Annotated in this window: 41 protein-coding genes (1 of these 41 running past the window's edge); 18 read left to right on the top strand and 23 right to left on the bottom strand. The window is 44.0% G+C overall.

Annotated features, from left to right (window positions below; translation table 11 throughout):
• Positions 1-2,175, top strand: partial view of a DNA gyrase/topoisomerase IV subunit A gene (locus ACDQ55_RS13480; RefSeq protein WP_420981923.1) — the 3' portion only. 357 nt of this gene lie to the left of the window's left edge; the window shows 2,175 of its 2,532 coding nt (coding positions 358-2,532); its start codon lies off the left edge, out of view; the stop codon is at positions 2,173-2,175.
• Positions 2,176-2,243: 68 nt separating this feature from the next.
• On the opposite strand, the gene ACDQ55_RS13475 is transcribed toward ACDQ55_RS13480, so the two are convergent.
• The 10 genes from ACDQ55_RS13475 to ACDQ55_RS13430 all read right to left on the bottom strand — a co-directional run bounded on the left by ACDQ55_RS13475 (position 2,244) and on the right by ACDQ55_RS13430 (position 11,048).
• Entirely contained in the window at positions 2,244-2,669 is a 426-nt protein-coding gene (locus tag ACDQ55_RS13475) for a hypothetical protein (RefSeq protein ID WP_420981922.1), read from the bottom strand.
• A 421-nt stretch (positions 2,670-3,090) separates the two neighbouring features.
• On the bottom strand, positions 3,091-4,044 hold the full coding sequence (locus ACDQ55_RS13470; protein ID WP_420981921.1) for a hypothetical protein: 954 nt from the start codon (positions 4,042-4,044) through the stop codon (positions 3,091-3,093).
• 26 nt (positions 4,045-4,070) lie between these two features.
• Entirely contained in the window at positions 4,071-4,592 is a 522-nt protein-coding gene (locus ACDQ55_RS13465) for a D-glycero-alpha-D-manno-heptose-1,7-bisphosphate 7-phosphatase (protein ID WP_420981920.1), read from the bottom strand.
• A gap of 7 nt (positions 4,593-4,599) precedes the next feature.
• Positions 4,600-5,301 carry a nucleotidyltransferase family protein gene (locus tag ACDQ55_RS13460; RefSeq protein ID WP_420981919.1) on the bottom strand — a complete coding sequence of 234 codons (702 nt, stop codon included), beginning with the start codon at positions 5,299-5,301 and terminating at the stop codon, positions 4,600-4,602.
• Positions 5,298-5,876 carry a D-sedoheptulose-7-phosphate isomerase gene (locus ACDQ55_RS13455; RefSeq protein WP_420981918.1) on the bottom strand — a complete coding sequence of 193 codons (579 nt, stop codon included), beginning with the start codon at positions 5,874-5,876 and terminating at the stop codon, positions 5,298-5,300. The genes ACDQ55_RS13460 and ACDQ55_RS13455 overlap by 4 nt, the downstream gene beginning before the upstream one ends.
• 26 nt (positions 5,877-5,902) lie before the next feature.
• Positions 5,903-6,928 (bottom strand): dehydrogenase, encoded by a 1,026-nt coding sequence (locus ACDQ55_RS13450; RefSeq protein WP_420981917.1) that lies wholly within the window; start codon positions 6,926-6,928, stop codon positions 5,903-5,905.
• 134 nt (positions 6,929-7,062) lie between these two features.
• Positions 7,063-8,193, bottom strand: a complete 1,131-nt coding sequence (locus ACDQ55_RS13445; protein WP_420981916.1) for a glycosyltransferase — start codon at positions 8,191-8,193, stop codon at positions 7,063-7,065.
• Positions 8,194-8,224: 31 nt separating this feature from the next.
• Positions 8,225-9,223 carry a glycosyltransferase family 2 protein gene (locus tag ACDQ55_RS13440; RefSeq protein WP_420981915.1) on the bottom strand — a complete coding sequence of 333 codons (999 nt, stop codon included), beginning with the start codon at positions 9,221-9,223 and terminating at the stop codon, positions 8,225-8,227.
• Positions 9,224-9,245: 22 nt separating this feature from the next.
• Complete coding sequence (locus ACDQ55_RS13435) at positions 9,246-9,776, bottom strand: DUF4199 domain-containing protein (RefSeq protein ID WP_420981914.1); 531 nt, start codon at positions 9,774-9,776, stop codon at positions 9,246-9,248.
• A 6-nt stretch (positions 9,777-9,782) separates the two neighbouring features.
• Positions 9,783-11,048, bottom strand: coding sequence for a dihydroorotase (locus ACDQ55_RS13430; RefSeq protein WP_420981913.1), 1,266 nt, complete (start codon positions 11,046-11,048; stop codon positions 9,783-9,785).
• Between the two features lie 158 nt (positions 11,049-11,206).
• Between ACDQ55_RS13430 and ACDQ55_RS13425 the strand changes: the two genes are divergently transcribed.
• The 3 genes from ACDQ55_RS13425 to ACDQ55_RS13415 all read left to right on the top strand — a co-directional run bounded on the left by ACDQ55_RS13425 (position 11,207) and on the right by ACDQ55_RS13415 (position 15,891).
• Positions 11,207-12,160, top strand: a complete 954-nt coding sequence (locus tag ACDQ55_RS13425) for a hypothetical protein (RefSeq protein WP_420981912.1) — start codon at positions 11,207-11,209, stop codon at positions 12,158-12,160.
• A 115-nt stretch (positions 12,161-12,275) separates the two neighbouring features.
• Positions 12,276-14,447, top strand: a complete 2,172-nt coding sequence (locus ACDQ55_RS13420; protein WP_420981911.1) for a DPP IV N-terminal domain-containing protein — start codon at positions 12,276-12,278, stop codon at positions 14,445-14,447.
• 583 nt (positions 14,448-15,030) lie between these two features.
• Entirely contained in the window at positions 15,031-15,891 is an 861-nt protein-coding gene (locus ACDQ55_RS13415; protein ID WP_420981910.1) for an OmpA/MotB family protein, read from the top strand.
• A 73-nt stretch (positions 15,892-15,964) separates the two neighbouring features.
• On the opposite strand, the gene ACDQ55_RS13410 is transcribed toward ACDQ55_RS13415, so the two are convergent.
• Positions 15,965-18,670 carry a TonB-dependent receptor gene (locus ACDQ55_RS13410; RefSeq protein WP_420981909.1) on the bottom strand — a complete coding sequence of 902 codons (2,706 nt, stop codon included), beginning with the start codon at positions 18,668-18,670 and terminating at the stop codon, positions 15,965-15,967.
• A 274-nt stretch (positions 18,671-18,944) separates the two neighbouring features.
• On the opposite strand from ACDQ55_RS13410, the gene ACDQ55_RS13405 reads away from it, so the two are divergent.
• On the top strand, positions 18,945-19,421 hold the full coding sequence (locus ACDQ55_RS13405; protein ID WP_420981908.1) for a DinB family protein: 477 nt from the start codon (positions 18,945-18,947) through the stop codon (positions 19,419-19,421).
• On the opposite strand, the gene ACDQ55_RS13400 is transcribed toward ACDQ55_RS13405, so the two are convergent.
• The 5 genes from ACDQ55_RS13400 to ACDQ55_RS13380 all read right to left on the bottom strand — a co-directional run bounded on the left by ACDQ55_RS13400 (position 19,418) and on the right by ACDQ55_RS13380 (position 25,574).
• Positions 19,418-20,407, bottom strand: a complete 990-nt coding sequence (locus ACDQ55_RS13400; protein WP_420981907.1) for an L-histidine N(alpha)-methyltransferase — start codon at positions 20,405-20,407, stop codon at positions 19,418-19,420. The genes ACDQ55_RS13405 and ACDQ55_RS13400 overlap by 4 nt on opposite strands.
• 71 nt (positions 20,408-20,478) lie before the next feature.
• Positions 20,479-21,627 (bottom strand): ergothioneine biosynthesis protein EgtB, encoded by a 1,149-nt coding sequence (gene egtB, locus ACDQ55_RS13395; protein WP_420981906.1) that lies wholly within the window; start codon positions 21,625-21,627, stop codon positions 20,479-20,481.
• Between the two features lie 11 nt (positions 21,628-21,638).
• A complete protein-coding gene (locus ACDQ55_RS13390; protein WP_420981905.1) occupies positions 21,639-23,207 on the bottom strand; it encodes an ABC transporter permease/substrate-binding protein in 1,569 nt (522 codons plus the stop codon).
• An 11-nt stretch (positions 23,208-23,218) separates the two neighbouring features.
• Positions 23,219-24,154 (bottom strand): ATP-binding cassette domain-containing protein, encoded by a 936-nt coding sequence (locus ACDQ55_RS13385; protein ID WP_420981904.1) that lies wholly within the window; start codon positions 24,152-24,154, stop codon positions 23,219-23,221.
• A 40-nt stretch (positions 24,155-24,194) separates the two neighbouring features.
• Positions 24,195-25,574, bottom strand: a complete 1,380-nt coding sequence (locus ACDQ55_RS13380) for a mercuric reductase (RefSeq protein WP_420981903.1) — start codon at positions 25,572-25,574, stop codon at positions 24,195-24,197.
• 148 nt (positions 25,575-25,722) lie between these two features.
• Here ACDQ55_RS13380 and dusB point away from each other — a divergent pair, with 148 nt between their 5' ends.
• Positions 25,723-26,760, top strand: a complete 1,038-nt coding sequence (gene dusB / locus ACDQ55_RS13375) for a tRNA dihydrouridine synthase DusB (RefSeq protein ID WP_420981902.1) — start codon at positions 25,723-25,725, stop codon at positions 26,758-26,760.
• Positions 26,761-26,873: 113 nt separating this feature from the next.
• Positions 26,874-27,452: a nuclear transport factor 2 family protein gene (locus ACDQ55_RS13370; protein ID WP_420981901.1), complete on the top strand. Its 579-nt coding sequence runs from the start codon at positions 26,874-26,876 to the stop codon at positions 27,450-27,452.
• A gap of 77 nt (positions 27,453-27,529) precedes the next feature.
• On the opposite strand, the gene ACDQ55_RS13365 is transcribed toward ACDQ55_RS13370, so the two are convergent.
• The 4 genes from ACDQ55_RS13365 to ACDQ55_RS13350 form a co-directional block, all read right to left on the bottom strand.
• Positions 27,530-27,952, bottom strand: a complete 423-nt coding sequence (locus tag ACDQ55_RS13365; RefSeq protein ID WP_420981900.1) for a nuclear transport factor 2 family protein — start codon at positions 27,950-27,952, stop codon at positions 27,530-27,532.
• Between the two features lie 299 nt (positions 27,953-28,251).
• The gene (fusA, locus tag ACDQ55_RS13360) at positions 28,252-30,327 is read right to left on the bottom strand and encodes an elongation factor G (protein ID WP_420981899.1); all 2,076 of its coding nucleotides are present in this window, start codon (positions 30,325-30,327) and stop codon (positions 28,252-28,254) included.
• Between the two features lie 495 nt (positions 30,328-30,822).
• Positions 30,823-32,055: a cation:proton antiporter gene (locus ACDQ55_RS13355; RefSeq protein ID WP_420981898.1), complete on the bottom strand. Its 1,233-nt coding sequence runs from the start codon at positions 32,053-32,055 to the stop codon at positions 30,823-30,825.
• Positions 32,056-32,172: 117 nt separating this feature from the next.
• Positions 32,173-32,544: a TfoX/Sxy family protein gene (locus tag ACDQ55_RS13350; RefSeq protein WP_420981897.1), complete on the bottom strand. Its 372-nt coding sequence runs from the start codon at positions 32,542-32,544 to the stop codon at positions 32,173-32,175.
• Positions 32,545-32,633: 89 nt separating this feature from the next.
• On the opposite strand from ACDQ55_RS13350, the gene ACDQ55_RS13345 reads away from it, so the two are divergent.
• The gene (locus tag ACDQ55_RS13345; RefSeq protein ID WP_420981896.1) at positions 32,634-32,768 is read left to right on the top strand and encodes a hypothetical protein; all 135 of its coding nucleotides are present in this window, start codon (positions 32,634-32,636) and stop codon (positions 32,766-32,768) included.
• Here the strand turns inward: ACDQ55_RS13345 and ACDQ55_RS13340 are convergent, their stop codons facing one another.
• Complete coding sequence (locus tag ACDQ55_RS13340) at positions 32,769-34,004, bottom strand: multidrug effflux MFS transporter (RefSeq protein ID WP_420981895.1); 1,236 nt, start codon at positions 34,002-34,004, stop codon at positions 32,769-32,771.
• A gap of 241 nt (positions 34,005-34,245) precedes the next feature.
• Here ACDQ55_RS13340 and ACDQ55_RS13335 point away from each other — a divergent pair, with 241 nt between their 5' ends.
• Positions 34,246-35,997, top strand: coding sequence for a cellulase family glycosylhydrolase (locus ACDQ55_RS13335; RefSeq protein ID WP_420981894.1), 1,752 nt, complete (start codon positions 34,246-34,248; stop codon positions 35,995-35,997).
• Between the two features lie 66 nt (positions 35,998-36,063).
• Here ACDQ55_RS13335 and ACDQ55_RS13330 read toward each other — a convergent pair whose 3' ends face one another.
• Positions 36,064-36,738, bottom strand: a complete 675-nt coding sequence (locus tag ACDQ55_RS13330) for an MgtC/SapB family protein (protein WP_420981893.1) — start codon at positions 36,736-36,738, stop codon at positions 36,064-36,066.
• Positions 36,739-36,949: 211 nt separating this feature from the next.
• Here ACDQ55_RS13330 and ACDQ55_RS13325 point away from each other — a divergent pair, with 211 nt between their 5' ends.
• Both ACDQ55_RS13325 and ACDQ55_RS13320 read left to right on the top strand, forming a co-directional pair.
• Complete coding sequence (locus ACDQ55_RS13325; protein WP_420981892.1) at positions 36,950-38,371, top strand: DNA/RNA non-specific endonuclease; 1,422 nt, start codon at positions 36,950-36,952, stop codon at positions 38,369-38,371.
• A gap of 396 nt (positions 38,372-38,767) precedes the next feature.
• The gene (locus tag ACDQ55_RS13320; protein WP_420981891.1) at positions 38,768-39,586 is read left to right on the top strand and encodes a glycosyltransferase family 2 protein; all 819 of its coding nucleotides are present in this window, start codon (positions 38,768-38,770) and stop codon (positions 39,584-39,586) included.
• A 71-nt stretch (positions 39,587-39,657) separates the two neighbouring features.
• Here ACDQ55_RS13320 and ACDQ55_RS13315 read toward each other — a convergent pair whose 3' ends face one another.
• Positions 39,658-41,478, bottom strand: coding sequence for an ABC transporter ATP-binding protein (locus ACDQ55_RS13315; protein WP_420981890.1), 1,821 nt, complete (start codon positions 41,476-41,478; stop codon positions 39,658-39,660).
• 349 nt (positions 41,479-41,827) lie between these two features.
• Here ACDQ55_RS13315 and ACDQ55_RS13310 point away from each other — a divergent pair, with 349 nt between their 5' ends.
• The 7 genes from ACDQ55_RS13310 to ACDQ55_RS13280 all read left to right on the top strand — a co-directional run.
• Positions 41,828-42,316, top strand: a complete 489-nt coding sequence (locus ACDQ55_RS13310) for a hypothetical protein (RefSeq protein WP_420981889.1) — start codon at positions 41,828-41,830, stop codon at positions 42,314-42,316.
• A gap of 256 nt (positions 42,317-42,572) precedes the next feature.
• The gene (locus ACDQ55_RS13305; protein ID WP_420981888.1) at positions 42,573-44,801 is read left to right on the top strand and encodes a hypothetical protein; all 2,229 of its coding nucleotides are present in this window, start codon (positions 42,573-42,575) and stop codon (positions 44,799-44,801) included.
• A 5-nt stretch (positions 44,802-44,806) separates the two neighbouring features.
• On the top strand, positions 44,807-45,910 hold the full coding sequence (locus tag ACDQ55_RS13300) for a hypothetical protein (protein WP_420981887.1): 1,104 nt from the start codon (positions 44,807-44,809) through the stop codon (positions 45,908-45,910).
• A gap of 39 nt (positions 45,911-45,949) precedes the next feature.
• Positions 45,950-52,414: a DUF5977 domain-containing protein gene (locus ACDQ55_RS13295; RefSeq protein WP_420981886.1), complete on the top strand. Its 6,465-nt coding sequence runs from the start codon at positions 45,950-45,952 to the stop codon at positions 52,412-52,414.
• 12 nt (positions 52,415-52,426) lie between these two features.
• Complete coding sequence (locus ACDQ55_RS13290) at positions 52,427-53,653, top strand: hypothetical protein (RefSeq protein WP_420981885.1); 1,227 nt, start codon at positions 52,427-52,429, stop codon at positions 53,651-53,653.
• Between the two features lie 10 nt (positions 53,654-53,663).
• On the top strand, positions 53,664-54,407 hold the full coding sequence (locus ACDQ55_RS13285) for a hypothetical protein (protein ID WP_420981884.1): 744 nt from the start codon (positions 53,664-53,666) through the stop codon (positions 54,405-54,407).
• A 2-nt stretch (positions 54,408-54,409) separates the two neighbouring features.
• The coding region (locus ACDQ55_RS13280; protein ID WP_420981883.1) for a hypothetical protein at positions 54,410-57,671 on the top strand (3,262 nt) is incomplete at its 3' end.

The following is a 57,671-nucleotide window of genomic DNA, read 5'->3' as shown; positions in this document are numbered from 1 at the left end:
GAGGCACGCCTCTCGAAGTTTGCACTGGACGTAGCTTTTAATGCTAAAACCACCACCTGGCAGCTCAGCTACGATGGCCGTAAAAATGAGCCATTGGCCTTACCGATGAAGTTTCCGTTGCTGTTGGCACAGGGAGCAGAAGGTATTGCTGTGGGGCTGTCTACTAAAATATTACCACATAATTTCTGTGAGCTGATCGAAGCTTCTGTGAAATATCTGCGGGGCAAAAAATTTGAATTATATCCAGACTTTGCCACTGGCGGCATGATTGATGTTGCCAACTACAACGATGGTAAACGTGGGGGGAAAGTACGTGTGCGGGCACATATTGAAGAGAAAGATAAAAAGACGCTCCTGGTTAAAGATGTGCCTTATGGGATTACCACCACGCAGCTGATGGAGTCTATTGTAAAGGCTAATGATAGCGGTAAGATCAAGATCAAGAAAGTAGTAGATAATACCGCCGCAGAAGTAGAGATAGAAGTACAATTGGCGCCCGGTATTTCCCCGGATATTACCATTGATGCCTTATATGCTTTCACCGATTGTGAAATATCTATTTCTCCCAATGCCTGTGTGATCATAGAAGATAAGCCGCATTTTATTACGGCCTCCGATCTGTTGAAATCTTCTGCAGAATATACCAAAGACTTGCTAAAACAAGAGCTGGAGATCAAGCTGGCCGAGCTGCAGGATAAATGGCATTATACCTCCCTGGAAAAGATTTTCTTTGAAAAAGGTATATATAAAGAGCTGGAGCAAAAGCATAAGGACTGGGAAACAGTGCTGACTGCAATTGATAAAGGATTTTCGCCGTACAAGAAACAATTGAAGCGTGAAATTAGTCGCGAAGACATTGTAAAACTGACAGAAAAGCCTGTTCGCCGTATTTATCGCCTGGATATCAATGAGCTGAATGAGCAGATCAAAGGTATTGAAGGAGAGATCAAAGAAGTGAAGAACAATCTCGCTAACCTGGTAGATTATACAGTGGCGTATTATGATGGTCTCCTGAAGAAATATGGTAAAGGGCGCGAGCGTAAAACCGTTATTAAAACCTTCGATACTATACAGGTAGCCCAGGTGGCTATTGCCAATACCAAAATATACGTTAACCGGGCAGATGGATTTATAGGTACATCCCTGAAGAAAGATGAATTTGTGGCAGATTGTTCTGATCTCGACAATATCATTGTGTTCCGCCGGGATGGTAAAATGTTGGTGACTAAGGTGGCCGATAAAACCTTTGTAGGAAAGGATATTATTCACGTAGATATTTTCCGTAAGAACGATGAGCGTACTACCTACAATATGATTTATGTAGAAGGTAAAACCGGCGTTAGCTATGCCAAACGTTTCAATGTTACCGGAGTTACCCGCGACAAGGAATATGATCTGGCACATAAAGGAGAAAAGAATTCCAAAGTCCATTATTTTTCTGCCAACCCTAACGGGGAAGCAGAAGTGGTGACCATTAAACTGAGTCCGAACTGTAGTGCACGTAATAAGGAATTTGATCTTTATTTTGAAACCATCGCGATTAAAGGGCGCAATTCCATGGGGAATATGGTAACCAAATACCCTATCCGTGGCGTAAAGTTCAAAGAAAAAGGCGTATCTACTTTAGCAGGTCAGAAGATCTGGTACGATCCGGAAACCGGCAGGCTTAATACAGAAGAAAGGGGAGTGTATATTGGCGCTTTTGAAGGAGAAGACAAGGTGTTTGTTGCTTTTAAGAATGGTACTTATGAGTTGACCAACTATGATCTTACCAACCGCTATGAATCCAGCGATGTGGTATATATAGAGAAGTTCAATCCGGAAAAAATTGTGACGGCGATTTACTTTGATGCAGATAAGAAGCAATTTAACGTAAAGCGTTTCCGTATAGAAACACAAACGCTGAATAATAAATTCCTTTTCATCAAAGAAGGGGCAGCAAACTATCTGGAGATGGTAACTACTCATACGCAGCCTATTATATTGCTGAAAACAGGAAAGAAACGCAGTCCGGAAGAGGAGGAAATAGATCTTTCTGAATTTGTGGAAGTAACCGGTTGGAAGACTGTAGGAACGCGGATTGCAGGGGAAGACCTGATTAGTGCGGAATTATTATCGGAAGATGAAGATCCCGATCCGAATGATACCACTGGTACACAAGGAGAGTTGTTTTAAACAATAAGTAATACTAAAAAAACGCCCGGTAACCTCTGGTTACCGGGCGTTTTTTTAGTATTACTTTATCAGACCTTCCCTCCCAGGTTCTTAATAACCGTTTCCAGGAAGTTAATGGTAGCCAGGTAGGCTTCCGGTGTTGTGCCAGCTAATATTTTCTGCTTGTTTTCTTCCTGAATAACCGAGATCTGTTTGTATTCCTGTGCGCCAAGGTCGGTAAAGGAATAGTTACCCTGATCTTCGTTGATCCATTTGCGGTATTCCAACATCTCCATTATTTCATCGAGCTCCGTTCTGGTCAGGAATCTGGACACCTGGTGGTAAAATAGGTCTTTACAGATTTTTCCATGGGTATCGATATTCTTCAGCACTTGCCAATGAAACCGGTTAATGCCATAGGTTTCAAACGTATTATTGATATTTTGGGTGATTAAAGTGTCGGCCTCTTTAAGGTACCAGCCAAAAGGCAGCTTATCAGCTATTTCCGATTGCATTGTTATCGTTTTTAATCTTTTATAGGGGTAGTGATTTCTATCATGAAGGTATCATACTGGATATAAAAGCCAAAATTTTTTCTCATAGTAGTTGGCGCTTGTTCCGGCAGGCTGCCTCCTTGTTGTAGTTAAGGTAGGTTTCAAAGAGGTTACGGAGTATCCGCTACATCTTTCACGCTGAGATTTAAGTGATTGAGTTGCATGTTAAAATAAAATAATAAATGAATGTTCGCTCTTTTATTGCACAAAGATAAGAGAATGAACGTTCTTTTAATGAAAAATTTTTTCTTAAAAAAGAAGCATGCTTGCTGTGCCTTTAACAGGGGATCTCCGCAGGTGTTTTCAGGCCTGCGGAATCCGGGGATAGGAAAATTTCTCTGGAAATATCATCCCCGCGTTTTTCAAGAATGCTTGGCCGGGATCATTTTTTAGGGTTGCTCTCTAGGTAATCTTCTGCAGATTTTGGGTGGGTCATGCTTTTTTTCTTCTGATCCAAGGGGAGGGGGGCAGGAGCACCCTGACCTAATGGGATGGCATCATGAAAGATCTTGTTCACATGCACCCATTTGCCTGCCTGCCATTTGAAACCTTCGTAATCCATGTCAGAAACATAGGTGGATTTTTTCATTGGCTCATTGGTTTCAGAGATCAGGTGATCAAACACAATCATGCCCAGTTCTTTATTGAAATTGAGGGTAGCAGTACCTTCTTTTTTGTATTCAATTATAAAGCGGTTACGTACCGGCGTTGGTATGCTGTCTTCTGCAAAGCTGAATAGGGTGCCACCTAATACCGGCTGACCGTTTTTAAAGGTCAGCATTTCTATTATTTTCTTCTGGCTGCGTGGGTTATTGGCATCCCAGCCAAAGAGCGTATAATATTCCTGATTAAAATAGTGCCGGTGTATCACATTATAATAAAGGCAGCCATACCAGGACTTATTATCCGTAATGGTATCTGTATTGGTCATGTAATCAGAGGCGTCTATCAGGGGAAAGAGTTTTAATTGTCCATCGGAGGTATTCATTTGTATGGCGCCGTAATGACGGTAAAAACCGTTCTCATATTCCAGGGCCCAGCTAAAGATGCGGAAAGCGCTATCCTGCGGGTATTGTATGGAAACGGTTTTGAGGGAATCGAACGGAAAGCGGAAGGAGTATTTTACTTTCAGCGCCCTTACCAGGGTTGGAATAAACTTATCTACTGCCTTGCTACGGCTATCATCCCCTCTTCCGGTAAATATTTCCTGGCTGAGCTGTTGCAGGCTGTCTTGGGAATGTTTTAGCCGGTTAAGGTCTGCAGCATCAGGTTGCTGTGCATAAGTCAGTAGCGTTGTGGTAATCAGGAGCAGTGACAGGATTATTTTTTTTGCCATATCTATTATACGGTTCTGGGAAAAAATTATTGTATAGCCAGTGCAAACTGCAGCAGGTTTTGGTATCGATGATCTATAAGTGGATGTGGAAACGCTGTTTCTGGTTGGGTAGACGGAATGAATACCGTTTGCATGCCCAGGTTTTTGCCGAATTGCATGTCGCCCAGGGTATTGCCTACCATCGTAGCGTGGTGGAAAAGTATATCCGGGAAATCCCGTTGCGCTTGTAAACCCATGCCAATAGCTGGCTTACGGCAAGGACTATCATTGTTGGTATCAGGGCAGAAATAAATTTGATCTATCCGGCCACCATGTGCAGTAATGGTACGTAGCATTTGTGCATGAATTTCATGGAGCCCGGCAGTGGTGAGCAGGCCCCGCCCAATGCAACGTTGGTTTGTTACTACGATAATACGGTTGAAGTGCCTGGCTAATATAGGCATGGCCGTTAGCACTCCTTCGCTGAAGTGGAACATATCTGGGCGAAGTACGTATCCATCGCGAACCTCATCATTTATCACCCCATCCCTGTCGAGAAATAGATCCATAAGCATATTAGCTTTTTGCGCCCAGGTATAGTTGAGCGGCTGTATAATCTTCGGGAATCCCGATATCAATAAAATAGGTATCACTGATAAACCCGTAGAAGTTACCAGTAGTTACACCCGGCTCCAGCACAGCTTTCTCGAAGGAAAATATTTCCGGGAGTGCCAGGCTGCGAAGAAAGTTGGCGGTGGTGAAATAAATACCTCCATTGATCAGGCCTTCCCCGCAAAACTGTTTTTCATGAAAAGCGTTGATCCGCTGTGCTGCATCCAATTGTATACTGCCATAGCGGTCGAACTGTTTCATCGGTTTAAGGGCCAGTGATAATGCTGCCTGGTGCGTAATATGAAATTGTTGTAATGCAGGCAGGTCTACCTCGAAATAGGTATCTCCATTTACAATAAACAAGTCGTTGCCTTCCAGGGTATGCAGTGCATGTAGTATGCCGCCGCCAGTGCCTAATGGTTCGGCTTCTACGCTGAAGGATACACGTAATGGCAACGCGGTATTATTGCACCAATCGATCACTTGCTCAGCAAGGTAGCCGAGCGAGAGTACAGCGTGGGTAATGCCTTGTTGGTGCAGGTATTGCAACAGGTAATATAAAAAAGGGCGATCGCCTACGGGGGCCATGCATTTAGGCTTATCTGCTACCACACTGCGGAGGCGGGTGCCTAGTCCACCGGCAAGTACAATACATTCACGGTTCATGCTCCGAACAGGTTATTTTCTACTATTTCACAGATGATATGTCCTATCAGGATATGGGCCTCCTGTATGCGTGGCGTATCGTTGGATGGCACATTGATCAGGTAATCGCTGCCAGCTTTCATTTTACCCCCAGTGTTGCCGGTCATGCTTACTACGATCATGCCTTGTTCTTTAGCTACTTTGATGGCTTCCAGGATATTGGCAGAATTACCGGAAGTGGAAATGCCTACCAGCACATCTCCCGGCCGGCCTATTCCCTTAAGGATGCGGGCATACACCTGGTCATATCCGTAGTCGTTTCCTACAGCAGTGAGATAGGAAGTATTGCAGTGCAAAGCTTCTGCGTACAACGGGTTACGGTCTTTATAAAAACGGCCGGAGAACTCTGCGGCCAGGTGTTGGGCATCGGCAGCGCTTCCCCCGTTACCGCAAAACAAAATCTTATGGTCTGCTTGTAAGCTTTGGGTAATCGTTGCTGCTACCGCCTTTATGGTGTCCAGTAAAGGTTCATCCCGGCAGATCGCTTCCTTTACGGCAATGCTTTCACGGATCTTGTTGACAATATATTGTTTCATCAGCAGATTTTTTGATTTATAATCACCTAAATGCTCCAAGTTTGGATACCATTGTTGGTAAAGGTATAGCGTTTTACATCTCCCCCAAAGCCACCAAGTGCATCTACCACAGCAAAACGGGTATTTTTAGGGCAATAAAAGATCATAAATCCGCCGCCGCCGGCTCCTGAAATCTTTCCTCCGCTGGCCCCGGCCTTACGTGCAGCTTCGTAGATTTCATCCAGCTGTGGGTTGGTGATGCCTTTTGCCATCTTCTTTTTATATTCAAAGCCGTAGTCCAATATTTCCCCGATTTTGTCTATGGTGCCACGGAGCAGTGCTTCTTTCATCATCACGGCTTGTTCTTTCAGGTGATGCATCGCTTCGATCGAATCGTCCTTTTTCTCTGTTACGTTTTTTTGTTGTTCAGAAATGATGGTAGAAGATAACCGGCTGGTAGATGTGTAGAACAGTACCAGGTTATTTTCCAATTCGTGAAGGTATACTTCTTTAATACGGAGGGGGTTTACAATCACTTTATCCCCTTTGTAGAATTCCATGAAGTTAACGCCGCCAAAGGTAGCAGCATATTGATCTTGTTTACCTCCTGCCTGCTGAAGGTCTTCCCGCTCTATAGAATAGGCAAGATGTGCCAGGTCGTATTCTCCCAGGGGAAGTTTCAGCCATTCGGCAAAAGCGCCCAGTACGGCTACTACCAGGGTAGAAGAGGTGCCCAGGCCAGATCCGGCAGGCGCGTCTACAAAGGTGGTGAGCTTAAAGCCAGTTGCAGGTAAGAGGCCGTAATCTTTTTGGATGCGGTTTACCACGCCCTTTAGGATATCCATTTTGCCATCCAGTTGCATGGGATAAATGGCATCGTAGGTAGCGTTTTCTCTCCTGTCGGCGCAATCAAAGATGATCTGCCCGTTCTGCAGCGGCTCTATGGAAGCACGGGCATACAGGGAGATAGTGGCATTGAGAATGGCGCCGCCGAAAAGGTCCGAGTAAGGACTTACATCTGTGCCTCCACCGGCAAGGCCTATACGTAAAGGTGCTTTGCTTCTGTAAATCATATTAGCTGTCTGCTTTTAGCTTTTAGCCTTTATGGCTAAAGGCTAAAAGCCTGATTGTTGTTTTGGTTACGGTATTCCTGCATTCACCTGAAATGCTGGCTGCTATGTTGTTTTCAACCACTAAACGCGGAGGGCTATTTACTTAGCTCCTTGATCTCTCCGACTAGTCTGGACCAGGAATATTGTTGTTTTTCCTGGCGTAGGGCTGCCACCATATCAGCTTCCCGGTTTTCTACAAAATATTTTTCGATAGCCCCGGCAATAGCTGCAGGATCAGGTGTTGCCTGGAATCCCACTACGCCATCTGGCACCATTTCTACGAGTCCGCCCACATTGGTAACCACCATAGGTTTTTCAAAATGATAGGCGATCTGCGAAATGCCACTTTGGGTAGCGCTTTTATATGGTTGTACTACGAGATCTGCTGCGCAGAAATAGTTTTTCACGGCATCATTGGGAATAAAATCGGTGTGCATGAGCACCCGTTCTCCCAGTTGCAGTTGAGCTAACAATTCCTGATAGGGAGCTGGATCTTCGTAATATTCTCCCGCAACGATGGCGTGTACATCCAGTTTTTTCAGGCGTTCGTCTGCCATGGCTTGCAATAATAAGTCCAAACCTTTATACTGGCGGATAAAACCGAAGAAAAGAATATAGCGCTTACCGGGAGCGAGTTTTAGCAGGGTGCGGGCCATCTCTTTCGGGATTAGCGCACCATAGTTATCGTAAATGGGATGTGGGATGAGCGATGCTTTTTTATGTGGTTCAAATACCCGCAGATCATTGAGCACCGATTGGCTCATGGCAATGAAAGCATCTACCGGTTTCAGAAAATATTTGGTAAATACGACATCTCCTGGCCGTTTTTCATGGGGTACTACGTTATCCAGTATCGCAATTACTTTGGTATGTTTACGTTTTCCGAGCCGTAGTAAGGAACCTAGTGCAGGCCCCATAATGGGTAACCAGTATTTAGTAATAATGATATCCGGATTCATTTTCCGGATCTTGCGCCCTGTGATCAGCCAGTTCAGCGGATTTACAGCATTAATTAGCCGGCGGATGCGTAGGTGTTGAGGTGGCGGGTCGCTCGAAAACTGGCTTTTACCGGGAAAGAAGAATTTGGGATACTGCAGGGTAAATGTCCATATTTCCACGTCGTCTGTTTGTTGCAGTTCTTCTGCTAGTCGCTCGTTATAAGCAGCCAGCCCACCCCGGAAAGGGTAGGCTGTACCTAAAATAAGTATTTTCTTTTTGTTAGACATAGATGCAAATTAGGAATACTGAATTACGGGATTAAAGCAGTCGGTCTTTTAATACCGGCGCTTGTATGATATTATCCGTAACAGGTTGGGCATGGTTCATCCGTTCTTCCACCAGGTAGTGATTTCTTTCGGAGGCATTGCGGGTCACCAGTTCACCGATAAATCCGGTGAGGAATAGTTGGGAACCGATGATCATGCAGAGCAATCCGAGGTAAAAGAGCGGCCTGTCTGTCATATTTACTTTATAGAAAAAGATTTTAGCGATGGCCAGGTAAGCAGCAATCACAAAACCTATAAAGAAAGAGAGTACGCCCAGGGCGCCGAACAGATGCATAGGACGTTTACCGAATTTGCTGATAAACATGATAGTGGCCAGGTCCAGGAAGCCGTTGATAAAGCGTTCCAGCCCGAACTTGGTCACTCCGTATTTACGGGCGCGGTGTTCTACTACCTTTTCGCCGATATTGCGGAAGCCGTTCCATTTAGCAATAACGGGGATATAGCGGTGCATTTCTCCGTATACTTCTATGGATTTTACCACTTTTTTGCGATAAGATTTGAGGCCGCAGTTCATATCATGCAGCTTCACGCCGCTCATGCGGGTGGTAGTATAGTTATATAGTTTGGAAGGCAGGTTTTTAGTAATGGCATTATCGTACCGTTTCTTTTTCCAGCCGCTTACCAGGTCGTAGCCATCTTCCACGATCATACGGTACAGTTCAGGTATTTCATCCGGACTATCCTGCAGATCTGCATCCATGGTGATCACCACATCGCCTTGTGCGGCGGCAAAGCCCTCGTTGAGGGCGGCAGACTTACCATAGTTGCGTTGAAATTTAATGCCTTTGATATGGGGGTTTTTAGCGGCCAGTTGCTGGATCACGTGCCAGGAGTCGTCGGTGCTGCCATCGTCTACCATCCACACTTCGTACGTAAAATGGTGTTCGTCCATCACTCGCTCAACCCATGAGATCAGCTCTGGCAAAGATTCTTCTTCGTTTTTTAAAGGAACGATTACGGATATGTTCATTTTAATAGAATAGTATTATTTATTAGATCCCCTGGGACGGTTTTTTACGGATAATTACAGCAACGATAGCAGCTATCACAAAGTAAAAAATAATTCCTTTAAGGAAATCCATGAAAGACTTGGCAAAGCTTACATTAAAGTCGGTTTTGCTGAGTTCATCCAGTTGCTTGTCGATTTCCTCCTGAGGCGCTTTAAATTTGTGCATCCATTTAGCTGTAGAGTCCAGGAGATTCTGCTTTAAGGCATCTACCAGCTGGGGATCTATAAATTTATAGAGGATGTATTGATAAACTGTAATGATTGCGGTGCCTATAATGAAGGCGGTAAATACCGGTTTCAAGGCATCTTTAAAACTGATATATCCACCCAGTTCCTTCTTCTTTTCTTTTCCTGCTAAAAAAGCCACTACAATAAAAACGGTTAGTTGCAGCAGGCTATTCCACCAGGAAAACAAGACAGACGGTCCTGCTACATAAGTGAGTACATTGAGCAGTACCAGCAAGATACCCCCTATTATTCCCCATTTAATGCCTGGGTTAGTGCTTTGTTGCATATAGGTTTACTTATTAATATGAAAAACAGGGCCATTCACAGTGGCAAATACTTTTCCTTTCAGTTGCTCTCCAATATACGCTGAATTTTTGGACCTGGAAGCGATATGGCCAACGGTAAATTGCCAACTGGCTTCCGGATCAAATACAGTAAGGTTGGCAATGGCGCCTTCTTGCAAGGCCGGTTGTGCTTGTCCGAATATTTTACGCGGCGCCTCTGTAAGCATATGGATCAATTGTTCCAGTGGCAATTGCGGCAGATATTGGCGGATAACGCCGAAGGCGCTTTCCAATCCAACCATACCATTTTTTGCATATTCAAATTCAACCTGTTTGGCATCCCAGTCCTGTGGAAGGTGGTGGGTAGCAAAACAATCAACCACTCCGTGTAATACGGCCTCCTGTAGGGCTTTCACATCGTCTGCCGTGCGCAGGGGCGGATTTACTTTCAGAAGGGTATCGTAGTTGTAAAGGGCAGCATCCGTTAAAGATAAGTGGTAGGGCGTTACGGAACAAGTTACTTTAATGCCTTCGGCTTTAGCGGCAGCAATCATTGCTACCGACTTACGGGTACTGATACCTGTAAAATGTATACGGGAATCGGTGTACCTGGCCAGTTCGAGATCGCGTTGAACGATCAGTTCTTCTGCCAGTGCCGGTTTGCCGGGCATGCCCAGCTGGGTGGAGTAAATGCCTTCGTTCATAAGGCCGTGCGCCGAAATACTCTGATCGTCTGGTAATTGTATGAGGGTGCCATCGAAAGCTTTGATATACTGTAAGGCTTTCAACATCAATCCTGGCGATTGCAGGGGCTTAATGCCGTCTGAAAAGGCTACGGCGCCTGTCTGTTTCATTTCATACATTTCGGCAAGGCCAACACCTTCCAGATTTTTGGTGACGGCGCCAATTGGCAGAACTGTAGCAGCCGAATGGCGTGATTTGCTCAGGACATATTCGATTTGCGGCTTGGTATGCAGGGCCGGCAAGGTATTGGGAATTACCATGACGGTAGTATATCCTCCTGTAGCAGCAGCCTTTATCCCGCTGTACAGATCTTCCTTATGCTCCTGTCCAGGGTCGCAGAAATGCGCGAAAACATCCATCCATCCTGCAGAAACATGCAGGTTGTTACCGGAAATAACTGTGGCACGGGTATCGTCCAGCTGATCGGCTATCTGCTGAATGATCCCGTTTTGGATGAGAATGTCTTTTTGCAGCCCGTGCAGGGGAGAGGAAGGCGCTAAAATCTTTACGTTCTTGAGTAATATGTGCATGCTTTACGTTCTATTCAATATCAAAACCTATCCAGAAATACGCGGCAAATGTAACATAAAACTGTTAATTGTTGAAGCCAGGTACCGTTACTTTTAGGGGCTTGTTCAGGTTGGTATGATAATTGAAAATGCTGGTTAGGTAATCAAAATAACTGTCGATGTTCAACTATCTTACTAACCTCATAGACCGGATTTGCGACCGTTCAGATCAATTGCATAATGGCCAGACCATTAGCTGGCAAGCCCTTCGGGAAGCTGAACAACTGGCCAACCATGCCTATATCCCTTTGCTGTATCAATACATAGAACAGGAACCTGATAAGGAAAGAAGACGTGCTGCCGGCTTTATTATTACCCAACTTTCCCGTAATACCAATGATCCGGAAGTGATCCGCTTTTTATTAGACCGGCTCAGAACAGAACAGGACCAGGATATAGTGACTGCCATTCAACAAGATCTGGAGCGAGGATTGGGCATACCGGGTTATATCAACCTCGAGCCATTGTTCAATAATACCTTGTCTGCTAATAATAATATCCGTAGGTCTGCCCTGTTGACCCTGCGAGGTACCCATAACCCAGTCGTGGAAGATCACGCGCTGCAGCTGCTGAAACGTACTGTCAATGAATTTGACGTTTATTATATCGCCTTATTACTGAATAAGGTTGGCACCCGGAAAAGCATTCCTGCTTTGCGTAGGTTACTGGAATATCCCCGGCAGGATGTAAAAAGCCTGGCTTTTGCCACCATAGCAGATATCGAAAAGGAGAAGGAAGCCATGTTCTATACCAGATGTTTGTTGCGTGGACAATTTAAATTCGAAGCCATGGAGGCTATTTATAAATATGCCGACGAAAATGCTGTTCAAGCGGTTACTGCCCGTATTACAGAATTGCTTTCCAAGCGCCGTAGCAATGCCAGAATGACGATAGAAACCGTAAAAAATGGATTTACAGACCTAATGTTGGGGATGGAATTCCTGTTCCGTTTTCGGACTGCAAAAGCTGAGGTAAAGAAAACTTTTGCCTGGATCACAGAGAAAAGAGCAGATTATCTATTGCCACAAGAAAGGGAATGGATACAACAACACTTGCTAGCAGCCAGCTATTAGCTCTGTTAATAGGACCATTTGCAGCTGTTGAATACTCATTTTTTATCACTGTCTTTGTTAAAAGCAAGTTGCGAACCGCTAAAAGCTTATTTTCGTTATTAAAAGAAAATAATAGATGAAGAAAGCTTTACTATTGCTTTTGGCAGGTTGTCTGACGTATGGGGTGCAGTATGCGCAAACACAGCAGCGTTGGTATACTATGGCGGAAGCAACGAATGGAATGCGCCAGCAACTGGCGCCCGATCGTGTGAAACAATTTGAATGGATTCCAGGTGCGAATGCATACAGTCAGGTGATCGCTGTGAATGGAAATTATGCCTGGATAAAGCAGCCTACTGGTCAATCTGGCAAAGTGGATACCCTCCTTACGCTTACCTCGCTCAATCAACAATTATTTTCTTCCCGTCCTTTACGGGCGCTTCCCCTTTTTCACTGGACATCTACTAACAGTGCCTGGTTTAATCTCGGTAATGTATATTACAAGGGACAGCTGCAAAACGGGGTAATGCAGTTTACGAACTGGTGCGAGCTTCCGGCAGGAGCAGAAAATGTGATCGTGAACCCGAAAAGTGGCCAGATTGCCTGGACCGAGAAAAATAATTTATTCTTACGTACTACTACCGGTGCAGTACAAGCTGTTACTAACGATGCGGATGAAAATATCGTAAATGGTAAAAGTGTTCACCGGGAAGAATTCGGGATCGATAAAGGCATATTCTTCTCCCCCCAGGGTGATCTCCTCGCATTTTACCGCATGGATCAGCGCATGGTAAAGGACTATCCGATCATCGACTGGTCTGTAACGCCTGCACATGCCAATAATATCAAATATCCCATGGCTGGAGGTACATCCCATGAAGTCACACTGGGCATTTATCAGCCATCTACCCAAAAAACTATTTTCCTGAAAACCGGCGGCCCGGCAGACCATTATCTGACTTGTGTTACCTGGGCGCCCGATCAGCAATCTGTTTATGTAGCCTTGCTTAACCGGGAACAAAACCATCTTTGGTTAAATCAATACAATGCGGCTACCGGAAACCTGGTAAAAACATTGTTTGAGGAAACCGATGCTAAATATGTGCACCCTACCCATCCACTTACTTTTGTACCTGGTAAGCAGGAGCAGTTTATCTGGTTTAGTGAGAGATCCGGTTATCGTCACTTATATCTATATGGTACCGACGGCGTACTTAAACGCCAGATTACTGCAGGTAATTGGGTAGTAAATGAGCTGTTGGGTATAGACGGAAGAAATAATGAAGTGATTTATACGGCTTCCAAAGAAAGTCCGATGGAAAAACATATTTACAGGTCTAACTTTATACAAAAAGTTTCGTTACCGGTAAAACTAGACAGTGCAGCAGGTTGGCACGATGGGTTAGTGAATGGCGATGGTAGTTACTTGCTGGATACCTGGAGTGCAGGCAATGTGCCTTATGTAGCCCGCGTAGCCGCTACTTCCGGTAAATGGGAGCAAATCTTGCTCACTGCAGCAGACCCCTTGAAAGAGATCCAACGTCCTGAAGTGAGACAGGTAACACTGAAAGCAGATGATGGCACTCCCTTATATGGAAAACTGATTTTGCCGGTAAATTTTGATTCTACCAAAACATACCCGGTGATTGTGTATTTGTATAACGGACCTAACGTACAATTGATCCGTAATACTTTCCCTTACAGCGGCAACCTTTGGTATGAGTATATGGCTCAACATGGTTATGTTGTTTTTACCATGGATGGCCGGGGTAGCGACAACCGTGGAATGGCCTTTGAACAGGCTACTTTCAGGCAGTTGGGCACTGTGGAAATGAATGATCAGTTACAAGGGGTAGCTTATTTGAGATCACTGCCTTACGTTAACCAGCATAAAATGGGCGTACACGGCTGGAGTTTTGGTGGTTTTATGACCACTTCCCTGATGTTGCGCCATCCGGGCGTATTCCAGGTAGCAGTGGCTGGTGGGCCAGTGATAGATTGGAGTATGTATGAGGTAATGTATACAGAACGTTATATGGATACTCCGCAGGAAAATCCTGAGGGCTATGCTAACGCTAATCTGCTGACCAAAACAAAGAATTTGAAAGGGCATTTGATGCTGATCCATGGGACTAACGATGATGTTGTTGTTTGGCAACACTCGGTCGATTTCCTGAAAGCTTGTGTAGATAATGAAGTACAGGTAGATTATTTTATATATCCCGGACATTTGCATAATGTATTGGGTAAAGACCGGGTACACCTGATGCAGAAAATCACAGATTATTTCGATGAATATTTGAAATAAATCATTTAGCAGCTGGCAATTAATGTTAGCGGAAATTAATTTCCGCTAACAGGTAATACAGCCTGGTAATAAGACGAAAAAGCCTTAGTGTGGTGGCACTGCCGTTACGCCAACGCTTGCGTTATCCACGCAAGCGTTGGCGTATACAGAATATTAAAAATGTAGAATTGTTGTAGTAACTAAGCGGAAACTTTTACAGCTGGTAAAACAGCAACTACAGACAGCGAACAATGAAGTTGAATCGCCTGCGCCATAGTAACCCCACTGTAGCAGGGCTGCCGGCTGACCCAAAGATGCCTTTTCTCATAATATTTCAGCAATTAATTGAAAACAGGTACAGCGGACAAGTTATTCAGTTATTGGAAAATATTAACTTTTTTTTATGTTTTTATGAATAACAATATTTCTGTTTAACAGATAGATTTTTCACTGTACCTTGCCGCTGTTTTTTCTGTACTTGGCTTATCTTAAATGAGGTTGACATCGCTTCGGCCTGTTATTTGCTATAAAGCCATCACTTCCATTTTTTATCCCTGAAAGTTTACATATAATTTTTATTAGATTTTTAAATTATAACATCTGTATGAAATTAGTACACTTAACCTTGCCAGTAGCTTTAGCAGCTATTTTAGCCTCCTGTTCTGCCCCCCGGAAATTAAAAGAGTCACAAGCTAGAAATGCACAGTTAGACAGCCTGTACAGGACCACTTATGGTAAGCTTAGAAACTGCGAAGAAGATGCGGCCCGTGCAGCAGCTTCTTATAAAGAGCGGGTTAGCAGTTTACAGGAACAGCAGGAACAATTAAAAACAAACAATTCACAGATGCTGGATCACTTGAAAGAACTATCTGTTATTTCAAGTTCACAGGCGGAAAGCATTAAAAAATCACTGGATAATATCGGCGCTAAAGACGCTTATATTAAAGATCTGCAAAGTGCGATCGCCCGCAAGGATTCCCTGAATATGCAATTGGTAATGAACCTGAAAGGCGCTATTGGTAACCTGAACGACCAGGATATTAATATCAAGGTAGATAAAGGAGTAGTGTATATTGATATCTCTGATAAACTGTTGTTTAAAAGCGGTAGTTACGAAATCAACGACAGAGCCAAGGAAGTATTGGGAAAAGTAGCTAAGGTATTGTTGAATCAGCCAGATATTGAATTTATGGTGGAAGGCCATACGGACAATGTTCCTTACCGTCCGAATGTACTGCTCGACAACTGGGATCTGAGTGTAAAGCGGGCTACTTCAGTAGTACGTATCCTGCAGAACCAATATAATATTCCGCCTGCACGTATGACCGCTGCCGGTAGGGGTGAATATGTGCCAGTAGTTTCTAATGATACCGTAGAGGGGCGCGCTGCTAACCGTAGAACAAGAATTGTCATCTTGCCGCAGTTGGATCAGTTCTTCAAGTTATTGGAGAAACCAGCTAATTAATAGCAGGTGATTGTTTTTGAGTCGTCCTAAAATAAAGTAACGAATTCTAGGACGATTCGCGTACATATAAGAATTATTGGGGAGGGTTACCATTTGGTTTCTCTCCTTTCTTTTTACCAAAAAAATAAGAAGCGCTTAGCAAAAAATAGCGGGTGAGGGTATTATAGTTGTCATGTTCGATGTATGAATAGGACTGGAGGGTATAAATGGCTTTATTTTCTTTGAGCAGGTCGTACACATATAATTTTAATTGCAGGCTTTTATTTCTCAGAAACGTTTTAGACACCCAGCTATTCAATATTGTATATTTTTGGTTACTGCTGGTGTTTTCATTGTAGTAGGCCGCTGCTCCCACGTTGATATTCAGTGGAAGGTATACATTTGCACTTAGGGTGAGATAATAAGTCAGGTAATCATAGTTGGTGTTATTTTGAATGCTGTATTTATTGCTGTTGTACACCATATTGGCGAGTGCATCTATTTCCAGTACCTGTTTATACATCCAGTCAGCAGAGAACATTTGTGTAACAGCATTTATCAGGGTGTTGTTTTTAACCTGGTTGATATAGTTAGCAACATGCTGAATATCATAGTTGACGTTATAATTTAGGGTGATACCGGTTTTTTCAAACCGTTTACCGAAGGAGAGACTCTGGGTAACAAAGTAATTACCGTTTACATTTATTGGTTTAGTGATTTGCCTGCCGGTAGAATCTGAATAAACGTTATTGGCCATGGCGTTTTGCTGTATGTAAAAAAACAGGCTACTTCCGAAGCTGACGCCCTGAATGCTGAAGGAATGATAGGTAATAGCGCCTGTATTGTTAATGCCAGGTTTTAGATCCGGGTTACCTAATTGTACATATAAGGGGTTCTTTGTAGAAATGATAGGTTGATAGAGTATTTCATTGTTAACCAAAGTAGTATTGCGGGTGAAGCTGGCATCCAGGTTTCTGTAATTATCTATTTTGTAAGAGAAATTTAAGGAAGGGGAAATAAAGTTCACTCTTTGCCGGTATTCTTTATTATTCGTATAATCATGACTGTTTACTCCGGTAAGGTTATAGGCAATGGTGAGTTGTCCCAGTATTTTATTTTTATTAAAGAAAATTCCTGCTTTTATCGTATTCTTGGATAGGGTATTCTTGAAATTATAAGTGAGATCTGTATTTAGGATGTCGTATCCCATTTTGGTATTATCGAAGTCGTACGCCCGTTGATCATTTGTATTGTCGCTGATATCGAAGGAATAAGCAGTATTGAGAGACAATATCCGGGAGAGTGGTTGTATATAACTCAGTTCTCCGTTTATTTTACGGGTTTTTGTTTTGATACTCACTTGTTGGTTAATGGTATCATCTACAAACATCTCTGGGAGATAATTATTTGTATAGTTGATTTGTTTATCACGGGAATCGTTTTGTTCGAGATTGATGGAAGTGTTTAGTGCGCCACCTTTTTCTCCAAAAGAGTGATTGTAGAACGTCATTACTGAGAACCTGTTCCGTTTGAGATTATCAGTGTTGTGAGACGTCCCTATATTGATTGTATCCATTGTTTTACCCCCCAGTGAAATATAATTACTGTTGGCGTTGTTATCATTGTTGCTCTGGTTGGCAAAAACGCCAAACGAAAGCCTGTTATGTTCGTTTGGTTTTATCTCTGCGGCCAGGTTTACGTCATCATGGCGTGACTTATCGTGGCTGGAACTATTGTTATTGTAAAGAAAGTTACTATCCGGTAATATATTCTCCCTTTTTTGTTGTTGTGTATTGTCTGTGTTGCTGTTGGTATGCGAGATGTTGAAACTCGTACTTATTTGTTTAGACAGATCGAAGGAGCCATTACCTTTGATCTCGTTTTTGCTGGTAATGCCAGGCATGTTTATGAACGCGCCCCGAGTATCATTTACTGAGTAAGGGCCTTGGGAGGCATTCACATTATTGGAAGTACCTATCAGGATGATCTGTTTATTGTCTCTGAACATATTGGCATTAGCGCCCGTGTTATACCGTTGATGAGTACCATATCCCCCACCTGCGCTGCCATTAATACCTTTTTTCATTTCTGCTTTGACAGTAATGTTAATGACTTTCTCATCCCGGTTGCCTTCCAACATACCATCCAGCCCCTTTTTATCGGTTAATTGTATCTTATCCACGATATTTGACATGAGCACCTGCGCTATTTTCTGAGGATCTCCGGAATTATTCAAGCCGGTCTGGAATACCGGGCGCCCATCTACATATAATTCTTTAATGTGTTTTCCCTGGAAGTAAAAATTGCCTTCTGCATCTACAGTTAACCCAGGTATTTTCTGCAACAGATTTTTAAGTGAGGCATTTTCGGCAGTTCTGAAATCGCTGGCAGAAAATTCGATCGTATCTTTCCGTATAGAGATCAACGGTTTATTAGCTTTAATGCTGATGCCGGTAAGACTGATAGGATTGGGTGCTAATCCGGTTTGTAGGGAGCTTAGGGAATATATTTTTCTGTTTTCGCTGATAGTTATTTGAATACGCGCAGCCACATAACCCATAAAACTGATGATCAGGTTAAAGTCGCCCAAAGGAGGGTCTTTTAAAGAAAAGTTACCGGTTTCATCGGATATAGCTTGCCCTTTCATGATAGATTTGTCGGCGGTATATAATGAGATGCTAGCTCCTGGTAAGCCCTTTCTGGTATCTTTATCATAAACAAAGCCTTTGATCTCTCTCTGTGCGAAAAGGATAGAATGGATACTAGTGAGTAGTGTTAACAAAAATAAGATTCTTGCCATTGCGTGGATTTGGTTAATAAAGGGTTCCGGCAAACCGGATTTTGCGCAATGATAACATGCAATAGCTCGCATGTTGTTAATCATGACTAAATAAAATCAAGATTGGTTAAACGAAATCTAAAACTGTTAATTAATCTCAAATAGATAGTTTTTATAAAATATAGCAACTTTATGGAGGGGTTTTTGTTGCTTCTTATCGACGTAAAAAAGGTAATTAAACATTGATGTATAAGATATACGCTTGATAAGAATGTTTGCAATTTAAGAAGTTATTATGGAAAAACAAACAGCATTCGTACAATCGATCAAGGATATGTTGCTGAATGGTAATGCGCACGTTACTTTTTCAGATGCCGTAAAAAATCTGGCGCCGGAGCTGAGGGGAGTAGTGCCGCAGCATATGCCATATAGTGTGTGGCAACTGGTAGAGCATATACGCCTTGCACAGTTTGATATTTTGGATTTTTGTAGGAATCCTGATTATAGAGAGTTAAACTGGCCGGAAGGTTATTGGCCGGCCGAACCAGCTCCTAAAAGTGAATCGGTTTGGAAGCACAGCATTGCGCAAGTGGGTAAAGACCTGCATGCATTTATTGCTTTGCTGGAAGCTCCCAGAGCAAACCTGCTGGCGCCCATTCCTCATGGTAGCGGGCAGCACCTGTTACAGGAAGCTATGCTGATACTGGATCATACCAGTTATCATACCGGAGAGATCGTGGCGGTACGCCGTATGTTGAAAGCCTGGAACTAGATGCATTTCCACAGGCAATCGGTGAACCAGTGTTTGCTATCGAAAAAGCGCGCTACCGGTTTAAAACTGGAAAAAGCCGCCAATTGGTCTGCTTCTTCCAGACTATATTTTTGTGATATTTCCATATATAAAGCTTCATTTTCCTTGAAGGGAATGCTTACCGTATCTCCCAGGTGCACTTGTTGGTTTTCTAAGCTAATCAGGTAGCTTTTGCAGGCGCCGCTGGCCGGGTCGTAAGTAGGGAAGTGCTCGAATTTAGTAGTATCGAAATTCGCTCCCAGTTCCCGGTTGATACGGTGCAACAGATTAAAATTAAAGGCGCGGGTAATACCTGCTGCGTCATTATATGCATTCAGTATAATCTGTGGATGTTTTTTCAGATCGAATCCGGTGAGCAGCATATCGCCGGGTTGCAGGTATTGCCGTAATTGCCGGCAAAAGTTTTGGGCAGCGCTTACACTGAAGTTGCCAATATTGGCGCCCATGAACAACAATACCTTCTTGCGGCTGGAATATTTGTTTGCCTGTTGCAGCATCTGAAAGTATTCTCCATGCAGGCCATGCAATTGTAATCCAGGCACTTTTTCCGGTAACGATTGCTCCAATTGGCTGATCACATTGCCGGATATGTCAATAGGAAAATACGTATAGTCGATTCCGTTATCAATCAGTTGTTGCAGTAAATGAACGGATTTGGTAGCATCGCCCGCGCCTAGTTCCACTACATCGAAGATGCCGGCATAATGTTGCAAGGCGGTCACTATATCTGCCGATTGGTTGCGGAAGATCTCCATTTCACAGTCTGTAAGATAATATTCATGGCATTGCATGATTTGCTGGAAAAGCATGTCCCCTGTTGCGTCATAAAAATATTTAGGGTCCAGGTATTTCTGCTGGGCGGTAAGCCCCTGTACTACGTCGTGAAAGAACGTATCTGTTGCGGGTTTGCGTTTGCAAGGAGCAAGCACAGTAGGAATTACAGTCATAAATTATTTTTATGTTCAAACGTGAATATATCCGGTGGCGGATATTCCTGATTACCTGTCAATTTATTCAATCACCTTGCCAATCTTATCCCTGTAAATTGCCATCTTAATGATGGATGAAAGAAGTTACGGTAAGTAATCCTGCTATGTTGAGGAGAGGTAACTTCAGAACCGCCACGTAATACCATCTGGTTTATCATGAATTTTCCGTTGTATTCGCCAATAGCCCCCGGTGCTTTGGTAAAACCCGGATAAGGCAGATAAGCGCTCTCTGTCCATTCCCAACGCAAGCCCCAGGCCAGTTGTGGCGCTACAGCTTCCCATTCAAATTCTGTAGGCAACCGGTACCCCTTCCAGGCTGCATATGCGGCAGCTTCATAATAACTGACGTGCGCTACCGGGGCATCTGGCATCAGCGGTTGCAAGCCCTGCCAGGTATAATGCATCCACTGACCGTCTATATTGTACCAGTACATGGGTGTGGTGATTTGGTTATTATTTACCCAATCCCATCCTTCTGCATGCCAGAAACGAAAATCCTGGTAGCCACCTGCCTGGATGAAGTCTAAATATTCGCTGTTAGTGACCAGGGCGCTACTAATTCTATAGTCTGTCAGGTATACTTTATGCCGGCCCAGTTCATTATCGAAGCAAAATCCTTCCCCATTAAATCCTATTTCGTAAATCCCCGCTTTCATATTTAACCATGAACCCGGCTGATTGTTCAACAGTGGTGGGTCCTTACGATTTTTATCATAGGCAGGAAACAAAGGGTTATGCCCCAGTATATATTTGATATCAGTATATAATAATTCCTGATGTTGTTCTTCGTGGTTCAGTCCCAGCGTTACCAGGGCCTGCATTGCTGTTGTGAGTTCCTGTTCCAGGAAAGTAGCCATGGCGGTATCCACATGTTTACGGTAGCGCATGATATCTTCTACAGCCGGGCGGCTGAGATTACCGCGGTTGGTCCGGATTACCCGTGCACCTATAGATTCGTAGTAACTATTGAATACATAGTTATACTGGGGATCAAATTCCGTATAGCCTTTCAGGTGAGGGAGTAACAGAAATGTTTCAAAGAACCAGGTAGTATGGCCCAGGTGCCATTTAGGCGGACTTACATCCACAATAGGCTGTACTACATAATCTTCCGTTTTGAGTGGTGCGCAAATGGCTTCTGATCTTCTGCGTACAGTTTCGTATGCTTGCTTTAACATAATTAGGTTCATTACTGGTGGTTCACATAAGCAGTAAAAGCTGAAATACTGTGTATATGCAATCTTTCGGCTTCTTTTCTACGCATCATCAATGCGTAGGTATTGTTGAATCCGATAGGTTTCAACCATTTGATGCCGTAATTTTTCTCAAAGCCTGCGCTTACATAGTCATATACCTTTTGCGGGTCGCTGATAATGCTGTCGGTTACCTGTTGGGGGGCCTGCAATATCACCAGCAAACCGGTACCAGTATATTCGGGATACAAGTCTATCTGATTATTAGTTAACGCATCAAATACTATTTTGGTTCCGCCCAGTCCTGTTTTGGTAACAGCCCTAAGACTGGTATAGCCTTCTATCAGCATTTTATACAGGTTGGCCAGTATATAGCCATCGCCGAAAATTTTGGAACCAATACGTATCGTGCCTTTTGTGCCGTTGCCTGCGGGTCTCCACAGGTGCTGTGCTACCAGAAAGTCGCGGGCCACTTTTTCCGGATTTTCTTTCAGGTAATCTACACGGTAGTTCAACGCTGTCATCATGCTATCATTAATTGTACCAGAGAGCTTGTTGAGTACTGGTTCGAGTTCCGGGTATTTTTGCAGGGTTCCATTACGTACTATAGGAGCTGCATAATAAGGAGGGAAAATGTGTTTATCATCTTCCAATACCACGAGGTCAAAGGCCTTTACACGGCCGTCGGTGCTGCTGCCGCTGATAACATCCAGTTCTTTTTCATAAGCGGCTTTATACATGATCATATCACTGATTACCAAGGTGCGTATACGTAGTCCGTATACGTTCCTGAGTCCCAGATAGCCATCTTTTCTTCCCATAAATTCAGGCGTAAAGCCGGCCAGCATTTTACCGCCGTAGGTATTGGGCAAAAGATAGAAAGACGACAATACGAGGAAGAGCAGGGGCAATGCATATACGGTTTTGTGGGCTTTCCGGATGTTAACATGTTGGAGCCGCGACAGGAGCCAGTCGAACAGGATTGCCAGCAAAGCGGCAGGAATGGCACCAGCCAGCATCATGTTGGTATTATTGAGGGCGATACCGCCGAAAATGAATTCTCCCAGGCCACCGGCGGCTATATATGCGGCAAGTGTAGCTACGCCTACATTGATCACGGTAGCGGTGCGTATGCCGGCCAATATAACGGGCATGGCTAATGGTAGTTGTACTTTATATAGCAATTGACGGCGGCTCATGCCCATACCGGTAGCTGCTTCCATTACGGTTGGGTCTACGCCATTGATGCCTGTATAGGTATTTCGTACAATGGGTAGCAGCGCATAGAGGAACAGGGCGATGATAGCCGGTTTTGGGCCAATGCCCAGCAGGGGGATCATAAAGCCCAGCAGGGCGATGCTGGGAATGGTTTGTAAAATACCTGTAAATCCCAGCACTGGGGCGGCTAGTTGTTTTCGCCGGGTAATGAGTATGCCGGCTGGCACGCCTACGGCTATGGCCAGCATTACCGAAATGAAGGTAAGGCCAATGTGGGTAAGCGTTTGATCCAGTAGTTTCCCGGATTGCTGTTGTATAAAATCAAAAAAAGTGGTGATTGCTTCCATGTGGGGGCATATTAATTTTTATAGGCGGCCATTGCTTCCATTAATCCGTTTCCATCAATTGTTTTCGATTCTTGCTGGTGGGTAACGGTGAGTGGCCCGGTGGCCATCATTTCCAGGGCTTCCCAGCAAGAGCTATCGGCACTGAGGAGAGCTGTACTGGTATCGGCCCGCCTGGGCAGCAAGTGCCATAGATCTTTTATTTTTAATGTTTTCAATTTTAGCTGGAGGAGTTGTGGGGTAAGAAAAGCGCTAACAAAGTCATTGGCCGGATGGAACAGCAGTGCTGTAGGAGTGCCCAGTTGCTGGATGTGGCCTTCGCTTATGAGGCAGATCCGGTTGCCTAGTTCAAAGGCTTCTTCCACATCGTGGGTAACCAATATCACTGTTCTGCCATGGATCTCATCGAGGGATTTAAACTCTTTTCTGACACTGATACGGGTTAAAGGGTCGAGAGCGCCAAAAGGTTCATCCATCAGCAATACATGCGGTTCTGCCGCCAGTGCGCGGGCCAGGCCCACTCTTTGTTGTTGCCCGCCGCTCAATTGGGAGGGATATACATCGGCATATACATCGGCTGGTAAACGGAGTTTATCCATTAACGTAACTGTGCGTTGCCGGATGCGTGCTTTGTTCCAGCGTAACAGCGATGGAACGATGCCAATGTTTTCACTTACAGTATAGTGGGGGAAGAGGCCGGTGTTTTGTAGTACATATCCGATATTACGCCGCAATAGCTCCGGTGGCATCTGCCTGATTTCCTGGTCATCTATAAAAATATGACCGCTGTCGGCTTCTAACAGGCGATTGATCATGCGTAAGGTAGTAGTTTTACCACCTCCGCTGGTACCCAATAGTACCAGTGTTTCTCCTGTTCCTACTTCCAGCGACACATCGTCTACTACTTTTTTACCGTCAAGATATTTTGAGACATGTTCAAGTCTGATCATTGGGTGGTAAGGATGGGGAAAAAGTTACTCACTATGGAGTTTATTTTTCCAGGGTCATAAAGAGGTTGTTGAGCGACTCGGTATATAAAGGATGAGCAAATACCATTTCACGTATCTGTGTGGCTGTAATGCCGCCGAGCATGGCCATTTGCAGTACAGACATGATTTCTCCCCCTTCCGTTCCAATAACGGCGGCGCCTACAATAGTATCATCATATTCATGTACCAACGCTTTTATAAAACCGGTGGTATGACCCGTTTCGATAGCCCTGGCTACTCTATCCATGGATAGTTTCGCTGTTTTTACCGGAATGCCTTCCCGCGAGGCTTCTTTTTCTGTAACGCCTATACGGCCTAATTGCGGATCAGTGAACATGCAATAAGGTATTTGCCTGGAGCGGGTACTAAGGTCTCTTTGTTCGAAGAGGTTTTTATAGATGATCAGGTGGTCGTTATAAGAGATATGTGTGAAAGCAGGTCCGCCTTTTACATCTCCTATCGCGTATATACCAGGTTCTGTTGTTTCCAGATGGTCATTTACCTGGATATATCCTTTTTCATCTGTGAGAACGCGGGTATGTTGCAGTTGCAGGGCCTGTGTTTGCGGTTTGCGTCCGGTAGCAACCAGCAGGTGGGTGCCGACAATAGTTTGCCGGTGGCCGCCGGTATTTATTTCCAGGTAGATGTCGTCGCCGGTTTTATACACACGTTCTGTTGCGGTGCCGGTAAATATCTGGATATCTTCTTCTTCCAACATATTTTTTATGACGGCGGCTACATCCGGGTCTTCTTTGGATACAAGCTGAGGGGCAGTTTCAATGATAATAACATTACTGCCTAAGCGTTGATATAGCTGTCCCATTTCCAGGGCAATGTAGCTGCCTCCTAATATGATCAGCTCGCGGGGAATGGTTACTTCATCGAGCAGGGAGGTGGAAGTGAGGTAGGGTACCTGGTCTAACCCTGGTATAGGTGGAATAAAGGGAGAGGTGCCTGTATTGATGAAAATATATGCTGCGGTGAGCATCGTGATTTCGTTGTTAAATCCGGTTACCCGGATTGTTTTATTGCCGGTAAAAGCGGCGGTGCCCATAAAAATGGTGACACCTTCCAACTGTAGTCCCTGGGCAGTGCTATCGCGGAACGTATCCACGATATTGTTTTTACGGCCCACAATAAAGGGAAGGTCTACTGTAAAGCCCTGGCTGTTGATACCCCATTCTTTACTGGTATACACGATGCGCGCTACCTGTGCGCAGGCAATCATGGCTTTGGTGGGTGTGCATCCATCGTTGATGCAGGTGCCACCCAGGTAGCGCTGTTCAACGATAGCGGTTTTCCATCCTTGTTGTTCTAGTTTTTTAGCCAGTGGGTTGCCACCTTGGCCAGATCCGATAACAATTGCATCAAATTTTTGCATACGGAGAACTTTAATGAAGTGCGGGAGCCAAAGATTATACCAAGGGAATGTAACGAAAATTTATGAATTGGTGGTAGGAAGGCGTCTTAAATCCATTACAGGAACCGCGTAATTCTGTATCTTTGCGGTTTCCGAAAAAACATTGATTTTGGTAAAGATAGACAACATAACGTTACCTGATTTTCCGCTGCTGCTGGCGCCCATGGAAGATGTAAGCGATCCTCCCTTCCGGGCTGTCTGCAAAGATGCTGGCGCTGATCTGATGTATACGGAATTTATCTCCAGTGAAGGACTGATACGCGATGCTATTAAGTGCAAAAAGAAGTTGGATATTTTCGAATATGAGCGCCCGGTGGGCATACAAATATTTGGGGGAGATGAAGACAGCCTGGCTATGGCAGCTAAGATCGTGGATGTTACCAATCCAGACCTGTTGGATATCAACTTTGGCTGTCCGGTAAAAAAGGTGGCAGGAAGAGGGGCTGGCGCCGGTGTGTTGAAAGATCTGGACCTGATGGTACGGCTAACTGAGGCCTGTGTAAAGGCTACCCGTTTGCCGGTAACCGTGAAAACCCGCCTGGGCTGGGATGAAAACTCCAAAAACATCGAAGAAGTAGCAGAGCGTTTGCAGGATGTAGGTATCAAGGCATTGGCGATCCATGGCCGTACCCGTAGCCAGATGTACAAAGGGGAAGCCGATTGGGACCTGATTGGTAAAGTAAAGAACAATCCACGTATACATATTCCTATTTTTGGTAATGGTGATATTAATAGCCCCCGGAAGGCCCTGGAATATAAAAATCGTTATGGCGTAGATGGGATCATGATAGGCCGTGCAGTGATCGGTTATCCCTGGTTGTTCCGGGAGATAAAGCATTATGTAAAAACAGGAGAGATAATGGCTGGTCCTACACTGGAAGAACGTATTGTGGTGAGTAAGAAACACCTGCGTTTGTCTGTGGAATGGAAAGGACCAGTGGTGGGTATTAACGAAATGAGAGGCTGCTATGCCAACTATTTGAAGGGTTTGCCAGATATTAAACAGTTCCGGGGCCGCCTGGTAACCATGAAAACGGTGGAGGAAGTGGAAGCGGTGTTGGATGAAATTGAAGCGTATTATAAAGGAATTGAGTTAGCCTATACACCTATTGAGATGATTGATTATCATCAGAAATGTCCCTTATAACGTTGTAAGCCTGCCGTTGGCCTTCTGCTAATAGCAGGCATTTTCCTGGCACAATTTTATGATATAAGAAACATTTATGCGTTTGTTTTGTTATATTATAAAAAATTGAACTAATGTCCAAATTTGCCCCTATTATCGCAGGTAGTTTATTAGGTTTATTTGCCTGCCATACCACCCCTAAAGAAGATACTGCCCAGGCCGGCCGGGATACCTCGCAAACAGTTGCCAATACCGACTTTACGTTTAACGACCGTCAACAGATTGAAGGAGTAGTGCTTAATTTTTGTGATCATTTCGACAATGGCCAGTTGGATAAGTGCATGGAATATATGGACGACAGTATCCGCGGGGAAATAGATGGTATTAAGCTCAAAGGCAAACAGAATTGGAGCGTAAAAATTGATGAGTTGCTCAAAAGTACCAAAAACTCGCATTTCCAGCCTCGGCATATACTGACGAATCTCCGGTTTTTTCCAGCCCCACATGATACGGTAAAAGTAAGCATGTATGCTTCCTGTTTTTGGACAGACCTTACTACTGGGCAGATACAGCTGATGTCTATAGGATATTATAAAGGGAAAGTGGTGAAGAAAGACGGGAAATGGTTGATTGCAGTATTTAATTCTTTGCCAGACAGCCGTTTGGTGAAGCAATACTATCAGGATATACAAGATAGTATCATCTTAAAATAATAACTAGTACTTTTTATAGGGGCTAGTTGCTAGCCCCTATAAAAAGAAAGTATATGCCTTGCATGAAGGAGCGGTATTTATCCTCGGTGTGCTACAACGGGTGTAGATTGCCAGGAAGACATACGCCAGCCGTCGGGATATTTCACCCAAGTCATAATAAAGAAGTTGTCTAATGGACGTGATTCGCCAAACTGGACCGTTTGCATTACGCCCCGGCCACTGAGCAATATCACACCCGGCCCGAGCCGTACTATTTTGGAAATAGTGATGTCGATAGCTTCATACCGGACGGTCTTGGATTCCAGCGGGACGAGGTAACTTTTTTCATCGTCAACAACAGAAGAAGAGTGGATATACACTGCATTCTCTGCCAGCAAGCTAGCCAGTGATTTAACATCGCCAGATAACATGGCTTGTTGACGGCGTTCTTCAGTTTTGAGCAGATCAGCTACTTCGGCTTCCTCTGCGGGTGAAATCTGTGCATTTACTTGTAATGACATGATGTATCCCTCCTTTTTGGGTGAAGATTGAAGGAGCCCAGCCGCAATTGTATACTTAAGCCCGGTGTATTTCGCACATGGATTGGGGCAACCATAGCAGGCCACTAGTACGAAGGTCTGTGAGCCTTATAGCTCCGCTTTTGCCTGGAGGGCTCCGGTTTCCGTTTTGGGTTTTTATGATTTCTAAGTTAGAGAAAAATTCTGTACGAATATGATTCTGTGAATATTAGGAAGACTATTTTCCGGGAAACTATATTAAAATAACGGCGCCTCATGAGTAGCATGAAGCGCCGTTGTTGTTATTTAGTTAATACCTGGGCAGTGAGGTTACCAGGAACGGCTTGATACCCGTCGAATGTCATAGATGCGCTGGCTCTTCCAGAAGAGAGTGTGCGCAGCACCGTTATATAACCGAATAATTCGGATAAGGGTACCATCGCGGTGATATTTTGCACTTGGGCATTCATTTCCATGTGTTTGATCACCCCACGACGCCTGTTAAGATCGCCTGTTAATACACCAGTATATTCTTCCGGCAGGGTAACGTCCACTTTCATCCAAGGTTCCAGTAAACGCGGGCCTGCTTGTAGGGCAATGTTTTTGAAGCCCATAATAGCAGCATGCTCAAAATCCTGTGCATGGGAATCTTTATCATGCACTGCACCATCCAGCAACCTAACCCGCATTGCCTTTACCGGATAGCCGGCCAGCGCGCCAGTATTCATCGCTGTTTCAAAGCCTTTGCTAATGGAAGGAATAAATTCTTTCGGGATAGCGCCGCCTTTGATTTCATTGATAAATTCCAATCCGGCACCATCTTCGTTACCGGGTGAAAGTTCAAAAGTAATGTCCGCAAAGTTGCCTGATCCACCATTTTGTTTTTTATATACTTCATGATGGGTAACTGCTTGGGTAAATATTTCCTTATATGCGATCTGCGGTTGTCCTTTATTAATTTCTACCTGGTATTGAGAGGACAGTTTTTCCAGTTTCACTTCCAGGTGCAGTTCTCCCATGCCTTTGAGGATCGTTTGCCCGGTGGCCGGATCTACAGCTACGTTAAGCGTAGGATCTTCGTCGAGCAGGCGGGCCAGCGCTTCACCCAGTTTATCGTTGTCTTTCGCCGATTTGGCTTCTATGGCGTAACCGATCATTGGCTCAGGGAAGCGGATCTGTTCCAGTAACACCGGGTAGTCGGGATGCGACAAAGTATCTCCTGTTTTTACTTCTTTGAGTCCTATTACGGCGCCAATATCGCCGGTGCCAATTTCATCGACGGTTTCATACTTATCCGACATAATGCGCATCAGCCGGCTGATTCTTACTTTACGGCCAGTACGGCTGTTCCATAAGGTATCGCCGCTGCGTAATACGCCGGCGTATACACGAACTAACGTTAATTTGCCTACGTAGTCGTCTGTCAGGATTTTAAAGGCCAGTGCTGCCAATGGTGTATTTTCATTGGCTGGCAGCTGTATCGCAGTTTCGCCGGCCGGATCTGTAGCATTTACCACCTCAATGTCTGCAGGTGCAGGCAAGTACAGGGCAACGGCGTCCAGTAAGGGCTGTATGCCTTTATTTTTATAGGCGGCACCGGCCAGCACAGGTACTGCTTCCATCCGGAGTGTAGCACGGCGTAAAGCAGCCTGGATGTCTGCTACCGCAACACTGTCTGCATCTGCTGTGTATTTATCGAGCAATGATTCATCCAGTAAGGACAGCTCATCCAGCAGGTAGCTTCTCGCTTCCTGTGCAGCAGCCATCCATGCCGCTGGTATATCGGTGGTTTCATAAGTTTTACCATCCGGTGTGGTCCACAAAAGGGCCTGCATCGTAATTAGGTTGATCACACCACTGAAATCGTCTTCTGCGCCAATTGGCAATTGCACTGGCAGTGCATTAGCGTTTAACCGTTCCCGTATTTCGTTCACTACCCGGCGGAAGTCGGCGCCCTGCCGGTCCATTTTATTAATGAATACAATGCGTGGAATGTTGTAGTGGTTCGCCTGGTTCCATACGGTTTCCGACTGGGGCTGTACGCCGGAACGGGCGCAGAATACTGCTATTGCACCGTCGAGTACGCGCAGAGAGCGTTCTACTTCCGCTGTAAAGTCAACGTGGCCAGGCGTATCAATAATATTCACCTGCCAGGTATTATCCTGGTGCTGCCAATAGGTAGTAATGGCTGCAGATGAAATAGTGATGCCTCTTTTTTCTTCTTGTGGATCACTGTCCATTACCGTGTTACCTTCGTCTACGTTGCCTAGTTTATGTGTAAAGCCGGTGAAGTAGAGCATACGTTCTGTGAGCGTTGTTTTACCTGCGTCTACATGCGCCATAATGCCTATATTTCTGAGATCCGCTGAGCGTTTCATATTGTTCTTATTTTAAAAATTGGGAAATAAAAAAGCCTCTCACCGGGTGATGAGAGGCCTTTGCAAACATGCAACAGAATACCTTACATCACCGGACTTGCCGGGTAAATGCAATTGTTAATGCTTTGATAATAAATTTCCTGTTGCTGTTCATGGTAAATCAATTTGAGTGGTGGTGAATAATGTTTGGGGAAGGTGGGGGAGCAAATGCAAGAGGCCTCTTCGGATGAAGAGGCCTCTTGAAAAAATTTCAGGAGTTATATATTAACCTCTCATATCCGGGACAGACCTGCCTCCCCATCTTGAATTAAGACAATACGGGTGCTTGCAATTACCGCTCTGATAACGGTTGCTGCATGATCGCCTGCCTGATATGTGAGATAATTGTTCATAGTGTATTTTGCATTTGCACCGCAAATATAGGATTTTTTTATGGAAAAACCTAGTCTGCTAATAGCTACCAGGTACTAATAATTAATACCTGGCAGCTATTAGTTATACCATACGGTCTACCACCTTTTTGAGGGTGAGTCCTTGTACAATAATAGAGAAGAGCACTACAAAATAGCTGGCAGAAAGGATGGTTTCTTTATAGGGAGATTCCGGCAGGGAGAGCGCCAATGCAACGGAGATGCCCCCACGTAATCCGGCCCATACCAAGATGGTGATACTGCCGTAATTGACCCTTAAGCTACGTCTTAAAATGATGGAAGGCACTGCAATACTTAACCCCCGCGCTACTAATACAAATATGGTAGCTACCAGCCCTGTAAACCAATAATTTTTCAGGAATGGCATCAGCACAATCTGCAAGCCTATCATCACAAACAGGATTGTATTGAGTAGTTCATCTATAAGACTCCACACTGTAAGGAAGTAGCGTTGTATATCAGCCGCATGTTTAGTACCCAGGGAGGTATTACCTAAAATGAGGCCCGCAGATACTGCTGCCAGTGGAATAGATACATGCAACATAGCTCCCACCACAGATATAACCATTACCATAGAGAGCGACACCATTACAATAATCTGGAAATCATCTACCCGTTTCATAGTCCGGTAAGCTACAATAGCTGAAGTAATGCCCAGGAGGATACCGCCAAATACTTCATGCGAAAACAACGTCACCGCATATGAAATAGATACGTGCGTATTTGTTTGACCAGCTACCTCTTTGAGTATTACAAACAAGAGGATACCTGTACCATCATTTAGCAGGGATTCGCCACCGATAATGGTTTCCAGGGCAGGAGGTACTTTAGATTTTTTTAAGATAGATAACACGGCTACAGGGTCTGTAGGTGAAATGAGGGCACCGAAAAGCAGACAATATACCAATGGCAAGTCTATGCGCATCAATTCCGTAGCCCAATAAAGCAGGAACCCGAATATAAAGGTGGAACCTACCACACCTACCGTACTTAGCACCAATACCGGGTATCTTTGTTTCCGGAGTTTATTGAAATCGAAATGCAGTGCACTGGCAAATAAGAGGAAGCCTAACATGATATCCAGCAGTGTACCGGTAAAATCAATGCCGTTGGCAACATCTTTCAGGAAGGCAAATACGTCCGGAAATATTTTACCTGTAAGTGTGATCAATAAAGACAATAACAAGGAAACAACGATCACACCTATTGTTCCGGGCAATTTAATAAAGCGGTTATTGATATATGAAATTAATGCACTAATAGTGATTAAAGCCGTTATTAAAGTAAAAGTGTTCATAAGCAATTTGAGTAATGCCAGTTAAAAAATCAGGTTCCTAAATAGTGCTACTATTTTTCCGAGGGCTTTAAAGATAGAAAAAAATGCGGCAAATCTTTCCCTGATCTGCATTATCCGTTACTTTTTGGAGGAGGATTTCGCGTTTTTGTTAAATTTTAACGCCATTTTAATCCAGTGTTGTAATTGCTTTTGGGTATGTAACACCGCTTCTTCCACAAAAGTAAATCCTTTCATTTCTTTGCCGCCATGTATCATCAATTCACAGCCTGCTCCGCTGGCTAGTACTTCATCAGAGTAAGAAGGATCTATTCTTACCATCAATTTATCCAGGCCTACCCCTACGCACATTTTATCATTCACCATGAAACATAGTTCACCGAACATTTTCTTTTCAATAATGTTGGAGGTAGCAGTAGAGAGGACTTCCCGGACCGGGAATCGTTCGCTTAGCAGGATTGGGAAAAATCTACATTCATCAGTTTTCATCATTTGTTAAATGCCATAAGATAGTAAGTAGCGTATTTTATACCCTCAAAATATAACAGCTATGAATACAAATCTGACAGGTAAAAAGGTGATTGTATTGGGCGGTCTGGCATTGGGTTGGCAACAGCCCGGGCGAAGACAGTGCGCAAACTTATCTGTACCTGATGCGTGAAGGGTTCAGCACCGGCCAGGTAGTGGTGGTAGATGGCGGAGCCGTACTGGTTTAGTTAATGGCTAACCATAGCCCCCTTCTTTGCCACTACTGTTGATTTTATATTCCTGCGGCATATCAGGAGAATGAGCAACGCTAAGAAAGATGATCCGCACATAGTTATGGCCATTGGAGTAGCCGTGTGCGTATTATATAAACTTACCACCGCGGAGGCGAGCGCTCCTATTCCCATTTGTATAGCCCCCATCAGGGAAGAGGCACTGCCGGCATTTTTGCTGAAAGGTGCCAAACATAAAGCAGATGTATTTGGGTTAATACAACCCAGGCAGCAAAGGAAAATAAAGAGCAGGGCAATAAGGCCGGTTAGTGATAACCAGTTATTCCAGGCACATATGATAAAGATAAAGCAGGTAATGGTTTGCGCTAGCAGTGCAACAGGTACAATTTCTTCGCTGCGGAAATGTTTTAACAACATACTGTTTACCTGGCTGGAGCCTATTAAACCGATGGAGAGAAAGGCGAAAATCCAACCATAGGTCTTATCACTCAAATGATAAATATCCATGAAGATTTGGGGGGAAGCAGATACATAGGCAAACAGGCCGGAAAAAGCCACTGCACCGGCAAAGGTATAGGTATAGAACTGCGGCTGCGCTATTACTGCCAGGAAATTTTTGATAATGGGCGCGGGTTTCAGCGATAGTGAGGTGTCCGGTGTATAGCTTTCAGGCAGCCAGAATATAGTGGCTATCAGCAATAAAGCCCCCATAAAGCCTAATACCAGGAATACAACATGCCAGCTGAAAGCGCTGGTAATATAACTGCCCGCTGTTGGTGCGATCATAGGAGAGGTGCCTACCACCAGCATCAGTAATGCAAATACTTTGGCATTTTCATGCACGGGAAACAGGTCGCGTACCATAGCTACCGCGGCTACTGTAGCAGCACAGCTACCAATAGCCTGAACAAACCGGAGAACGATCAGCCCGTTAAGGCTGTTGGTGTACATACAGCCAACAGAGGAGATCACGTACAACACCAGCCCTATATATAAAGGTGTTTTTCTGCCAAAACGGTCCAGTAAAGGGCCATACAGCAACTGTCCGGCTGAGATGCCAATGAAGAAGCTGGATAACGACAGTGCAACCCGCGTAGGATCTACCCCCAGCTCCCTGCCTATGGCCGGAAAACCAGGTAGATACATGTCGATGGAAAAAGGCCCTAATGCCGTTAGTGAACCTAAAATAAGAATCAGAGAGAAATATTTCGATCTGGATAGTTCGTTAGTCAAAATAATATGGTTTTTACAAAATGCGCTGCAAAGTAAGGACTTAATTTGCTGATTTCCGGTAATTACAGGTGAAGAAATAATTATTTGACGATAGGCTGATTTTTTCGGGATGGTTTATTGTTGTAGCAAGAGAAGATTTATTTAGCTATGTAGTAGAAATGAAGTAGCAGGAAAAATGAATTTCTTCTTTTAAATATGGACCTTAGCTTCCCGGTAATATTCTACTTTAAAGACATTTCCTATGCAATTGAACAGTTTTAAATTCCACGCATTAGCGCTTGCCTTTTTGCTGCCAACATTATTACGTGTTAACGCTCAGGGTTATCTGAAAACCCAGGGACATATTATTATCAACGAAAAAAATGAGAAGGTTATTCTAAGAGGAATGGGCCTGGGTGGCTGGATGCTGCAGGAAGGTTATATGTTCCGATTGGGTAATATCGGCCAACAATATAAGATACGCGAAAAAATAGCCGAACTCATAGGGCCAGAGAAAACGCAAAATATTTATGATGCCTGGCTAATTAACCATACCACCAAACGTGATATCGACTCCATGGCCGCCTGGGGATTCAACTCTGTGCGCTTACCAATGCACTATAACCTGTACACATTGCCGGTAGAAGAAGAACCGGTGCTAGGGCAACAAACCTGGCTGGAGAAAGGGTTTGCGCTTACGGATTCGTTGCTGGCCTGGTGTAAGGCTAACCATATGTACCTTATCCTGGATTTGCATGCCACTCCTGGTGGGCAAGGCAATGATCTGCCTATTTCCGATCGCCATCCGGAGAGGCTTTCCTTATGGCAAAGTGAAGCCAACCGCGTCAAAGTGGTTGCTTTATGGCGCAAGCTGGCAGCCCGCTATGCCAATGAGCCCTGGATAGGCGGCTACGATATTATCAATGAGCCCAACTGGGGATTTGAAGATCCTGCGGATACCAGGGGCATCAAAGAAACTAAAAATATCCCCCTGAAACAATTGATGCAGGATATTACGAAAGCTATCCGGGAAGTGGACACAAAGCATATCATCATTATAGAGGGAAATGGCTTTGGTAATAACTACAATGGTATTTTGCCAACCTGGGACGATAATATGGTGTTGAGCTTCCATAAATATGGCAACTTCACTGATGTGTCTTCTATACAGCATTTCCTGGACTTGCGTGAGCAATATAATGTACCGCTTTGGATGGGAGAGTCCGGAGAAAATTCCAATACCTGGTTTACCCATAACATCCACCTGGCTGAAAGCCATGATATTGGCTGGGCATGGTGGCAGTTGAAAAAGATAGGTATCAATCAACCACTGGAAATTAAAATAACGCCCGGCTACCAGGCGATATTGGACTACTGGAATGGTAAAGGCCCTAAGCCCTCGCCGGATGAAGCCTACCGCGCGCTAATAGCGTTTGTGGGCAATACCCGCCTGGAAAATGCGGTTTACCATAAAGATGTTACAGACGCTATGTTCCGCCAGGTAGTTGCTGCGGAAGCGCTTCCTTTTAAAGCACATATTATCAAAGATCAGACAGTGATCCAGGCGGTGGATTATGACCTGGGAAGAAATGGATCAGCGTACAACGACCTGGATACAGCCAGCTATCACTATACTCCTGGCGTAAATACCCAGGGGAACCGCGGTTATACTTACCGCAATGATGGAGTAGATATCCGTAAGGAAAATGGTAGATATGAAATATTCAATATAGAAAATGGAGAATGGCTGCAGTATACTGCACAGGTAGCTACAGGTGGGCAGTACACTTTGCGTGTAGCAGTGGCTCCTGCAAAAGACTCCGTAGGAGCGCGTTTTAATATTAGCGCCAATGGCCAGGTGCTTGTAGCTAATGTGCCGGTTCCCGGGATAAAGGAGGGCTGGCAAATAGTAGCGTTAAAGCATATTCCATTGAGCCAGGGCAAGCAGCGGTTTCGTGTGGAATTTGTGCAGGGTGGCTGTTATTTCCGGGAAATTGCATTTGAGAAGGAATAACGTATAGGGGGCGTATCAAAAGTTTGATACGCTCTCTTCTTATCCGGATATACCCGATGCTTTTGCTCAATTATTCCACGACACTTCTTTTACGCCGTTATCTGCTTGTATGTCACTAATAAGTTTGTTGACAATGCTTCTGTCCATGCTTTTGAAACGGATGTTAATGAAAAAGAGGCTATCTACTTGTTCAATATTGCAGGAGTTCATAATAAGCGCGCCGGTTTGGAATAGGCGGTCTACTATTTCGATGGACTTGCTTCTTTCGAAGGTAACGATGCGGATGTTTTTTTGTTCGAAGCGATTGAGGAATTTTTTTTCAAGGGGTTGCAATAGCCATAGGATCACGATGGCGATGATAGTGGCCACCAGTGCGGCGAAATACATACCGCTTCCGGTAGCCAGCCCGATGGCTGCAACGGTCCATAAGCCTGCGGCAGTGGTAAGGCCTCTGATTACGCCTTCTTTCAGGAACAGGATGGTGCCGGCGCCTATAAAACCAATGCCGCTGATTACCTGTGCAGCTATTCTTGAAGGGTCTAACACTACGTTGGGAGTACCTAGTATATCATGAAAGCCATAGGCAGATACCATCATAGAGAGAGCAGCGCCTACAGATACCATCATATGGGTTCTTAGTCCGGCTGCCCAGTCCTTCCGTTCCCTTTCCAACCCAATGATACCGCCAAACAAGGCTGCCAGGGCTAAACGGATTACTATTTCACTCCAGGAGATAATCATACTACTAATTTAATCAATAAATAGCAGGTTCGTATAGGGCGCACGTTAAAAAGTGTATATAGGGTGATACAGAAAACCCGCATAGGTTTACACTAGATAAGCGCTTCGTACAGGTATAGCAGTATATGCCAGCGCTACTGCAATATCGTTGCTGCAACAGCTTTTTAGTTTTGGCTTTTTGATTATCTTCGCGGCCGTTCGTTATCGTTCTATGCCAAAAAAGAAAAAGAATAGCCAGAGCTTCGGCAGTATAGCCGTTGCAGTTGTACTTGCCATTTCAGGTTTTGTAGTAACCACCTGTAACCGGAAAATAACCGGCGATAAAAGCACACCTGCTACCAGTAAATCATCCAACAAAAAAAATAATCAGTCATCCACAGCGGCGGCTGCGCGTTTGTTAGCGGAAGATTTTGAAACAGGTTCCCAAAATAATTATAATAGTAGTGAAGTAGCGCTTTCCAGCGGTAATTGGTATTTTAAAGATGCCCTTCTGGGCAGTCTGGTAGAAGATCATAAAACAGGCCGTCAGGCCTTGCGTATCCGCGATAATGGCGAAGTTGGCATGAGCTTCGATATTGCGGTAAAAGGCACGGTAACGGCTACTCTGAAATATGCCTTGTATGGTGATGATCAGCGAGGTAGTTGGGAGTTATGGGCATCTGTTAATAAAGGGCAACGTTATTTTCGTGTAGGGGATGCCGTAGATGCCACTTCGTCTTCCCTGAAAACAGCCACATTTACGGTAGTGGCTACCGGTAATATCCGGTTTGAGATCCGTAAAACAGATGCAGGTAAGGGCAGGATCAATTTTGATGCATTCCGTGTAACTGCAGGAGGGAAAGTATCGCCGGTTACACCGGCAGCAGGAAAGCCTGTAGGTGGTGATGATGATGATATGTTGTTGGGTAACCCCAGTGGTGCCAATGCTTCATTGGTGATGGCCAACAACTACCTTATGGATAAGGGATATTATAAATTATCCTATAACCGGGAAAAAGGTACGCCTAACTGGGTAGCGTGGCATATTTCCCGCCGGGACCTGGGAGACATGGCGAGGGCCAATGATTTTCGACCAGATGCTGATTTGCCGGAAAATTGGTATCAGGCGTCGCAATCCAGTTATATAGGCAGTGGCTTCGACAGGGGGCACAATTGTCCTTCCGGCGACCGTACCGCCACCAGGGATGCCAATGAAGCTACTTTCCTGATGACCAATATGATTCCGCAGGCGCCTAACCACAACCAGCATTTGTGGAAGAACCTGGAAGATTATACCCGTTCGCTGGTAATGGATGGCAATGAAGTTTATGTGATTATGGGTAGCTATGGCAGTGGGGGCGTTGGTAGCAAGGGGCTGGCCAAAACCATCGACCATCGTAATATTAATGTACCGGACCATATCTGGAAAGTGATTGTAGTATTGCCAGAAGGGAATAACGACTTGCAAAGGATCAGTAAAAGCACCCGTATTATAGCGGTGAACACGCCTAATAAAAATGATGTAAATACCAAGTGGACAGCTTACTTGACCACTATTGATGAAATTGAGCAAGCTACCCATTATAAATTGCTGGATAAGGTGCCGGCAGCGGTAAGGCAGGAGCTGGTAAAGAAAGTAGATACAGGAGGATAAAATCGGTCAATTTATAGGTAATAAAAAATATTATGCAGTTATGATAATTAAATTATAAATTGCATAAAATTGTTATGTTACTATGTTTACAGGCATCCGGCCTTATTTTTTAGTAAAAATCTTAATGAAAACCAGATTGGCATAATTTTATTGAAAGTACCGCAACAAACATGTAACAAATTATATCCTGAATCGTTTTACAATTATAAGCTAGCTTGAAGTATAACTGACCGATTATTAGTAAGATGAACCTACACATTATCTTGACATAGCAAGATCAAAACTGTGCACGCGATGAAGGGAAAAGATACCAATAAGCAAAAAATAGACGTTATATAGAAGTAAGCTGTTAAATGTGACCGTTTAAAACATTAAATTAATTTATATTTAATTAATATGGGTGAAAGAGTGTCGGTAGCTTTACTTGTTTCTACCTATAATTGGCCTGAGGCATTGAGGCTGGTTCTGGAGAGTGTGTTAATGCAAACGATGTTGCCGGATGAAGTGATTATAGCAGATGATGGCTCTGGTGACGCTACCAGAGCGGTAGTAGATGCTTTCCGTGCGAAAACCAACATACCAGTTAAGCATTTTTGGCATCCGGATGAAGGATTCCGCAAAACGATCATTATTAATCAGGCTATAACAGGAACATCTTCGGATTATATTATCCAGATAGATGGAGATATTGTGATGCATGAGCTTTTTATCCAGGATCATATGAGTGAGGCGGAGAAGGGTTATTATATCCGGGGAAGTCGCGTATTGTTACCGGAGCATTTAACCAAACGTTTCCTTGGCTCTGGCAATTTTGAGCCGGTATCCAGTTTGAGCAGAGGCATTGGAAACCGCATTAACTCACTACGTATTCCTTTCCTGGCGCCATTGCTGATAAGAAAAAGCAAGCGTTCTAGGAACTGGATTGGTTGTAATTGCGCTTTTTGGAGGGCTGATTTCCTGAAAGTGAATGGGTATAACAATGAGCTGCAAGGGTGGGGACATGAAGATATTGAGCTGGCAGCCCGTTTTATCAATTCCGGTCTTACCCAGAAAAAAATAAAATTAAAAGCGGTATGCTACCATTTGCACCATCCTTTCAATTCCAGGGTGCATGAGCATATTAATTACAGGGTTTACCTGGATACGTTGAATCAGAAGATTGCTTATTGCTCCAATGGTTACCGCACCAATTACCACCATCAACTAACTGATTAATCATCAATTTGGATAAAACTAAGAAGCCGGCTCATCATTAATTGAGCCGGCTTCTTAGTGTAGATTATTTGCTAGTTACTGAAGGTTTGCATATCTATAAGGCGTTTATAGAGGCCATTATTGTTAAGTAATTCCTGGTGAGTGCCTTGTTCCACGATTTGTCCATTGTCCAGTACTACAATTTTGTCTGCATTCTGGATGGTGCTGAGGCGGTGGGCGATCACCAGTGAAGTGCGGTTTTTCATCAGGTTATTCAGGGCGTCCTGTACCATTTTTTCGGATTCGGTATCCAAGGCAGAAGTAGCTTCATCGAGCAGCATTAATGGCGGATTGGATAATACGGCGCGGGCGATACAGATACGTTGGCGTTGGCCACCGGAAAGTTTGGAACCCTTATCACCAATGTTGGTATCATACCCATTTTCGGTGTTCATGATAAACCCGTGCGCATTGGCAATGCGGGCCGCTGCTTCCACCTCTTCCTTAGTAGCATCGGTTTTGGCAAAGGCAATGTTATTGAAGATAGTGTCATTAAAAAGGATAGATTCCTGATTAACGATGCCCATCAGAGCCCGGAGCGATTCCATGGTTACCTCTTGTATGTTTTTACCATCAATCCGGACATCACCGGCCTGTGGGTCCATAAAACGGGGAATCAGGTCTATCAGGGTGGATTTACCACCCCCAGAAGGCCCTACCAGCGCAATGGTGGAACCCTTTGGTATGGTGAGATTAACGTCTTTCAATACTTTTTTCTCTCCGTAGGCGAAGGATACATTGTTAAAGCGAATCGCTTCCTGGAAGCCCGTAAGCGTGGTGGCGCCCGGAGCATCTTTTACCGCCGGATTTTCATCGATCAGCTGTAATACCCTTTCACCGGCAGCAATGCCGGAGTGAATGTTAGTAAAGGCGCCGGAAATGGCTTTGGCAGGACGCATGATCTGGGAGAACAGGGCAATGTATACAACAAATGTAGAGCCATCCATATCTCCCTGGTTATTGATAATCAGGGTGCCTCCATAGTATACGATACAGGCCACCATTAATACGCCCAGCGTTTCGGAAACCGGAGAAGCCATTTGCTGCCTTTTAGCCATAGACTTGGTGATCTTGGAATAACGCAGGTTTTGCCGTTCGAATTTATCTGTGATAAACTTTACCGCATTGAACGCTTTTACGATCCTGATACCATTCAAAGCCTCATCCAGGTAGCTGATCATCACCCCGTAGGTTTGATGGGAAGCGGTAGCCTGTTCTTTCAGTCTTCTTACCAGCCGGGATATGATCAATCCGGCCACCGGGATCACCAGCATCGACAACAGCGTTAATTTATAAGAGATCACGAACAGCATCACCAGAAAGGAAATCAGTGTGGCTGGTTCCTTGATCAGCACCTGTAGGGTGGCGGTCACGGTATATTGTACAACCTGTACATCTGAGGCTACCTTGGAAATAATATCTCCTTTTCTTTCATTGCTGAAATAGCCCAGGTGTAGGTTCATCACATTATTAAAAACGGATCTGCGCAGGTTCAGCAGGGTTTGGATGCGTAGGTTTTCCATGGTACGGTCGGCAAAATAGCGGAAAATATTGCCTAGCAATACGGAGGTAGCAATGCCAATACAAACAAATTTCAGACTGGTCAATTGCCCGTATTCTGCAGAGATCATAGTCGTATAATGCTTGAATACTTTGAATATTTCAAAATAATTATCCGGCATTGGAGCAATGGTTCTGGTCTGGTTCTTATCAAACAACGTATCCAGCAAAGGCGCTAGCAGCGCCAGGTTCAGTGTGTTGAAAATGACGGACAATAAAGTACAGATAAGGTAGGGGATCGCAAATTTATTAATAGGTTTGGCAAATGATAAAAGTCGGAAGTATGTCTTCATATTTTAAAAAAATAATGATCGTATAAAGATCAGGTGCTGTGCATAAAAAAAACCGCATCATTGCTAATGCGGTTCCTTAAGTTTTTAATTTGCTATTTATCAATAACTTAAAGAAGTATTTTTTCTGACACACATGCAGGCCTGCAGATCACTAGTAAATACTGCAATCCGGTGCCAAAAATAGAGCTTTTGGCTTAATTGTCAAAAGATTTGCGGATGGAAAGCCCACGGAGGGCATTTATTTCATACAGATCTTTTCCTTTTCCTGTTTGCGTTTTTAATACTTAGACTATTAAAGCTGCTTTATAGAGAAATAATTTTGTAATTTTTCAAGCATTCAGATAAACCTATGAAGTATTTTCTTCTTTTGTTGTTATTGCTGCAAGCAGATAACAACCAGATCATCAAAAAAATCAGGGAGCGGTATGTTTATATCAATGCACATATCGGTAATTACACTAAACAGATAAAGGATATACCTGATCAAAGTACAGAAGGCGGGGATTTAACCAGTTACTTTGCCGGTGATTCCTTAGTAAAAGCGGTGACTATTTTTTACGGTGAAATGGGTAAGGCAGTAACGGAGTATTATTTTGAAGGTAATAAAGTAGTATTCATCTATCAAGTAGATTACCAGTATGTAGTACCTATTTATGATGGCACATTTGATCGGCATAAAACTACTTCATTTGTTTCCAGATATTATTTTTATGAAGGGCAACTGATCAAAGGAATAGATACTACAGGTAGGGAGATGACGAAGGAGCAATACCGGTTGGTGTTTGCAGCGTTGCAGAAGGAGGAGGCTTGGGTGAAGAAATATAGTTTCCAACGTTAGGAGCTTGATTAATTTACGTGAATTTTCTCCGGGATAATTTTAAAATAATTTTGACTTGTTCGAAAAAAATATACTTTTGTATTGTGTGTTAGCCAATTTGAATGAGTAAGTGTATGTTCGTTGTTACCCTTTATAACAATACCCATTATACCTTTTGAATATGAAATATTATGTTGTAATCCTCAAGTATATGCATACGTAGTAATTCCGTTGTATTTGTGAATTGTTTCGTTAGACCATTGTAATTGTATTTTCCGTGAGAGTACATATTGTATTGTTAATTGTGACCCTTTTTGCAGGTATAACTGCAACTGGCCAGCGTTTGTCCATGGGCGACAGAAACGTTATTGATACCGGCCATTTTTTTGTGCACAGCGGTTGTAAGTCTCTGGTAGGAATACCTGTGGTACTATACGGCAGGCCAGACTCGTCGGATATCACCGCTGTACGCGTTTTTACCAGGAAGCTGCCTTTCGTGCAGCCGCCTTCACAGGTACCATTTTTATCTGTTCATGGCAATGTGATGTATGATTTTTATTACCAGTCAAATATCGATACGCCTTATACAGAAAAGGACATTCACCAGCATACGGTGCAGACCAACCTTGCCATTACCATCCGGAACCAATATCCGTTGAGGTTATCTTTCAGCACACAGCAAGGGAATTCTTCCTTGTTCCGTAACCTTACAGGGGTGCGCCTTTTTTATAATAACCGCGACTTTAAAAACCAGTTGTTATTGAATGCAAGGAATTGGATAGTCGGTAAATTAAAACAACAAAAAGAACTGGATTCCCTGAAGGAGTATGTATCATGTCTGAATAAGCGTTTAGATAGCCTGAGAGGCATATTCAACACCCCTTCTTATATCCAGCGGCTGATAGAGGCCAGGGAAAGGGATCTGAGAATGAAGTTGGATACTTTGGCAGGAATGTATCCTGAAAAGTATAACGGAGATTCCCTGTATCAATCTATGTTAGTAGCAGTGGATGATAATAAAAAAGTAGTGGATTCCATACAACAGCTGCTCCATGTAACGGATAAACGTTATCAGTTGCTGGAGCTGAAAGCAGGCAAGCAAAAAGCCAACCTGTTGGATATATTACAACATAGCCGCAATAACCAGGAATTATCTGATGCGCTGGATAAGATGAATCTGCCAGATAGCATACTGCCTAAAGGCTTCCGAACGATGTTGGCTATACGTAGTTTGGGTATAGGAAGAACAATAGCGGATTACTCAGAACTAACAGCGAAGAGCATCAGTATTACCGGTATACAAATAGAGTATAACCCTTCTTATTACCTGGCTTTTGCCAGTGGGGTGGTGGATTACCAGTTCCGCAATTTTATTGTAAAAGAACAGCGGTTGCCCCAGTATATCAGCCTGGTTCGCGGAGGGGTAGGAATGAAGGAGGGCAATCACGTTTACCTGACCTATTATACCGGTAAAAAGCAGTTATACGGAAGTAACGCAACCACCCCTGATAGTGGGCGAGCGGTAGATAATCATTTAATGGGCGTAGCGGTAGAAACGCAGTGGAAGCTGGGCGCCCATACTTACCTGATAGGTGAAGCGGCTAAATCATCTTTGCCTTATAATATCAGGAAGGTGCACGGTGAAACTAATCTGAACAGCATGCTCAACTTTTCCGGTCATACCAATGAAGCGTATACGGCTTCGTTTAGTACCCTGGTTAACCCTATGGGTACACGTATCAGTAGTATGTATAAATGGATGGGTAGCGATTTTCAATCCTTCAGCTTTTATACTACCGGATCGAGGCAGATAGCCTGGAGTATACAGGTAGAGCAACCATTTTTCCATCAGCAGTTGATGGTAGCGGCAGCCATCCGTAAGAATGATTACGCTACTTTTTACATGCCGTCTAATTATGAAAGCAATACCGTATTTAAAAGTTTGCAGATAACAATACGTATTCCGCGATGGCCCGTGGTCAGCCTGGGTTATCAGCCTTCTTCCCAGTTGGTAAAGCTAGACGATACCCATTATACCGAACAGTTATTTTATATGATAACGGGAACGGCTACTCATACGTATAAATATCATGGCATCATGATGAATAGTATGCTTACGTATTCCCAATTTTATAACCGGCAGGCAGATACCGCTTTTGTGTATTTCAACAGCCGGAACATACTGGCCGGGCAAACAGTGTTTCTGAATAAATTCACCTTATCCGGCCAGGGAAGTGCTGCGCTTACACAAGCGTATTCGCTTTATAGCCTTACCGGGGAGGTTAGCTGGAAAGCATTGCACTGGTTTGAAATAGGCGGGGCATTGAAATACAATCGCCAAACGGTATATAATATTCAACAGTGGGGCTATGGCGGCAATTCCAGGATCAATATACCCAGGCTGGGAGAGATTGCCTTACGGGTAGATAAAAGTTATTTACCAGGCGCCGGTAAACAGTTGGTGTCTAATAATACAGGAAGATTAACCTATACCAGGATATTTTAAGTAATATGAAACGAATCAAATCCCCAGCAGGAGTGCTATTGTTAAGCCTCCTTTTATCTATGAAATTATCTGCGCAGGTGGTAATGTCTGCGCAAGTACCGCCAGCCGGTATATTGCAACAGTCGCAGTTGTGGAACATGATTTTAACCAACTCTTCTCCTACGCCGTTGATGGCTACTGTGATGTTACGTTTAACCGATGCCGTTAGCGGTCAGCCGGTATTAACGGGTGTTTCGCGTGCCATTCAACTTACAGCAGGCGCAAAGCAGCTACAGTTGAAGGATCTGGGCCCGGTGTCTTACGAATACCTTTCTCCGGTAGCAGACCGCAGGGAGTATGCATTGCTGCCCCCGGGCAAGTACACGGTTTGTTATAGTGTAGTAGTGTCTGGTGATAAATCAGATCATCCGGTGGCGGAAGATTGCCTGAATTTTATAGTGGAGCCAGTAAGTCCGCCTCAGTTGAATATGCCCGCTAATAAGGCATTGCTGGAAGCACCTTTGCCACAGTTTACCTGGATACCGCCCGCCCCCATGAACCTTTTTTCGGACCTTAATTACGACCTGGTACTGGTAACAATGGAAGAAAACCAATCGGCAGAAGAAGCCGTACAAATCAATATTCCGGTATACCGGGTGTCTTCTTTGCGTCAGCCTTTCATGAACTATCCTGCTGGAGCGCCTGCATTAGATACAGGTATTACCTATGCCTGGATGGTCACCGCCAATAATGGCCGTCAGTATGCAGCCCAAACCAATACCTGGACGTTCCGGATGAAGCGGCCTGCCAATGTATTGCACGATGATCTGACCGCTTATGTGGCCCTCAAAAGGAACGATAGCCAGGTTATTAATTGCGGCAATACTGTTAAGTGCAGTTATGTGAATGATGCCGGAGATGTGAAAGCAAAATATGAGATCCTGGCGTTGGAAGATAATAACCATGTTATCCGGCATGGGAATGTAGCCTTGCAGCCAGGTACCAATATGATGTCGGTGTCGTTAGACAATGGCAACCGGTTATCTGGCGGTAAGCTATATGTATTCCGGTTGTATAACAACCGCGCTGAAACCTGGGAGATGAAATTCATATATAACGATTCTCTGTAAACAATATCCCATCGGCCCTTACCTATAAAAAATTTATACATGATACTGGCTTTAGTAGCGAGAGTAAAGAGAATAATAGCAGGCGGCATGCTGGCTGTTATGTATCTTGAAATAGTAGTACCTATACACTTGTCGGCAGCAATCCCTGTAATACGGGCAGTTGATATCCGGCATATAACTGCACATCGGGTAGCAGCAGACCTATCCGCCGTGCATGCCCTTGTGCCTCCTTCTATTCCTGGCAAACCCGCTTTGTTACCTCCGGTGGTCAATAAAGCGGCCCATGCAGACATAGGCGGTCCTTCCCAACCGGAAACACAGTCTTTTCATTCTGCCAATGACGATAATATGGTGGACTTATTCAGTGGGGATTTTAGCTATAGCATTCCTTTACTGGATGTGGGTGGATACCCGGTAACCATTGGCTACAACAGCGGTGTTAGCATGGATCAGGAAGCCAGCTGGGTAGGATTGGGCTGGAATATTAATCCCGGAAGCATCACCAGGAACCTGCGTGGTATTCCTGATGATTTTAATGGAAAAGATTCCATTACAAAGGAGCTAACCATTAAGCCTAATGAAACAGTAGGCGTTACTGGCGGCGGCGACGTAGAAATTGAAGGTTCCCCTTTGAAGATGGGTGGAAGCACCAGCATATTTAAAAATACTTATAGGGGGTGGGGGCTACAAAATTCGATCAATGCAAGTCTTGTTTGTGGAGACAATGGTTCCGGAAAGTTGACAATGGGTTTATCATTGGCTAATAGTTCCCAGGAAGGCCTGACGATCGACCCTACCATTAGCTATGCTTTTCCAACGAAACATGCAGAAGAAAAGGGAGGATTGAGCGGTAGCGTTTCAATGGGCTCTTCTTATAATTCCCGGTCTGGTTTGAAATCATTACAGCTTTCTGCCGATCTTATTAACTTTGATAAAAATGGTAAGAAAGACAAGGATGGCAAAATAATAGGCAAAAAAATAGCTAAAGGAAATGCGGACATTTCCTTTGCTTATCCTGCCTATACACCTACTATTAATATCCCTTATACTAATAAAATGACCACCCTTAGTATTAAGGTGGGTACGGTTATTACTATTGTGCATCCTAACTTTTTCTTAAGTGGATATAAAGCAGAACAATATATAGCGGATAACGATAAGCGACTCAGCTTACCGGCTTTTGGCTACTTGAATTACCAGTCGGCGAATAATAACCTGGATGCATTATTGGATTTTAACCGGGAAAAAGAAATTCCTTACCGGGAAAAACTTCCTATTCCTCATATTGCTATTCCTGCCTATACCTATGATGTATTTTCTATTTCCGGAGAAGGTACGGGCGGCAGTTTCAGGGCTTATCGTAATGATATTGGCTATGTATATGATCACCAAATGACTACCCGGGATGAGTCTACCAAAATAAGCGGGGATATTGGTCTGGGAAATGTTATACATGGAGGGGCAGATCTTGACTATGTTAGGGCTGTTACACGATCTGCCTTATGGCAATATGATAATCCTTTATCAGCAGTAGTTGGTTTTAGGAAGTCGGATGGTTTGTTTGAAGCGGCTTACTTTAGAAACCCGGGCGAGAAAACGATTAATTCCAGCACTTTTTATGATGCAATGGGTGGCGATGATGTAGTAGCTGCAGGACTATATCAACCCGGTAATACTGCTTCTATCTTCACACTTAACCGGATTACGCCTTACCGGGGCGCCAAACCTCAGCCTGATATTATACTTAATAGCAATAATGTAGTGAAGCCCGCCCGTGAGAAAAGGACACAATCTATTACGTACCTGACTGCCAGTGAAGCCAGTGAAGTGGGTTTATCTAAATATATTGAAAACTACAAGTTGAATCAGTTTACGGTGAATAAAAGCACCAAGGCTTTTGTAGATGAGTATTATGGAGATGGCGACGGATTGAAGGCTACTTATTATAATGATAATTTTAAACCTGTGTTGTACAGCAGAGGAGTACGCGCTATCAATTTTGCCAATAAAGATTCTTTCAACGTAAACCGTAAGAGTAATGAACATCCACTGGATGTGCATTTCTGCGCTTCTTATGATGGCAAGTTAAAGGTGCCGCAATCCGGGATTTATTCATTTGGCTTTGCTGCCGATGATGGATATGAGCTTTATATGAATAACGAGTTGATGATATCGGATATGAGTGTAAGTAAGAAGCAAGGTTATTTTAATGTGAACCTGGAAGGAGGCAAGTTGTATGATATCTGGGTGAATTATTATAACAATAAGGGAGATGCCTCTTTACAGATGAAATGGCATTCAGATGCTTTAGGTACTAATCCAAACTATCAGGTAATTCCTCCAAATTTTTTCTTTACGAGAAAAGATGTAGATAGCTTTCTCGTTTTGCCAGATACAATTGTTAGCCGGGAAAAACGGATCAATTCTTTCCGTAAGGCAGACCATATTTCTGAGATAGATGTGCTTAACAGCGACGGAAGGAAGTACGTATATGGTATACCGGTATATAACCTGCAACAAAAAGAAACCACGTTTTCAGTGGATCATGAGAAGGCTAATCCGGTAGATGGACTGGTACATTATGTGCCTGGGGTGGATGATGGATTCAATAACAGTAATGGGAACGATCATTATTATAGTGCAGAATATATGCCGGCGTATGCGCATTCTTTCCTGTTAACCGGTATTCTTTCTCCCGATTACGTAGATCTCACAGGAGATGGTATTTCGGACGATGACCAGGGGAATGCCATCCGCTTTAATTATACTAAAACGGCAGGTATCCGGAACCCCTATATGTGGAGAGCGCCTTATAATCAAGATGCCACCTATAATGAAGGTTTTAAAACAGATAACCGGGATGATAAAGGCAGTTATATATCCGGTACAAAGGAATTGTGGTATTTGAATGCTATTGAGTCTAAAAACATGCTGGCTTTATTTACCCTTGATTCTCGCAAAGATCTTTTGCAGATTGATAGCAATGGGGTGAAAAGTGATGGTGGGGGAAAGTGTCTTAAACAGATAGACCTTTATACCAAAGCAGATTTCCTGAAACATGGGAAGAACGCTATACCCATTAAAACGGTGCATTTTGAGTATGGATATGAGATTTGCCCGGATGCGGGAAACCCCGATAACCTGGGAAAACTAACCCTACACCGGATATGGTTTAGTTATAATGGTAACGATAAGGGAAAAAAGAATGCATACATATTTAACTATAATAAACTTAACCCTGCTTATGCTACCAATAAGTATGATCGTTGGGGCAGCTATAAAGATCCTACCCAAAATCCTGGTTCAGGCAGTAATAATCTAATCACCAACTTCGATTATCCTTATGCGTTACAGGATAGTGCGGTAGCAGCCGCTAATGTGGCTGCATGGACATTGGATTCTATTGTACTCCCTTCCGGCGGCCGTTTAAAGGTGAATTATGAAAGCGATGATTATGCTTATGTGCAAAATAAACGCGCTATGCAGATGTGTAAGATAGCCGGATTTAGTCCAAGAATACCTTCCAGCTTACAGGATTTATCCAACCGGATGTATGATAACATTTTGGACAGGGATTATATGTATGTGGCAATTAATGTGCCTTACCCGGTAAAATCTGTTCAGGAGGTGTATACCCGTTACCTGGAAGGAGTGAGCAAGCTTTATTTCAAAATTTTTGTGAAAATGCCATCAGACATATACGGTAGTGGTAGTGAGTATGTGCCTGGTTATGCAAATATAGCTTCCCAGGGTGGTTATGGTTTCTTTAATAATGGTAAAACTATCTGGGTAAAATTGTCTGGGATCGACAAAGAAGCGAGGCCAGGAGAGGAAATCAGTCCGATGGTAAAAGCCGCACTCCAGTTTTTAAGACTAAACCTGCCTTCCAAGGCTTATCCCGGATCGGATGTAGGAGGCACGCTGGATTTACAGGTAGTTGCCCAATTGTTATGGACGCAGGTCAGCAACGTTATAAATACCCTTAATTCTTTTGAAAATAATGCGCGGCCCAGGGGATGGGCACAAACGATTGATACTTCCCGCTCTGTAGTGAGATTGGATAATCCTTTCTATAAAAAATATGGAGGAGGATTGCGAGTAAAAAGCCTGATTACTTATGATTATTGGAATAAGATGACTGGACAGCGTGCAGCCGTGTACGGTAAGGAATACAGCTATATTACTACCAAGGTGGTGAATGGAGATACACTAAATATCAGCAGCGGGGTAGCTTCTTACGAACCCACATTAGGTGGAGAAGAGAACCCGTGGCGTTTGCCTGTTGAATATACAGACCAGGTGAGCATATTGGCGCCAGTTACCCTGGGCTATACAGAAGAACCATTGGGAGAAGCATTTTTTCCTTCACCTTCTGTAGGTTACAGTAAAGTAAGAGTGAGAACGATCAATGCAACGAAGAACCGCTCTGTAAATGGATACGACGAAACCTGTTTTTATACCACCAAAGATTTTCCGACCATCACAGCGCGCACTGCTATAAACGGAGATACGAGGAAGCGGTTTAAAAGCCCGTTGGAGAGCATATTGAAGATTAACGTCAGGCATTTCCTGGCAATATCGCAGGGATTTAAAATAGAGTTGAATGATATGAATGGTAGGATCCGGTCGCAAGCATCTTACGCAGAGAGTGACCCCGACCACTGGATTGCCTATACGGAGAATTTTTATAAGGTAGATAACCAGCAGGTCCCTGAAAAGCATTTGAATAATACGGTCTTAACGATTTCACCCAAAGGAGTTATCAGCGAGAGTCTTATTGGAAAAGATGTAGAGTTGATGATGGATATGAGAGAAGAACGCCACGTGTCTAATAGTACGAATTATAATGCCAACTCAATTTTCTTTACAGTAGCTATAACGCCTTTTGATATACTATCGATGATTCCATTCCCACAGCGGGAGGAGAATGTATTCCATTCTATAGCTATTACCAAAGTGATTAACAGGCATGGCGTATTGGATAGTGTGGTGGCGATTGATAAAGGTAGTAAAGTAGTTACGCATAATCTGTTGTTTGATACTGAAACAGGAGAGCCGGTGCTTACGTCTGTACAGAATGAGTATAATGACACTGTATTTAATTTTATGTATCCTGTTGGCTGGGTATATGAGGGTATGGCTGGCGCCTATAAAAATGTGGGCGTAGTGCTGGATCATATAGATATCAAAGAAGGTCGTATTGTTGCGGGATTAAGTGGTAACACAGAAGATTATTTCTATAGCGGTGATGAATTGTTGGTATTTGCAAAGCGTAAGGTAGCCGGAACAGATTGCGACCCGGCTATCGCACATTGGCCCATATCCTTTAAAGTATGGGTGGTAGACGCCAATATGCTTAAAGGCGGTAAGCCGGATATTTATTTCATTAACCAGGATGGTTCTCCACTCACAGGCAATGATATTTCGCTGAAGATCGTCCGTTCCGGAAGAAGGAACATCGGGGCTACTGCCGGTAGTATTACGATGCTTAAGAATCCGCTTGTAAGGAGTGGTGATAATTACAGTTTTGTATTGAATGATAATTCCCGCATTGTTAATGCTAATGTTACAGAATACAAGCAATTCTGGAAAGTACCAGACAGAAGAGTGCCGGGAGTAATTGTTGATACCTTCCGCAATGATGCGCTAACCCGCGATTACACAGTAATGTGTGGTGGTAAACCGCAAACAGTATCCGTAACAGTGGAAGCTGGCAAATTTAAATCGGTGGTAGACCCGCGGATGCCAAACGATCAGGCAGCTAATTATCTTGATTACGACGGGCAATATCTTGCAGATCAGCAAGTGAAGTGCGATATGTTTTATAATAAGGCCGATACCGGTATTTTTATGAAGAACGACTGTCCTTATCCCGGAGAGCCAGCAAGAGCATTCAGATACATAGTGCCAGCTGAAACCTACTCATCTAGGGTGAGCCAGGAGGCAGCAGACGCATTAGCCCACGAGCATTTGTTGATTGAAGGACAGGCTTATGCAAATGAACATGGTCTTTGTACTTATCCTAATGAAGGCCGGAGCGCTTCCCTAACAAGTAATAGTAGCGTTCAGAAAGATATATCTAAAGTTACTTATGCTTTAAAAACAGGTAAGGATACACTTAACATTCATGTGGTAGGCACAGGTGAAGCAAACAAACAAATGCCGGATTCGGGCAACACTTATAATCTATTTGCTAAACTCACCAAAGTAAACCAGGTAAACAGGGAAATGGGAAATGATTCCATCAATGAGTTGGCTGATGTGGTGGTGAGCTTTTATGAAGATGCCGCGTGTACTATTCCTAAGGTGGTCAATAATTTGTCTATTGCCCTGAATATACAACAGGAGCTGATAAAGCAGGATAGCGTGTCTGTTTCCAGCAAAAGTTATACTGTAAATGGTACTTCCGCCGTATTGCTTCTGCAGGCGCCTTTTCAAAGCGAAATGATTCGCTACAGCTATTTCCTGGCGCCTAATAGCGTTTACATCATTAAACAACAGTAACAGATCATTCTTATGAATAAGGTTTTAATCATTTCATTCATCATATTAGGTGTGCTGCAGCAAGGGGCAAAGGGAGCTACCACTTCCTTTGCCATGCGGCCAGATACTTCCGGTACCTGCTATAGTGCGGTATTAGATACTGCTGTAAATCCATACAGCCTTGGTATTGCAGGCAACTGGCATCCTTCCCGCACGTTTACTTACTACGGTGCCAGAACAGAATCGGATGCGCGTATAAATGAAACGGATATACGTAAGGAAGGAACATTCGCATCCTTTATTCCTTTTTGGAACCGGCAGGCAGATAGTACGCTGCAACCTGTTTATGACACTAGTATCTGGGTATGGAATGCGCAGTCGACCCTTTTTAATGAAAAGGGGTTTGAAGTAGAGAATAAAGACCCATTAGGCCGCTATAATGCCGGATTATATGGATATGACCACGCCTTGCCGGTAGCAGTAATACAAAATGCCCGTTACCGGGAATCTATGTATGAAGGGTTTGAAGATTATGACTTTGGCGTTAACGTGGATACTGCGTGTGTGCAAGTGAGGAGTTTTGATTATTCTCCTTACAAGAAAAACCTGGACAGCACAGTATCACATACCGGTAAATATGCCATTCGTATAGCCGCTGGAGGAAGTGCTGCAGTAGGGGCTACTGTAGTAGCAGATGATCCGGATAACTTCGACTTCAACATACAAACAGGTACTGTTAACTGTTATGTTTCCGATGTATCACTAAAGGCTATACGGGCAGATAATAAAGTAATCCTGCCTTCTTTTTCCCCCTTCCAGGGCAAGCGCATGGTAGTAGGTTTATGGGTGAAAGAGGCGCAGTATTGCGCTTGTAACAGCTTTACGCATTGTAATGTTTCTATCAAAACAGGCACCAGTAATATCACCGCTTTGCCTTCAGGTAATATCATAGAAGGCTGGCAGCGTATTGAGCAGGTGGTAGATATTCCGGCTAATGCTACTACACTTACACTTACGTTGAATGCTACAGGTAGTACAGATGTGTATTTCGATGATATACGTATACATCCCTATAATGCCAACATGAAATCGTTTGCCTATGATCCGGTATTGTTGCGGCTGATGGGGGAATTGGATGAGAACAATTATGCTACCTTCTATGAGTACGACGATGACGGAACCTTAATAAGGGTGAAAAAAGAAACGGAACGTGGTATAAAAACAATCAGCGAAACAAGAAGCGCGCTTATTAAAGAATAAGATTGATCATATGAAATACATGAAAAATATTATTGCCTGCATTTTTTTGTTGCTGGCCGTTAATTGTTTGCAAGCGCAATCATCTGATAATATGGTGCAAGCAGCGGCCTTACTGGCAAAGGCCGGGCAAGCTTTAAAGCATAACAGTTTGTCGTTCGATCTCCATTATACTTTTGCCAATGAGCATCAGCCCAATATACTTTTGGACTCATTAAATGGAAGTATGCAGGTATCGCCTGGAAATGAACGTATGGAGCTTGGAAGTTCCCTGATTGTCAGGAATCCAAGATATACCATTATAGTATTTAAAGACGATAAGTTAATTCATCTGTCTAAATTCCGGCAAATGGATACGGTAAGTATTTCTCCGTTGGAGATGATGACTACTTCCATTAAGCAGGCGGGAGTACAATCTTGTAGTATTAAGCAGCATGGAGATACTACTATCATACGGTTTGCTTTCCCTGCTGCTGCGTATAAATACCTGGAAATAAAAATGGACAGCAAGTCTTTCTTAGTGTATGAATTCGAGTACCTGGTAAAAAGCAGCCTGTTAAGTGAGCAGAATAGCCCATCCGGTGTTGTCTATGAGCCTTATGCTTTAGTGAAGGCCTCCTTCGATCATTATAAGAAAGGCATTGTTGATCCCACGGTGTTTGATGAAAATCAGTTCTTCACCAGAAAGGCTGATACCTTGTTACCCGCTATTGGTTATGAAGAATATGAAGTATTTGTTGGAACCCCGAATATATAATTATGTATCCCATACTTAGAAATATCTTATTTCTCCTATTGCTTGCCATACCCTTCACAGCAGCCTCCCAGAATGGTATTACCATTAAAAGAGTGCTGGATGGCAGTAAAGGAGAGCTGTTAGCCCATGCTGCCATTACAGTGCAGGACAGCGTTTATTTTGATGCCTCGTTAAGGAATAAGCTGGAAGATGCTTATCCGGTAAAAAATGCGGTTACCTTTAAACTGAACGAGTACAGCCCCGTGTATTTAGGCGGTCCTTTCACTGCCACCGCCAATGTGAAGATTACCTATAGGCTTCCAGATCTGTCGCAGCACTCGGTGGAAGACACCTTGACGATCAACTACGATACCACTACTACTTACCATAGCCGTAGCGGCGTTGTGTTCAGTAATGCGCATGAGGTCACCGTTGAGCTGTTAAGCCTTACATGTAGCAATCTTGGTGTAATAGGTGCGTTGGTGTTAGAGAATGAAATGAATATCAAACCAGTTGTGAAGCTGGACCCTGTGAATGACGCGGTTACGTCTATCCGTTTTGATGAAGCTACCGCAGATGAAATTACCGTTCGCTGGCCTGCTGTAAAAGGGGCGGATGAATACGACCTGGAGTGGACCTATATCGATTCCAGTGCGCTGGCTAATCAGCGGTATGGCAGTCCGGTTAACCCGGACCTGTTATTTAAGCATAATGCCACGCGGGTAAGTACGGCTAATAACGAATATGCTATCCCGTTGATATTTGACAATGTGGGGGTGTTGTATGCCCGGGTAAGAGCGGTACAGTCAACGGCGGGGTATATACGAAAAGAGACAGATTGGAGCAATAATGTGGCCTCCTTTGATTTTGGCGGGCATGAGCATATGCTGAACTGGCAATCCAATATCAGCTTTGCAGAAGAAGGTAAGCGTAAGGTAGTAGTGCAATATTTTGATGGGAGCCTGCATAACCGGCAGACAGTTACCAAGGATAATACAACAGGTACTACGTTGGTAGCGGAAACGATGTACGACCAGCAAGGCAGGCCTGTTATACAGGTATTACCAGCCCCTACGCTGAGTAACATCATAGCATATACGAAAAACTTCAATACTGGCATCAACGACGCTTATGATGTAAGCCAGTACGATAGCCTTGACCTGCCTGCGCACTATCTTCAGGCATCAGCCCAACCGATGGGTACGGGCAGTGGTGCGGCCAGGTATTACTCTGCCAGCAATGAGCAGGCAAATGACGGGCGTGACCAGTATTTGCCGGATGCGCAAGGTTTTCCTTTTACAGAAACGGTATATACGCCTGATAATACCGGCCGTATCAGCCGTCAAAGCGGGGTAGGGCCAGATCATGTGATCAATAGCGGCCATGAAACCAGGTATACCTATGGGAGCGCTTCGCAGAAAGAGTTGGATGCGTTGTTTGGCACAGCGGCTGGTGAGGAGTCGCATTATTTCAAGAATATGGTGCAGGATGCCAATGGGCAGTACAGTGTAACCTATCTCGATATGCACGGCCGTACAGTAGCTACTGCGCTGGCAGGAACGCCTGACAATGTAAATCTGAAAGGGCTGGCTTCCAATGTGGTGGTAACAGTAACGGATACCCTTAGCGGCACTAATAAAACCACATCTGGCGACCTGTTGCTGAGCAGCCACAAATCGCAGTTAGTGGAAATGGATGGGCAATATGATTTTGATTATACCCTGGTGCCGCCGGTACTAAAGAAAAAGGATTGTAATGGCAATGATGTTTGTTATATAGGTAGATTCGACTTGGAGATAAAGGTTACCGATGATGTTTTTAACCAGCGGCTGGGAGGCAGCCCAGTGATTAAAACCATCAGTAATTATAATGCGGGCGATATTATTTCGGATTGTAGTGCGCCAGCTCCTATTACGCTGCATTTCTCCTTAGCGTTAAAGAAGGGTAATTATGAGATCATCAAATCGCTGAAAATTAATGAAGAGGCGTTAATAGCCTACCGGGACCGTGTTTACCTGGCTGGCAGCATATGCACTTCCCTGGATGAGATCATAGAGCAGCAGCGGGCTCTGTTGCCGGTAACAGCATGCCAGCCCACCTGTGCATCGTGTCTGGCAAGCATAGGTAGCTACAATGCTTTTGCCGCCAGCTATTTACAGCATATAGGATTTGCGGCCGCTGATTCTGTTCCTTACCGTGGGCAGATCAGTGCAGCCTATACCACTGCGATGGATGCGTGCAGTGGGTTGTGCCAGCAGTCAACGGAGTCTGATCATCTGCGCCATACCATGCTGCTGGATATGATTCCCCCTTCTGGTCAATATGCGAACCCTGATCATGATGATGACCGTTATGGTATTTTTTATACCGGAACGGATGATAAGCAGGAGAATGCCCCTTATAAAGATACCAACCTTGTATACCTGGATGGCAACGGCCTACCGGCTATGGTTTACGATGAAATCACTTCCCGGTTAGTTAGGCCGCAATCTTTACAGCCGCAACAGTTCACCGCTAAGTTTGAGCCATCGTGGGGCGATGCGTTGTTGCCTTTACACCCTGAATATTGTAAGCTGTTGGAATATGAAAAGTATAAGGCCAGCCAGCAATGGGATACCGCATTCAGTACTATAGATACCTATGCCGCCGCCAAAGCCGGCGGATTTATTAATCCCACCGGAGGTCAGGGAGGCATTTTTGCCCCTTATGGGGCGGCATTAACGCCCGATCCGTTGATATTAGCAAGTGCTGGCTACAGGTCTTATATAGAACCCCTGATGCAGCATGATCCTGCCACAGGTTGGTCTATTTACGCGGTAAGCGCCGTCACCGCACTTTGTGGGGATGATAATAGTTGCGTGAACACCTTCGTAGCCGCCGGAAATATTTTTAATGAAACAACGATGTGCGCGGGCGACCTTAACATGATCTGGCGGAGTTTCAGGGAAAGGTACCTTAACCTGAAAAGAGATTATATCAATAGGCAGATCAATAACACGAGTTGTTCCATAGCTGGAGGTAATGTGAGTGTGGCTGCATTGCAGCAAGCGGATAAAGTGTCTTACTTTGATAATGTGGGCAACGTCATCCAGCGGAGTGGTTATGGTTATATAGGTAACCTGAATAGCAAGCAACAAGGGCTGGACTCTGCCCAAAGTGTCCTGCAGCGTTCTTACGAGGCTAATTGTAACAACTACGTATCTACGTGGATGCAACAGCTGGCCCCTTGCCATTATAGCGAAGCAGAATTTGCAGAGGTGAAGGCGCAGTTATTAGCGGTTTGTA

The sequence above is a fragment of the Chitinophaga sp. 30R24 genome, from assembly GCF_049056765.1.
Taxonomy (GTDB): domain Bacteria; phylum Bacteroidota; class Bacteroidia; order Chitinophagales; family Chitinophagaceae; genus Chitinophaga.
The sequence above is the reverse complement of the archived record's forward strand: the minus strand, read 5'-3'. Positions and strand labels throughout refer to the sequence as shown.

Coding starts and splice junctions, on each gene's coding strand:
- ACDQ55_RS13470 (WP_420981921.1), bottom strand. CDS start 4,044: ATGGCAAAAAAAATAATCCTGTCACTGCTCCTGATTACCACAACGCTA.
- ACDQ55_RS13400 (WP_420981907.1), bottom strand. CDS start 20,407: ATGACTGTAATTCCTACTGTGCTTGCTCCTTGCAAACGCAAACCCGCA.
- ACDQ55_RS13410 (WP_420981909.1), bottom strand. CDS start 18,670: ATGGCAAGAATCTTATTTTTGTTAACACTACTCACTAGTATCCATTCT.
- ACDQ55_RS13450 (WP_420981917.1), bottom strand. CDS start 6,928: ATGATTTACAGAAGCAAAGCACCTTTACGTATAGGCCTTGCCGGTGGA.
- ACDQ55_RS13380 (WP_420981903.1), bottom strand. CDS start 25,574: ATGCAAAAATTTGATGCAATTGTTATCGGATCTGGCCAAGGTGGCAAC.
- ACDQ55_RS13330 (WP_420981893.1), bottom strand. CDS start 36,738: ATGATTATCTCCTGGAGTGAAATAGTAATCCGTTTAGCCCTGGCAGCC.
- fusA (WP_420981899.1), bottom strand. CDS start 30,327: ATGAAACGCTCAGCGGATCTCAGAAATATAGGCATTATGGCGCATGTA.
- ACDQ55_RS13290 (WP_420981885.1), top strand. CDS start 52,427: ATGAATAAGGTTTTAATCATTTCATTCATCATATTAGGTGTGCTGCAG.
- ACDQ55_RS13425 (WP_420981912.1), top strand. CDS start 11,207: ATGTTCAACTATCTTACTAACCTCATAGACCGGATTTGCGACCGTTCA.
- ACDQ55_RS13385 (WP_420981904.1), bottom strand. CDS start 24,154: ATGATCAGACTTGAACATGTCTCAAAATATCTTGACGGTAAAAAAGTA.
- ACDQ55_RS13465 (WP_420981920.1), bottom strand. CDS start 4,592: ATGGATCTATTTCTCGACAGGGATGGGGTGATAAATGATGAGGTTCGC.
- ACDQ55_RS13365 (WP_420981900.1), bottom strand. CDS start 27,952: ATGTCATTACAAGTAAATGCACAGATTTCACCCGCAGAGGAAGCCGAA.
- ACDQ55_RS13315 (WP_420981890.1), bottom strand. CDS start 41,478: ATGAAGACATACTTCCGACTTTTATCATTTGCCAAACCTATTAATAAA.
- ACDQ55_RS13370 (WP_420981901.1), top strand. CDS start 26,874: ATGTCCAAATTTGCCCCTATTATCGCAGGTAGTTTATTAGGTTTATTT.
- ACDQ55_RS13460 (WP_420981919.1), bottom strand. CDS start 5,301: ATGAACCGTGAATGTATTGTACTTGCCGGTGGACTAGGCACCCGCCTC.
- ACDQ55_RS13335 (WP_420981894.1), top strand. CDS start 34,246: ATGCAATTGAACAGTTTTAAATTCCACGCATTAGCGCTTGCCTTTTTG.
- ACDQ55_RS13320 (WP_420981891.1), top strand. CDS start 38,768: ATGGGTGAAAGAGTGTCGGTAGCTTTACTTGTTTCTACCTATAATTGG.
- ACDQ55_RS13325 (WP_420981892.1), top strand. CDS start 36,950: ATGCCAAAAAAGAAAAAGAATAGCCAGAGCTTCGGCAGTATAGCCGTT.
- ACDQ55_RS13435 (WP_420981914.1), bottom strand. CDS start 9,776: ATGCAACAAAGCACTAACCCAGGCATTAAATGGGGAATAATAGGGGGT.
- ACDQ55_RS13295 (WP_420981886.1), top strand. CDS start 45,950: ATGATACTGGCTTTAGTAGCGAGAGTAAAGAGAATAATAGCAGGCGGC.
- ACDQ55_RS13390 (WP_420981905.1), bottom strand. CDS start 23,207: ATGGAAGCAATCACCACTTTTTTTGATTTTATACAACAGCAATCCGGG.
- ACDQ55_RS13455 (WP_420981918.1), bottom strand. CDS start 5,876: ATGAAACAATATATTGTCAACAAGATCCGTGAAAGCATTGCCGTAAAG.
- ACDQ55_RS13310 (WP_420981889.1), top strand. CDS start 41,828: ATGAAGTATTTTCTTCTTTTGTTGTTATTGCTGCAAGCAGATAACAAC.
- ACDQ55_RS13430 (WP_420981913.1), bottom strand. CDS start 11,048: ATGCACATATTACTCAAGAACGTAAAGATTTTAGCGCCTTCCTCTCCC.
- ACDQ55_RS13405 (WP_420981908.1), top strand. CDS start 18,945: ATGGAAAAACAAACAGCATTCGTACAATCGATCAAGGATATGTTGCTG.
- ACDQ55_RS13440 (WP_420981915.1), bottom strand. CDS start 9,223: ATGAACATATCCGTAATCGTTCCTTTAAAAAACGAAGAAGAATCTTTG.
- ACDQ55_RS13420 (WP_420981911.1), top strand. CDS start 12,276: ATGAAGAAAGCTTTACTATTGCTTTTGGCAGGTTGTCTGACGTATGGG.
- ACDQ55_RS13445 (WP_420981916.1), bottom strand. CDS start 8,193: ATGTCTAACAAAAAGAAAATACTTATTTTAGGTACAGCCTACCCTTTC.
- egtB (WP_420981906.1), bottom strand. CDS start 21,627: ATGTTAAAGCAAGCATACGAAACTGTACGCAGAAGATCAGAAGCCATT.
- ACDQ55_RS13350 (WP_420981897.1), bottom strand. CDS start 32,544: ATGATGAAAACTGATGAATGTAGATTTTTCCCAATCCTGCTAAGCGAA.
- ACDQ55_RS13355 (WP_420981898.1), bottom strand. CDS start 32,055: ATGAACACTTTTACTTTAATAACGGCTTTAATCACTATTAGTGCATTA.
- ACDQ55_RS13475 (WP_420981922.1), bottom strand. CDS start 2,669: ATGCAATCGGAAATAGCTGATAAGCTGCCTTTTGGCTGGTACCTTAAA.
- ACDQ55_RS13285 (WP_420981884.1), top strand. CDS start 53,664: ATGAAATACATGAAAAATATTATTGCCTGCATTTTTTTGTTGCTGGCC.
- ACDQ55_RS13300 (WP_420981887.1), top strand. CDS start 44,807: ATGAAACGAATCAAATCCCCAGCAGGAGTGCTATTGTTAAGCCTCCTT.
- ACDQ55_RS13415 (WP_420981910.1), top strand. CDS start 15,031: ATGAAATTAGTACACTTAACCTTGCCAGTAGCTTTAGCAGCTATTTTA.